At 68.2% G+C, this 57,671-nt stretch carries 40 protein-coding genes, 1 tRNA gene and 1 pseudogene (2 of these 42 only partly in view); 27 read left to right on the forward strand and 15 right to left on the reverse strand.

Features of this window, described 5'->3' with window-relative positions:
- Positions 1–997 carry the 3' portion of a lipid II:glycine glycyltransferase FemX gene (locus tag AC5RT8_RS06675; protein WP_494094927.1) on the forward strand. Its footprint begins 32 nt before the window's first position, so only the last 997 of its 1,029 coding nucleotides appear in the window; its start codon lies beyond the left edge, outside the window; the stop codon is at positions 995–997.
- Positions 998–1,000: 3 nt separating this feature from the next.
- Here the strand turns inward: AC5RT8_RS06675 and manA are convergent, their stop codons facing one another.
- The 4 genes from manA to AC5RT8_RS06695 are packed head-to-tail and all read right to left on the reverse strand — an operon-like array spanning position 1,001 to position 5,698.
- On the reverse strand, positions 1,001–2,329 hold the full coding sequence (gene manA, locus AC5RT8_RS06680) for a mannose-6-phosphate isomerase, class I (RefSeq protein ID WP_494094928.1): 1,329 nt from the start codon (positions 2,327–2,329) through the stop codon (positions 1,001–1,003).
- Between the two features lie 45 nt (positions 2,330–2,374).
- Positions 2,375–3,991 (reverse strand): LCP family protein, encoded by a 1,617-nt coding sequence (locus tag AC5RT8_RS06685; protein WP_494094929.1) that lies wholly within the window; start codon positions 3,989–3,991, stop codon positions 2,375–2,377.
- Positions 3,992–3,997: 6 nt separating this feature from the next.
- Positions 3,998–4,528 (reverse strand): 5-(carboxyamino)imidazole ribonucleotide mutase, encoded by a 531-nt coding sequence (gene purE / locus AC5RT8_RS06690; protein WP_494094930.1) that lies wholly within the window; start codon positions 4,526–4,528, stop codon positions 3,998–4,000.
- Between the two features lie 3 nt (positions 4,529–4,531).
- Complete coding sequence (locus AC5RT8_RS06695; protein ID WP_494094931.1) at positions 4,532–5,698, reverse strand: 5-(carboxyamino)imidazole ribonucleotide synthase; 1,167 nt, start codon at positions 5,696–5,698, stop codon at positions 4,532–4,534.
- Between the two features lie 193 nt (positions 5,699–5,891).
- Between AC5RT8_RS06695 and AC5RT8_RS06700 the strand changes: the two genes are divergently transcribed.
- A complete protein-coding gene (locus AC5RT8_RS06700; protein WP_494094932.1) occupies positions 5,892–6,443 on the forward strand; it encodes a GtrA family protein in 552 nt (183 codons plus the stop codon).
- Here the strand turns inward: AC5RT8_RS06700 and AC5RT8_RS06705 are convergent.
- Entirely contained in the window at positions 6,421–7,155 is a 735-nt protein-coding gene (locus AC5RT8_RS06705) for a TIGR03089 family protein (RefSeq protein WP_494094933.1), read from the reverse strand. The genes AC5RT8_RS06700 and AC5RT8_RS06705 overlap by 23 nt on opposite strands.
- A 325-nt stretch (positions 7,156–7,480) precedes the next feature.
- Here AC5RT8_RS06705 and AC5RT8_RS06710 point away from each other — a divergent pair, with 325 nt between their 5' ends.
- The 3 genes from AC5RT8_RS06710 to AC5RT8_RS06720 are packed head-to-tail and all read left to right on the forward strand — an operon-like array spanning position 7,481 to position 13,142.
- On the forward strand, positions 7,481–8,026 hold the full coding sequence (locus AC5RT8_RS06710; RefSeq protein WP_494094934.1) for a WhiB family transcriptional regulator: 546 nt from the start codon (positions 7,481–7,483) through the stop codon (positions 8,024–8,026).
- Positions 8,026–11,472 (forward strand): glycosyltransferase family 2 protein, encoded by a 3,447-nt coding sequence (locus AC5RT8_RS06715; RefSeq protein ID WP_494095188.1) that lies wholly within the window; start codon positions 8,026–8,028, stop codon positions 11,470–11,472. The genes AC5RT8_RS06710 and AC5RT8_RS06715 overlap by 1 nt, the downstream gene beginning before the upstream one ends.
- A complete protein-coding gene (locus AC5RT8_RS06720) occupies positions 11,469–13,142 on the forward strand; it encodes a DUF5719 family protein (RefSeq protein WP_494094935.1) in 1,674 nt (557 codons plus the stop codon). The genes AC5RT8_RS06715 and AC5RT8_RS06720 overlap by 4 nt, the downstream gene beginning before the upstream one ends.
- 3 nt (positions 13,143–13,145) lie before the next feature.
- Here AC5RT8_RS06720 and AC5RT8_RS06725 read toward each other — a convergent pair whose 3' ends face one another.
- Positions 13,146–13,658, reverse strand: coding sequence for a metallopeptidase family protein (locus tag AC5RT8_RS06725; protein ID WP_494094936.1), 513 nt, complete (start codon positions 13,656–13,658; stop codon positions 13,146–13,148).
- 139 nt (positions 13,659–13,797) lie between these two features.
- Here AC5RT8_RS06725 and AC5RT8_RS06730 point away from each other — a divergent pair, with 139 nt between their 5' ends.
- From AC5RT8_RS06730 to ahcY, 3 genes are all read left to right on the forward strand, one after another.
- Positions 13,798–14,187, forward strand: coding sequence for a DUF3499 domain-containing protein (locus tag AC5RT8_RS06730; RefSeq protein ID WP_494094937.1), 390 nt, complete (start codon positions 13,798–13,800; stop codon positions 14,185–14,187).
- Between the two features lie 95 nt (positions 14,188–14,282).
- On the forward strand, positions 14,283–14,468 hold the full coding sequence (locus tag AC5RT8_RS06735) for a hypothetical protein (RefSeq protein WP_494094938.1): 186 nt from the start codon (positions 14,283–14,285) through the stop codon (positions 14,466–14,468).
- 38 nt (positions 14,469–14,506) lie between these two features.
- A complete protein-coding gene (gene ahcY / locus AC5RT8_RS06740; protein ID WP_494094939.1) occupies positions 14,507–15,991 on the forward strand; it encodes an adenosylhomocysteinase in 1,485 nt (494 codons plus the stop codon).
- A gap of 47 nt (positions 15,992–16,038) precedes the next feature.
- Here ahcY and AC5RT8_RS06745 read toward each other — a convergent pair whose 3' ends face one another.
- Positions 16,039–16,839 carry an RDD family protein gene (locus AC5RT8_RS06745; protein WP_494094940.1) on the reverse strand — a complete coding sequence of 267 codons (801 nt, stop codon included), beginning with the start codon at positions 16,837–16,839 and terminating at the stop codon, positions 16,039–16,041.
- 54 nt (positions 16,840–16,893) lie between these two features.
- Here AC5RT8_RS06745 and AC5RT8_RS06750 point away from each other — a divergent pair, with 54 nt between their 5' ends.
- Entirely contained in the window at positions 16,894–17,886 is a 993-nt protein-coding gene (locus AC5RT8_RS06750; RefSeq protein WP_494094941.1) for a stage II sporulation protein M, read from the forward strand.
- Between the two features lie 98 nt (positions 17,887–17,984).
- Positions 17,985–19,646 (forward strand): TIGR01906 family membrane protein, encoded by a 1,662-nt coding sequence (locus AC5RT8_RS06755; RefSeq protein WP_494094942.1) that lies wholly within the window; start codon positions 17,985–17,987, stop codon positions 19,644–19,646.
- A 59-nt stretch (positions 19,647–19,705) separates the two neighbouring features.
- Here the strand turns inward: AC5RT8_RS06755 and AC5RT8_RS06760 are convergent, their stop codons facing one another.
- A complete protein-coding gene (locus AC5RT8_RS06760; RefSeq protein WP_494094943.1) occupies positions 19,706–21,523 on the reverse strand; it encodes an AMP-dependent synthetase/ligase in 1,818 nt (605 codons plus the stop codon).
- Between the two features lie 42 nt (positions 21,524–21,565).
- On the reverse strand, positions 21,566–23,179 hold the full coding sequence (locus AC5RT8_RS06765) for a dolichyl-phosphate-mannose--protein mannosyltransferase (RefSeq protein ID WP_494095189.1): 1,614 nt from the start codon (positions 23,177–23,179) through the stop codon (positions 21,566–21,568).
- Positions 23,180–23,279: 100 nt separating this feature from the next.
- Here AC5RT8_RS06765 and rsmI point away from each other — a divergent pair, with 100 nt between their 5' ends.
- Both rsmI and AC5RT8_RS06775 read left to right on the forward strand, forming a co-directional pair.
- Positions 23,280–24,143 (forward strand): 16S rRNA (cytidine(1402)-2'-O)-methyltransferase, encoded by an 864-nt coding sequence (gene rsmI, locus AC5RT8_RS06770; protein WP_494095190.1) that lies wholly within the window; start codon positions 23,280–23,282, stop codon positions 24,141–24,143.
- A gap of 171 nt (positions 24,144–24,314) precedes the next feature.
- Complete coding sequence (locus AC5RT8_RS06775) at positions 24,315–25,796, forward strand: NAD-dependent succinate-semialdehyde dehydrogenase (protein WP_494094944.1); 1,482 nt, start codon at positions 24,315–24,317, stop codon at positions 25,794–25,796.
- Positions 25,797–25,868: 72 nt separating this feature from the next.
- Here the strand turns inward: AC5RT8_RS06775 and AC5RT8_RS06780 are convergent, their stop codons facing one another.
- Genes AC5RT8_RS06780 through AC5RT8_RS06790 form a run of 3 tightly spaced genes read right to left on the reverse strand, consistent with a single transcriptional unit; the run spans position 25,869 to position 30,654 of the window.
- On the reverse strand, positions 25,869–28,211 hold the full coding sequence (locus tag AC5RT8_RS06780; protein ID WP_494094945.1) for a transglutaminase TgpA family protein: 2,343 nt from the start codon (positions 28,209–28,211) through the stop codon (positions 25,869–25,871).
- Complete coding sequence (locus AC5RT8_RS06785; RefSeq protein ID WP_494094946.1) at positions 28,208–29,548, reverse strand: DUF58 domain-containing protein; 1,341 nt, start codon at positions 29,546–29,548, stop codon at positions 28,208–28,210. The genes AC5RT8_RS06780 and AC5RT8_RS06785 overlap by 4 nt, the downstream gene beginning before the upstream one ends.
- Before the next feature lie 44 nt (positions 29,549–29,592).
- Complete coding sequence (locus AC5RT8_RS06790; protein WP_494094947.1) at positions 29,593–30,654, reverse strand: AAA family ATPase; 1,062 nt, start codon at positions 30,652–30,654, stop codon at positions 29,593–29,595.
- A gap of 126 nt (positions 30,655–30,780) precedes the next feature.
- Between AC5RT8_RS06790 and AC5RT8_RS06795 the strand changes: the two genes are divergently transcribed.
- Together AC5RT8_RS06795 and AC5RT8_RS06800 are read left to right on the forward strand one after the other, a co-directional pair.
- On the forward strand, positions 30,781–31,716 hold the full coding sequence (locus AC5RT8_RS06795) for a TatD family hydrolase (protein ID WP_494094948.1): 936 nt from the start codon (positions 30,781–30,783) through the stop codon (positions 31,714–31,716).
- A 342-nt stretch (positions 31,717–32,058) separates the two neighbouring features.
- Positions 32,059–33,207 (forward strand): resuscitation-promoting factor, encoded by a 1,149-nt coding sequence (locus AC5RT8_RS06800; RefSeq protein ID WP_494094949.1) that lies wholly within the window; start codon positions 32,059–32,061, stop codon positions 33,205–33,207.
- 18 nt (positions 33,208–33,225) lie between these two features.
- Here AC5RT8_RS06800 and AC5RT8_RS06805 read toward each other — a convergent pair whose 3' ends face one another.
- The gene (locus tag AC5RT8_RS06805) at positions 33,226–34,446 is read right to left on the reverse strand and encodes a helix-turn-helix domain-containing protein (RefSeq protein ID WP_494094950.1); all 1,221 of its coding nucleotides are present in this window, start codon (positions 34,444–34,446) and stop codon (positions 33,226–33,228) included.
- Between the two features lie 248 nt (positions 34,447–34,694).
- Here AC5RT8_RS06805 and rsmA point away from each other — a divergent pair, with 248 nt between their 5' ends.
- Genes rsmA through AC5RT8_RS06820 form a run of 3 tightly spaced genes read left to right on the forward strand, consistent with a single transcriptional unit; the run spans position 34,695 to position 38,457 of the window.
- Positions 34,695–35,579 (forward strand): 16S rRNA (adenine(1518)-N(6)/adenine(1519)-N(6))-dimethyltransferase RsmA, encoded by an 885-nt coding sequence (rsmA, locus tag AC5RT8_RS06810; RefSeq protein WP_494094951.1) that lies wholly within the window; start codon positions 34,695–34,697, stop codon positions 35,577–35,579.
- Between the two features lie 19 nt (positions 35,580–35,598).
- Positions 35,599–36,558 carry a 4-(cytidine 5'-diphospho)-2-C-methyl-D-erythritol kinase gene (locus tag AC5RT8_RS06815; protein ID WP_494094952.1) on the forward strand — a complete coding sequence of 320 codons (960 nt, stop codon included), beginning with the start codon at positions 35,599–35,601 and terminating at the stop codon, positions 36,556–36,558.
- Between the two features lie 6 nt (positions 36,559–36,564).
- Positions 36,565–38,457 (forward strand): ABC-F family ATP-binding cassette domain-containing protein, encoded by a 1,893-nt coding sequence (locus AC5RT8_RS06820; protein WP_494094953.1) that lies wholly within the window; start codon positions 36,565–36,567, stop codon positions 38,455–38,457.
- Positions 38,458–38,517: 60 nt separating this feature from the next.
- Here the strand turns inward: AC5RT8_RS06820 and AC5RT8_RS06825 are convergent, their stop codons facing one another.
- Positions 38,518–38,862 carry an NUDIX hydrolase gene (locus AC5RT8_RS06825; protein ID WP_494095191.1) on the reverse strand — a complete coding sequence of 115 codons (345 nt, stop codon included), beginning with the start codon at positions 38,860–38,862 and terminating at the stop codon, positions 38,518–38,520.
- 147 nt (positions 38,863–39,009) lie between these two features.
- Positions 39,010–39,594: pseudogene (locus AC5RT8_RS06830) on the reverse strand (TetR/AcrR family transcriptional regulator); the annotation flags it as partial.
- 165 nt (positions 39,595–39,759) lie between these two features.
- Here AC5RT8_RS06830 and AC5RT8_RS06835 point away from each other — a divergent pair.
- The 10 genes from AC5RT8_RS06835 to AC5RT8_RS06880 form a co-directional block, all read left to right on the forward strand.
- Positions 39,760–39,831, forward strand: a tRNA-Gln gene (locus tag AC5RT8_RS06835).
- 76 nt (positions 39,832–39,907) lie between these two features.
- Complete coding sequence (gene glmU, locus AC5RT8_RS06840) at positions 39,908–41,419, forward strand: bifunctional UDP-N-acetylglucosamine diphosphorylase/glucosamine-1-phosphate N-acetyltransferase GlmU (RefSeq protein WP_494094954.1); 1,512 nt, start codon at positions 39,908–39,910, stop codon at positions 41,417–41,419.
- Positions 41,419–42,402 (forward strand): ribose-phosphate diphosphokinase, encoded by a 984-nt coding sequence (locus AC5RT8_RS06845; protein WP_494094955.1) that lies wholly within the window; start codon positions 41,419–41,421, stop codon positions 42,400–42,402. The genes glmU and AC5RT8_RS06845 overlap by 1 nt, the downstream gene beginning before the upstream one ends.
- A 273-nt stretch (positions 42,403–42,675) precedes the next feature.
- A complete protein-coding gene (locus tag AC5RT8_RS06850) occupies positions 42,676–43,284 on the forward strand; it encodes a 50S ribosomal protein L25/general stress protein Ctc (protein ID WP_494094956.1) in 609 nt (202 codons plus the stop codon).
- A 6-nt stretch (positions 43,285–43,290) separates the two neighbouring features.
- The gene (pth, locus tag AC5RT8_RS06855; protein ID WP_494094957.1) at positions 43,291–43,878 is read left to right on the forward strand and encodes an aminoacyl-tRNA hydrolase; all 588 of its coding nucleotides are present in this window, start codon (positions 43,291–43,293) and stop codon (positions 43,876–43,878) included.
- Positions 43,879–44,241: 363 nt separating this feature from the next.
- On the forward strand, positions 44,242–46,848 hold the full coding sequence (locus tag AC5RT8_RS06860) for an AAA family ATPase (RefSeq protein WP_494094958.1): 2,607 nt from the start codon (positions 44,242–44,244) through the stop codon (positions 46,846–46,848).
- 19 nt (positions 46,849–46,867) lie between these two features.
- A complete protein-coding gene (locus AC5RT8_RS06865; RefSeq protein WP_494094959.1) occupies positions 46,868–49,549 on the forward strand; it encodes a LuxR C-terminal-related transcriptional regulator in 2,682 nt (893 codons plus the stop codon).
- A 436-nt stretch (positions 49,550–49,985) separates the two neighbouring features.
- Positions 49,986–52,091, forward strand: a complete 2,106-nt coding sequence (locus tag AC5RT8_RS06870; protein WP_494094960.1) for a helix-turn-helix transcriptional regulator — start codon at positions 49,986–49,988, stop codon at positions 52,089–52,091.
- Between the two features lie 278 nt (positions 52,092–52,369).
- The gene (locus AC5RT8_RS06875) at positions 52,370–55,102 is read left to right on the forward strand and encodes a LuxR C-terminal-related transcriptional regulator (RefSeq protein ID WP_494094961.1); all 2,733 of its coding nucleotides are present in this window, start codon (positions 52,370–52,372) and stop codon (positions 55,100–55,102) included.
- Positions 55,099–57,671, forward strand: partial view of an AAA family ATPase gene (locus AC5RT8_RS06880; RefSeq protein ID WP_494094962.1) — the 5' portion only. The gene runs 169 nt beyond the window's last position; only the first 2,573 of its 2,742 coding nucleotides appear in the window; it begins with the start codon at positions 55,099–55,101; its stop codon lies off the right edge, out of view. Before AC5RT8_RS06875 ends, AC5RT8_RS06880 begins: the two co-directional genes overlap by 4 nt.

A 57,671-nucleotide genomic window follows, 5' to 3' on the forward strand; every position in this document is an offset into this window, starting at 1 on the left:
CGCTTCCTGGAACGAAACCGTCAACCGCTTCCGCGGACATCCGCAGCAGTTGTGGGGCTGGGGAAAGACCAAGGCAGAGCACGGCTGGAGCGTGGACCGCGTACTGGTGAGCGACGACGCCGGCACGGTTGTTGGCAGCGCCCAGGTCCTGCTGAAGGCACTGCCTTTTCCCTTCCGCGCGCTGGCCTACATTCCCCGCGGACCGCAGGGGGAGCCCGGACGGGAACTGGACGTCCTGGACGCCGTCGGCCGGTATGTGAAGGACACCCATTCCGCGGTCGCCCTCTCCATCGAACCGGATTGGGACGCCGACGGGAAGCTCGCGGCAGGACTGCCCGGACTCGGTTTCCGCAGCAGTGAGAACACTATCCTCATCGGCCGCACGCTGATCCTGGACCTGCAGCGCAGCGCCGAGGACCTGTTGGGCGACATGAGCAAGAAACACCGCCAGTACATCCGTAAGTCCGGGCGCGAGGACCTGACCTACCGGCGCGTGACGCGCGCGGAAATCCCCCGGTGCCTCGAGGTGTATAAACTGACCGCCCAGCGGGCCGGTTTCGGCATCCACGAGGATTCCTACTACCTGGATATCTTCGACAACCTCGGCGAGGATTCACCGGTCTACGCGGCCTTCAAGGGCGAGGACGTGGTGGCATTCCTGTGGCTTTCCACCAGTAACTACACCTCGTTCGAGCTCTACGGGGGAATGACGGAAGAAGGCGAACGGCTCCGCGCGAACTACGCCCTGAAATGGCATGCCATCTCCGATATGAAGGAACGGGGAATCACCCGGTATGACTTCAACGGCCTGCTCAACGACGGCGTCTCGAAGTTCAAGATGGGCTGGGCGAAGCACGAAGACCAGCTGGCCGGGACCTGGGACAAGCCCCTTTCCCCGCTCTACCCGGTGTTCTCCACCGCGCTGCCGCTGGCCAAGACCGGGATGCGCAAGGCCCGCGGCATTCTCGCCGCAGTGAAGGGCCGGCTTGGCCGGTAGGCCCTAGGCCCCGAATTCCAAGCGGGGGGCGTCTGCATCTTCGGCAGGGGCCGCCCCGACGGTTACCGCGAAGGCGAGGGCGCCGTCGTCGTGCTGAACGGAGTCCGCGGCAAGGCGGGCCTTCACAGGCCCCTCGGCCGCCGGAAGAAAGGCGCTCTGCCCCGGCTCCAGCACAAGGCTGCCGGCGGGGGAGGCCAGGACGATGGTCCCGCGCACGGCAATGACCACGGCCGGACCGTGCTGCAGCACCGGCAGCTCGGCGGGGAACAGATCCCCGGCGCTGCCGGCCGGACCCTGCGCCAGTTCCAGGCGCTGGAGGGCGAACTCCTCGAACGGCGGCCGGAAAACCTGCTGCCCGGCCCCGGGGTTGTCCGCGGAGAGGTACGGGATGCCCAAGGGGCGGAAATCCACGGTCTTCAGCAGTTCGGGAACGTCCACGTGTTTGGGGGTCAGGCCGCCGCGCAGGACGTTGTCGGACGCGGCCATGACCTCCACGCCCAGGCCGCTGAGGTAGGCATGGACGTTGCCGGCCGGCAGATAGACGGCGTCGCCGGGTTGCAGGGAAGCACGGTTGAGCAGCAGGGAAATCAGGACACCGGGATCTCCCGGGTAGTAACCGTCCAGCTCGGCCAGGGTGGACATTTCACGGGCATATACACCGTCGCCCGCAGCCTTCGCCGCCGCAGCGGCACTGACCCGGACGGCCGCGCGCACGTCTTCCCCGTCAGAAATCAGCGTGCGGAATACGGACTGCAGCCGCGCGGAGGCGGAACGGCCGGAGGACAGCTCCGCCACGATCCATTCCATCAGTTCAGGCACCTCCCGGCCGGAAGCCGTAAGGGCCGTATTGACGGAGCGGAAAAGGTCCGCCGCCTCGTCCGGGTCCCGGAACCCGCACAACGCCTCGAACGGCGTCAGCGCGAAGATCATTTCCGGCTTGGAGTTCGCGTCCTTGTAATTGCGCTCCCGGGCACCGCGGTCGATGCCGGCTTCCTCTTCCGCCGCGTAACCCGTGCGGGCCTGCTCCGGGGTGGGGTGCACCTGCAGGGACAGGGGAGAGCCAGCGGCCAGGATCTTCGCCAGGAACGGTAGCTCCGGGCCGAAGCGGTCGGCCGTGTCGGCCCCGAGCATCTGCCCGGGGTCGGCGGCGATCAGTTCGTCGAGCGTTTCACAGCCGTTGACGGGCGGAACGAGGGCAGAGGGTGCCCCCGGATGCGCCCCAATCCATAGTTCGGCCTCGGGATCCCCGGAGGGTTCACGGCCGAACAATTCGGCGATCGCCGTGGTAGATCCCCAGGCATAGGGTCGAAGGGTGTTCCGGAGCAGGTACACGGGCCTCTTTCAGTGAAGACTCGGAGGGGAAGGGAGCGCTCCGGACTAGCCCGGACTGCACTCGCCGTTGTTGTTCAGGAGCGAACCCAGCGTGGCGTCGTCGCCGATCTCCGCGAGGTACTGGAGGTACTCCACGGTTATTTCCTCGGTTTCCTCCTGAGGTACCACCGGCGTTCCGTCGGCAGCTTCACCGTCCGCTCCGGTTTCGGGTGCGGGCTCCGGGGCGGCTTCGGCGGGGGCCGCCTCCTCAGCCGGGGCCGCCTCCTCGGCGGGGGCCGGCTCTGCCGGTGCGGCGGAAGTCCCGGCAAGGAACTCCTGCACCCGGGACTGGATCAGGTTGAAGTCCGGATACGTGACGAAGTTGTCGGCTGCAGAGCCGAAGTCGGGCGGGCCGATGGTCATCCGCTCCATCGTCTGGCCCTTCGCCTTGAGTGCCAGGTCGACGAAACTGCCCAGCTGGTCCTGGGGCAGGTCCGTCTGCACGATCTCCTCGCCCGCGGAGGCAATGGCCTGGAAGCGGGTCAGCAGGGTCGCCGGGTCCATCTGGCTGATCATGGCCTGCTGGACGCACTGCTGGCGCGCGATCCGGTGGTAATCGGTGACGAATTCGCGTGAACGTGCGTACCAGAGCGCGTGGTAGCCGTCGAGGGTCTGGGTACCCGGAGGAATCCAGCCGTCCGGCGGGTAATGCCGGTTCGTTCCGGGGATCTCGCCGGCGGTGATGGGTACCCAGCCGCCGGAATTGACCCGCACGCCGCCCATGGCGTCGACCAGCTGCTCGAAGCCGCCCATGTCGACGATCACGTAGGCCTGCACTTCAAGCCCCAGGGTGCCGCTGACCGCATCCATCATCGCCTCGGCCCCGGGATCGGCGGAGCCGGGGTACAGATCGGCGTAGTTCTCGGTCACCGTCTGATAGAGGCTGTTGATGATGCACTCATCGCCGCAGTTGTAGCCGTCGGGATACACCTCGTACAGCGGGGAATCGGTGGGGAACCGGGCATTCTGGAAGTTGCGCGGGATGCTGAAGGTCACCGGCTTGCCGGTCTTGGCATCAACGCTGATCATCGAGATGCTGTCCGGACGCAGGCCGGTGCGGTCCTCGCCTGCGTCGCCGCCCATCAGCAGGAAGTTATAGCGGCCGTCCACGGGATCAAGGGAGGGGCCGGAGGCAAAGATGGAGCCGAAGGTCTGCCGGCTGACGTTGAGCAGATAGGCGCCGTAGGCGAGGCTGCCGCTGGTGGCGATCATCAGCACAGCAAGGGCGGCGGCCACCATCGGCCGCGCGCCGCGCTGCAGCAGGGGAGGACGGATGATGCGAAGGGTGTTCAGGAACAGCAGTGCCCAGGCCACCGCAAGCACCACCAGGACCACCATGATGCCAAAGGACGCCCAGCCATGGGTCAGGATATCGATCAGCAGCGCCCTGTTGGTGACCGCCAAGATGATTGCCGCCGCAGCCACGGCCCAGACCGTGAAGGTGACTTTCAGGGCCCGCCTGCCGAGGCGCCGGTCTCCGGCCACCACCTGCGCGGACCCCGGCAGCACCAGGGTGAGCAGCAGGAGGATGAAGGCGCGTTTGGTGCGCACCGCAGGGGCGGCAGACTGGGGATACCGGACCGGATCCGTATAGGACGTCTGGTCGGAGTGCTGCTGGCTCATGGAAATCTAGTCCGTTCCGGCCAGGGAAGTGCGCAGCGCGGCGCCCTTGGCCATGGCGGAGCGCCGCAGCCCTCCGGCAAAATCGATGAGCTGCTGCTGCAGCCGTGCGGCAAGGGGATCAGTGCCCGCGGCGAGCATCCGCACGGCCAGCAGTCCGGCGTTCCGGGCACCGCCGATGGACACCGTTGCCACCGGCACTCCGGCGGGCATCTGGACAATGGAGAGCAGGGAGTCCATGCCGTCCAGGTACTTCAACGGCACAGGGACTCCGATCACCGGAAGCGGAGTCACTGCGGCCAGCATCCCGGGCAGGTGCGCGGCACCGCCCGCTCCCGCAATAATGACGCGGAGTCCGCGCCGGTGGGCGTCCTGGCCGTACTCCAGCATGTCGGCCGGCATCCGGTGGGCCGAGACGACGTCGGCCTCGTAGGGGATGTCGAACTCGGCCAGTGCCGCTGCGGCCGCGTCCATGACCGGCCAGTCGGAGTCCGAACCCATAACGACGCCTACCAGCGGCGTGGCAGCACGGTGGGGCATGCTTCAGTTCTCCTTCAGGGGGTCGCGGCCGTCACGGATGATGGCCGCTGCCCGGCCGGCACTGCGGCGGAGCGCGGGGACGTCGTCGGCGGATCCGACGGCGTTAACGTGGCCGATCTTACGTCCCGGACGTACGGATTTGCCGTAGGTGTGGACCTTCGCGGCGGGTTCGGCCGCAAGTGCCAGGGGATAGGCGGCAAACAGGTCCGTGTTGTCCCCGCCGAGGAAGTTCTTCATCACGGCGGCGCCGGCCACCAGGGCTGTTGCGCCGAGAGGGAGGTCCAGGACCGCCCGCAGGTGCTGCTCGAACTGCCCGGTGACGGATCCGTCCATGGTCCAGTGCCCGGAGTTGTGCGGGCGCATCGCCAGTTCATTGATGAGGAATCCCGGACCGCGTCCGGGGGTTTCGAAGAGTTCAACCGCCATTACGCCAGTGACGTCCAGTTCCCCGGCCAGGCGCAGGGCAGCGGCTGCCGCTGCCTCGGCGACGCCCGGATCCAGGTCCGGTGCCGGTGCCAGGACCTCATCGCAGACGCCGTTGACCTGGATCGACTCGACTACCGGCCAGGCGCTGCTCTCGCCGCCGGGAGTGCGGGCCACGAGGGCGGACAGTTCCCGGCGGAACGGCACTTTCTCCTCTGCCAGCAGCGGACCGGAGCCGAACCAGTCGGTGCACTCCAGGGCGGCTGCGGCGTCGTCGACAATCCGGACTCCCTTGCCGTCGTAACCGCCCCGCGGGGTCTTCAGGACGACGGGCCATCCCGCAGAGTTTCCAAAGGCCACCAGTTCTTCCGGGTCTGACACCTCGGACCAGCGCGGGTTGGGCAGACCCAGGCGGTCCACCGCGGCACGCATGACCAGCTTGTCCTGGGCGTGGATCAGTGCGCCCGGGCCGGGCTGGACGTTGAAGCCCTTCTCGACGAGGGCGCGCAGGTGCTCACCGGGCACATGCTCGTGGTCAAACGTGAGAACGTCCACACCGGCGGCGAAGTCCGCCAGGACCTGGAGGTTCCGGTAATCACCTACTGTGGCGTTGGCCACCGCCGCCACGGCGGACACGTCAGGGCCCTCGGCAAGCACACGCAGCTCAAATCCGAGGGCAGTGGCCGCCGGGGCCATCATCCGGGCGAGCTGGCCGCCGCCTATCACGCCGATTATTGGGAAGTCCACGCCTTAAGCGTACCGAAGAGGGGATAAATTCCCTCCGGGGCGCGCCCCCCTCGTCCGCTCCCCGGGAAACTCCCATAAAGGGACGGTATTATCGGATGTTGACCGCCGCGCGTCCGCGCGTCGGGTACAGGCAGCCGTTACTCTTTTCCAGGGTCTCCTGGGAGTGCTGCCGTTGAGTCGGCCTCGGAGGGTCATGAAAACATCGCTGTCAGATCGGCTTCGGGGCCTGGTATCCCTTTTTTGGCGTGAGGTTGCCAAGTTCGGCACAGTGGGAGCCGTGGCCTTCGTGGTCGACAACGGCCTCACCCTCTACCTGATGCACGGACCGATGTCCGGCAGTGAGGTCAAGGCACGCTTCGTGGGCGCCGTCGTCGCCACGATGGTGTCCTGGGTCGCCAACCGCTACTGGACGTTCCGCCGCCGCCGCAGTATGGACAACGTGGGCCGCGAGCTGGGCCTGTTCGTCCTGATCAACGGCGTGGGCATTGTCATTTCCACCGGCTTCACCTGGGTTGCCCGCTACCCGATGGGTATCGAGGACAAGAACCTGCTGTTCCTGGCGGGCGTGGTGGGCATTGCCGTTGCCACAATCCTTCGCTTCTTCGCCTACCGGTTCTGGGTCTTCAACGTGGAACTGGACCAGGAGCCGGGCTTCGAACAGGACCACGAACTGATCGACGAATCCGTCACCCCGCCCGGCTCCGCCGACCCGTACGGCGCCGTCAAGCCTCCAAGCGCTTCGTAACCTTCTCCGAAGCCAGCACGCGTTCGTCCGGTTCCACCCCGGCTGCCGCAAGTACGACGGCGCCGCCCGAGGCCCATGCGGCCACCGCTCCTTCCAGGACCAGCGGCAGGTCCGCACCTGTCGCCAGCAGTACTTCCGATGTGTCGGTGCCGGCTCCGGACAAGCCCGCGAGTGCTCCGTAGGAGACGGTGCCGCTGAGCGTACGGGCCCGCGTCGGGCCGGTAACTTCCAGGGCGGGCTCTCCGGCGTCGGGAGAGGTGCCTTCCAGGTACGTGTCGGCGTAGGAGCGCACCTCGGCGGCATAATCGACGACGCCGGCCGGCAGCTGCGCAGGGAATGCCAGCTCCAGCGCGCCCATGGCGACAGCGACGACGGTGCCAGCGGCTCCGCTGTCCGGAGCTGCCGTCACGGTGACGTCGGCCTGCCCGCCGTCGGCCGGTGCACCGAGGACCACGGTGCAGCCGGTCTGCCACGCCGCCAGGACCCAGACCACCGTCTTCCAATGGACGGGAAGGTCGAGCTGAAGGCGCAGGCCCGGCTCCGCGTCGAGTTCGTCAACGAGGAAATTCGAGGTCTTGGCGACCCAGTTGTCCAGCACCTTCCCCGAAAGCTCGATGCGCTCGCCGCCTTCGCCGTACCAGATCAGGGCAGGGGACGTGGCCTGGCGGGTGCGCAGGCCGGAGAGTAGGGAGCCGGCGGCGGACATAATCATGGAGAGTCTCTTTCGTTGGTTCCTGCAGGGCGGGGAGTGCCCCGGTCCTCAGGGGCCGTGCAAAGCGCCCGATCATTAATTTCCGGTAGCCGGAAAATTGTCCGAGCCGCGGCGCGCCGCGCAAACGGGGGAAATCCCGGGCGTGGCGTTCCCCGCATCTATCGGTTGAACTCTATAGGATGCCTGAACAGCTTGACGGAGCCGTATTACACGCGTGTAATTAGGTATCGGATTTGTTCCAGCCATACGGGAGGACCCGCCGGCCCCAGGGCCCGCCGGCTCCACCACTCAGCCGCCGCTGGAGCAGCAACACCGGGAGGACTCCATGGGGCAGGCAGAAGAAACGCAGGACAATACCGTCATTGCAGGACAGGCTTCGGCCAGTTACGGCTCCAGGGGCGTCCCCGTCGACTGGTACGTGGATCCCGCGGATCCGGCCGCCGCCGAGCGCTACCGCCGCGAAACCGCCGGTTCCCTTGAGGACCGGGCCACCGCCTTCCTGGCGGCGCACGAGGCCCTGGCGGAAACCGGCACCGACGAAGACCAGGTGCTGGATCCGCCCGTCTCGTTGTTCCAGGCTCCCGCCGAAGAGGAAAACCGCCCCGTCTGGATCGGACTGCCCGGCCTGGGCCAGGACTACGCCGACGAAGGCGAACTGGGCTGGCAGGCGGACGCGCTCTGCGCGCAGACCGATCCCGAGGCGTTCTTCCCGGAAAAGGGCGGCTCCACCAGGGACGCGAAGAAAGTCTGCGCTGCCTGCAACGTCCGCTCGCAGTGCCTGGAGTACGCGCTGGCCAATGACGAGCGGTTCGGGATCTGGGGCGGACTGTCCGAGCGCGAACGCCGCCGGCTTCGGAAGCAGGCAGTCTAATTTCTTCGCACGTCCATGTCTGCGCCGTAGTTGTAGCCCACAACGGCGCCTCTTATCTGCCCGAAACACTGTCAGCGCTGACGGCCCAGACCCGGCCGGCGGACTTCTACATCGGCGTTGACACCGGTTCCACCGATGCCAGCGCCTCGCTGCTGCAGCTGGGACTCCCGGTGGGAAGCCCGGTTATCGCCGCACCCCCGCGGAGCGGCTTCGGCGCCGCCGTGAAGGCGGGCCTCGCCGAACTCCCCTCCGGCAGGCGCGCTGCCGGCAACGATGCAGGGGACCCCGGTTCCGCTCCCGGCAGCGACGAGGGGCAGGGCGCCGGCGCCGCGCAGGAGTGGCTCTGGCTGCTCCACGATGATTCTGCTCCGGACCCCGGCGCGCTGCAGGAACTGCTCCTCGCCGTCGAACGCGCTCCGTCCGTAACCATTGCCGGCGCCAAGCAGGTGGAATGGGATAACGAGCGTCTCCTGGTGGACGTAGGCATCAGCATCAACAGATGGGCCGAAAGGCTCACGCTGATAGACGCCGATGAACTGGACCAGGGACAGTACGACTCCCGCAGCGACATCTTTGCCGTGAATTCAGCCGGCATGCTGGTCCGCCGCGACGTCTGGGACCTGCTGGGCGGCTTCGATCCCGCACTGCCGGGCAGCGGCGACGATGTTGACCTCTGCTGGCGCAACCGGCTGGCCGGAAACCGCGTGGTGGTGGTTCCTGCCGCACGGATGCGCCACGCCGGGAACCGCCCCAACACCGCCGCTTCCGCGTCCGCCGCCCGGCGGGCAGAGATCTTCCTGCGGCTCAAGCACGCTCCCTTATGGCAGGTGCCGTTCCTGGCCGTAGGTGCGGTGCTGGGCGGCATCGGACGCTTTTTCCTCGGAATGCTGGCCAAGGATCCCGGATATGCCGTCTCGTCACTGCTCAGCAGTACGGCCGGGGTGCTGCGTCCGGTGGACCTGTACCGCTCCCGCCGGCGTGCGGCCGCAACCAGACGGCGCCCGCGCAGCGCGGTCAACGCCCTGCGCAGCGGCAGACGGGAAGTCCGGGAACACCGCAGGACGCAGTACCGGGACGCTTCCCCGGGCATATCCGGGCCGGGAAGCGCGGAATACGTCCCCAGCGGGGATACCACTGACGACTTTGCCGCCCTGGAGGGGCCCGGACGCGCCTGGGCCGGAATCGGTGCGCTTGCGGCCGTCCTGCTGCTGGCAGCTTTTTCGCTCGCGGGCCTGCACCGGCTCTTCGGTGCCCCCGCCGCTGCCGGCGGGGCGCTGCTGCCCCTGGGACAGGGGATAGGGGACATCTGGGCGGCAGCGGCCGGCTGGTGGGCGCAGCTTGGCTCCGGTGCCCCCGCCCACGGCGACCCGTTCAATTATGTCCTCTCGCTGCTGGCCATCGCCGGCTTCGGCAACGGCAATGCCGCCGTGCTGGTCCTGCTGCTGCTGGCGCTGCCCCTGGCCGGGCTGAGCGCGTGGTTTGCGGCCGGTGCCTTCACGGCACACCGCGGGCTGCGCTTCTGGGCTGCCATGTTCTGGGCGGCCGTTCCTGCGTTCCAGGCGGCCCTGGGGAGCGGGCGGCTCGGCGCCCTGCTGGTGCACATCCTGCTTCCCCTGACGGTTTTGGCGATTGCCCGCGCCGTCGGTGCGGGAGCTCCCCGGAGGATGTCCCCGCCAGCCGGGACGGCCTCCTGGAGTGCCGCAGCTGCCGCAGGCCTTCTCCTGGCCGCCGTGACCGCCGCCGCACCCCTGGTCTTCGTGCTGGCCGCCGCGGCGGTGGCTTTCCTGACGGCGGGGATGCGCCGCCGCGCGAAGACTCTCTGGTGGTCGCTGCTGCCCGCCGCGGTCCTCCTGCTCCCGCAGATCCTCTCCGCGGCGCCGAACCTCCGCGCTGTGCTGGCCGATCCGGGGCTGCCCCTCGCCTTCGTCCGCTCCGAGGCCTGGCAGCAACTGCTCGGTTATCCGCTGGCTTTTGATACCGGCGGCACCCTGGGCGGACTTCTCCCGGTCGGGCCCTGGCACCTGCTCCTGGCGCTGGTGATTGGCGCTCCCGTGGTGCTGCTGGCCGCGCTTGCCCTCTTCCGGCCGCGGTCGGCCCCGGTGGCCCGCCTCAGCTGGCTCCTGGTCCTGACCGCGCTGGCACTGAACGCCGCCGCCTCCGCAGTCGGAACTGCCGCGGCCACGGATGCCGTGGTCACCGCATTCCCGGGTCCGATGGTCTCCGCCACCGTGCTGCTGCTGCTTTGTGCGGCGCTGGCAGGCGCCGGAGACCTTCTCTCCCGGACACGGCGACGCGCAGCTGTCCGCAGCAACCATGTCCTGGCCGTGGCACTGGGGACCGTACTGGCCCTGGGCCCGGCCGCCAGCCTGGGTTTCTGGGTCGTCCCGCAGTTCACCGGCAGCGGTTTCCCCGGCACGCAGGACGGGGACGCAGGTGGCGGCATCCTCCCGGGAACCGACACCTCAGTGCAGGCGGCACCGGAGCGCAGCCTGCCGGCGACGGCCGCCGACGCCGGCAGCGACGGAACGCAGTCGCGGAGCCTGGTGCTCCACGTTGATGAGGCGGGCAACGTCTCCGCAGCGTTGATGCGCGGCGGCGGAACCACGCTTGAACAGCTGTCCACCATTTACGCTGCCCGCGGCGTCCAGGGCGATCCGGGCGACGAAAGCCTGGCCCCCGACGACCAGGCCACCGCCGATCTGCGCCGCGCGGTAGCCGTCATCACCGCCGGCACCGGCGTGGATCCGCGGGCGGACCTGGCCCGTCTCGGCGTCGCCTTCGTGGTCCTGCAGGAATCGGACACGGCTGCCGAACTGCTGGCCGGCCGGATGGATTCCGTACCCGGGCTGTCCGCCGTGGGGCAGACAGATTCCGGTTGGTTGTGGCGCGTGAGCGGCTCTCTCAGTGCCGCCGGTACGGAAACTGCTTCCGGGCTCGGCGCCAGGGTCCGGATTGTTGATGCGGACGGCAGCACGACAGCTGCCGTGCCCTCGGAGACCGAGGGTGTCAGCACGTCCATCCCGGCCGGTGAGGAGGGGCGGCAGCTGGTCCTGGCCGAACGGGCCGATGCCGGCTGGCAGGCCAGCTTGAACGGCCGGCCGCTCACTGCGTCACAGCAGCAGTGGGCACAGGCTTTCGAGCTTCCCGCCGAAGGGGGAGAGCTGCGCGTGGACTACGTCAATGCTGCCTCGCCCTGGCTTGAGGCCCTCCAGGTCCTGGTCCTGGGCCTGACAGTCCTCCTCGCGGTGCCGACGCCCACCGGCCGCACGGTGCGGCTCCCGGGCAGGCGGGATCCGGCGGCGCTGCCGGTGGCAGCCGGTGAAGCGCAGCACGGCGAAAACCCGGTGTCCCGTCCCGCGGACGTGCCGGCGAACAAGCAGCAGCCGGTGCCCTCCGGTGCAGGCCCCCGCGGGGCAACCCGGACCCCGGAAGGAAGCCAGGAATGAGCAGGGAAAAGACGGACAGCGTGTCCGGGGAGCCGCAACGCCGGTCCGCGTCCGGGACGGCAGAGGAGCCTGCCGGCACCGCGGGCTCCGGAGCCGGTGCCTCCACGGCACGCCGGGCCAAGACCGGCGGTGCCCGGACCGCGGGGCGCTGGGCAGGGGGTGTCCTGCTGCTGGCCTGCACGGGTGTCCTCGCTGCGGGCACCTCCGTCGTCGGCATCGGATCCTCCGACCGCGCCGTGGACGTTCCCTTTGCCGAGGTGCCTGCCGGGCCGCTGACCGGCGTCTGTCCGCAGCCTCCGCGGCTGCTCTCCGGAAACGTGGCAGGCACCGATGCCGAATTCAGCGCCGAATCGACCTCGGCCAAGTCCGTGGTGAGCGCCGTTGTCCTGGCCACGGCGGGGAACCCGCTGCCGCCGGCGCAGCTCTCGTCCGTCGCGGAGGGCACGATCCTTAAGCCCATCGGCGGCGGCACGGATGAACCGCTCGCCGGGGACCGGACCGCCGGGGTTGTGCGGGATCAGCCGGTCTCCGCTGCGTCGCTGCTGAGCGCGGAACCGGCAGGCGACCTGCAGGTCACTGCCGGCGCCGCACTGACCTATACCGCCGGTGACGGGGACCTGGCCGGCCTGGCCGCTGCCAGCTGCCAGACCCCGGCGAATGACCTGTGGCTGGTCGGGGCGCGCACCAACGTCGGTGCCACTGCGGTGCTGCAGCTGACCAACCCGTCACAGACCCCGGCCGACGTCGACCTGGAGCTTTACGGCGCGTCCGGACCGGTGGAGGGCCCGGGGAGCCGGGGCATTGCCGTAGCCCCGGGCGAAACAAAGTCCGTGGTCCTGGCAGGGCTGGCGGCCAACCAGGAAGCCCTGGCTGTCCGGGTGCGGAGTTCGGGCGGGCCCGTGGCAGCAGTAATTTCCCAGAACCAGCTGCGCGGTCTGACCCCGGGCGGCGTGGAGCTGATCCAGCCCACTGCAGCGCCCGGCCCGGCCCAGGTCGTCAGCGGCGTCAGCATCCAGGACCCGGGGGCTACACGCAGGCTGGCGAAGGAGGAAGGCTACGGGTCGGTGACGCCTTCGCTGCAGATAGCCGTTCCGGGCGCCAGCGACGCCGTCGTGAATGTGCGCGTCTTCGGCAGCAAGGGCGAAGCCGTCCTGGAAGGCGGGGGAAGCTACAACGCTGCAGCCGGCACGGTGACGCGCCTTCCGCTGGATACGCTGCCCGAAGGTACCTACACGCTGGATATCAGCGCCGACGTCGCCGTGGCAGCGTCGGCGGTGTTCAGCCGCGGTTCCGATCCCAAAGCGGGGACCGACCTGGCCGTTGCTCCTGCCGGTGAACGGCTGGGCAGCGAGCATTTAGCGGTACTGCCGTCCGCCGACACCACCTTGTCCTTTGCCGCCCCGGGCGGAGATGCCGAGGTACGCCTCGCTGCGGTATCCGCGGACGGCGACCTGCTGGCCGAGAAGACAGTGTCCCTCGAAGCCGGGTCCACGACCTCGGTCCGGCCGGGCGATCTGGGCAAATCCGCCGCAGCCGTCCTGGTCAGCGCCTCGGGGGCGCCGGTCTACGGCGCGCAGGTGGTGACCGGAGCCGATACGGGGATCAGCGTCATGGTCCTGCCCCGAGGCACCGTGGGCGGCAGCCGCGTGCAGGTGGGCGTGGGCTATTAGCCGCTACAGCGGCCGGAAGCGCCCGTAGGCCGGGTCCACGGTTTCCGGGTCCATTCCCATCAGCCCGGCCAGCTGTTCGACGATGACGTCGTGCACGAGCTCGCTCGCCGGCACCAGCGAACGGGCAGCGGTTTCGATAGCGTGCCGGTACACCGTGACCACGGCCGGACGCTGCGGCGACGGCGGCTCGCCGGCGCCCAGGGGAATGGGGCCGCCGGAGCGTGCGAGTTCCTCAAGCCCGGGCGGGATTTCCTCCACCACGAACTGGTAGGCCTGAATGCGTTCGCCCCACAGCCGTTCGAGCCGCTGGGCAGATTCGAGGACCCACTCGTCGAACCGTTCGGCCCGGGTGCGCGCGCCGGCCAGGTGCGGTGGGATCACGTCTCCTCGCAGGCCGCGGCCGTGCCTGTTGCGCCGACGCTGCCGGAAGGACCGGGCAGGCGCGCCGGGGGAGGAGACGGCTGCCGCACTCGACTCATCGTCAAGGCGGACCCGGAGCGAAGATCGCTGAGACATGTAAGAACTCTAACCGCTGGTGACTGCCCTGCGGGACCCCTTTGCACAACGCCACAGGAGGTGCCGGGGGTGCGGCGGCCGCTGCAGCTCCGGCGCGCCTGCACGGAGGCCTGCAGGCGAACGGGTAGAGTGAATCTCCGTGGAATCCTTACGCCAGTGCTCCCGGTCAGCCTGCCGCCATCCCGCGGTCGCAACCCTGACCTATGTATACGCCGATTCCACCGCAGTGCTCGGCCCGCTGGCCACGTATGCCGAGCCGCACTGTTACGATCTGTGCGCCGACCATTCGGCCCGCCTCACTGCCCCGCTCGGATGGGAACTTGTCCGGCTGAACCTTGAGGGCCGGCCCCGCACGCCCGGGCGCGATGAACTCTCGGCCCTCGTGGACGCAGTCCGTGAACAGGGCGTGAACGCACCAGATGAAGACAGCCCGGAGCCGCAGCGTAACGGCAGGCATGCCTTGGAACGGCCTGCCGAAACCCCCGGCACCCGCAGGGCCCATCTCAAGGTGCTGCGCGAGCAGAACTAGGACCAGCCGGCGCGGCGTCCGCGCGTTAGGCTTGGCTGTAACGTGCCGCTCGCCGCGGCACGCGATACCCCCATGTACAAGGAAGTGCTGTATCAATGGCCAGACTGACAGACGGATTTCTCGCCGTCCTGCGTTGCCCCGTGACCGGATCCCCGCTGATTGAGGACGGTGACGAACTTGTGTCGACCGTCCCCGATGCGCACGGCATGCCGGTCCGGTACCGCATGGAGGAAGGAATTCCCGTTCTGCTGAAGGCCGCCGCCCCTCGGCAGGAGGGCTAAAGAGCCCGGTCCCGCCGTGAACCCGTAAGGATTCCAGCGTGAGCATTGACTTCAAAGTAGCGGACCTTTCCCTCGCCGAGGCAGGCCGCCACCAGATCCGCCTGGCCGAACACGAAATGCCCGGCCTGATGGCCTTGAGGCGTGAGTACGGGCCGGGCCGGCCGCTGGCCGGCGCGCGGATCGCCGGCTCCCTGCACATGACCGTGCAGACCGCCGTCCTGATCGAGACGCTGACGGCACTGGGCGCCGAGGTCCGCTGGGCGTCCTGCAACATCTTCTCCACCCAGGATGAAGCCGCAGCAGCCGTGGTGGTCGGTGCGGGAACCGTGGAGGAACCGGCCGGAGTTCCCGTCTTCGCCTGGAAGAACGAGTCGCTCGAAGACTACTGGTGGACCGCAGAGCAGATCCTGACCTGGCCCGAAGGATCCGGCGGGCCGAACATGATCCTGGACGACGGCGGCGACGCCACCCTCCTGCTGCACAAGGGGGTGGAGTTCGAAGCCGCCGGATTCGTCCCGGAAAACCCCCGGGAGGAGGACGAGGACTACTCCTACGAGTTCACCGTGATCCTGGACCGCCTCCGCCGCAGCCTGGCCGAGAGTCCGGGGAAGTGGACCGCCATTGCCAAGGGCATCCGCGGCGTGACCGAGGAAACCACCACCGGGGTCCTGCGGCTTTACCAGCTGGCCGCCGAGGGCAGTCTCCTCTTTCCTGCCATCAACGTCAACGACTCCGTCACCAAGTCCAAGTTCGACAACAAGTACGGGATCCGCCACTCCCTGCCCGACGGCCTGAACCGGGCCACCGACACCCTGATCGGCGGTAAGGTGGCCGTGGTCTGCGGGTACGGCGACGTCGGCAAGGGCGCCGCAGAGGCGCTGCGCGGGCAGGGCGCCCGGGTGATCGTGACGGAAATCGACCCCATCTGCGCGCTGCAGGCAGCCATGGACGGCTACCAGGTGGCGAAGCTGGAGTCCGTGGTGGAGCAGGGGGACATCTTCATCACTGCCACCGGCAACAAGGACATCATCATGGCCCGGCACATGGCCGCGATGAAGCACCAGGCCATCGTGGGCAACGTAGGCCACTTCGACAACGAAATCGACATGGCCGGACTTGCCAAGGTGCCCGGGATCCGGAAGGTGGAGATCAAGCCGCAGGTGCATGAATGGGTGTTCGACGAAGGCACCGAAGACCAGCGCAGCATCATCGTGCTCTCCGAAGGACGCCTGCTGAACCTCGGCAACGCCACCGGACATCCGTCCTTCGTCATGAGCAACTCCTTCGCCAACCAGACCATCGCCCAGATCGAACTCTTCACGAAGCACGGCCGGACCACGGCAGACGGAAGTCCGGAATACGCCAACCAGGTGTACGTGCTGCCGAAGGTGCTGGACGAGAAGGTGGCGCGCCTGCACCTGGGTGCCCTCGGCGTCGAACTGACCGAGCTCACCAAGGGCCAGGCAGACTACCTGGGCGTAGACGTGGCCGGTCCCTTCAAACCCGGGCATTACCGGTACTGACCGGCCCCGGGGCCCGGTTGGACGTCCGGGCTCCGGGTGCAGGGTGCCTAATCGCTGAACGGCATCCGGTGCAGCCGTTCGCCCAACGCCTTGGACTGCTGCCGCTGGCGGTCGAGCCGGAGATAATCACGGCCGCGGCGCTCGGCGACTACGGCCCGGAGGTAGGCCTCGGGGTGTGTTCCGGGCGGCGGCTGCGGGGATACGTGGGAAACGGTTTCCCCAGCCAGCTCCGAGGCGAGCACCGCCCTCGCCGGACCGGTCATCCGGTTGCTCTGTGCCAGGAACCGTGAAATGCGCCTGGCCAGCCCGTCCGGGAGGCGGCCCATGTCGGCGAGGTCCGCCCAGCCGGCCAGCTCCGGAGGAATCTGGACGGGCTGGGGCAAGGGTGCGACCACCCGGTCACGGAGCGCATACGTGCCGGCCAGGATGTCCCCGAGGCGCTTGGACTTGTTGTTGAACACCGCCACCATGAAGGCCAGGGAACCGGCAAGCATGTAGATCTCGAGGACCGCGGTGAAGGACCGGATAATGGCGTGCCGGAACCGCACGGAACCGCCGTCGTCGCGGACTATCCGCAGCCCCATGGCCAGGCGGCCCAGCGACTTTCCCCGCGTTAGCGTTTCCACCGCCGCCGGAGCCACCACGAACAGCAGCACTACCAGGCTCAGCGACAGGGCCTGCTGCAGGGCCGGGTCCGACGCGTCGACGGCCCTTGCAACCAGCAGCAGCAATCCAATGAACACGAGGATCTGGACGACGACGTCGATCAGGGCGCTGACCATCCGGGCGGCGAAGCCCGCCGGACGGAGTTCCAGGACCACTGCTTCGCCGGTAACGATACTGCTCATTCATGCCCTCCCGAGGTGATGGGCACCACTGTACCGACCCGCTAGGGTGTAACCGTGGACCTCGATGCCTTCACTGCCGTGCACAGCGATGACTGGAAACGCCTCGACGAGCTGGTCGCCCGGCGCCGCCTGGGCGGCCCGGAAGCCGACGAACTGCTCCGGCTGTATCAGCGTGCCTCCACCCATCTTTCCATCGTGCGCTCGGTGGCACCCGAGGGGACACTCTCCGCCTCCCTTTCCATGCGCCTGTCCAGGGCCCGGACCCGGCTCACCGGCAGCCGGTCCAACTTCATGGAAGACCTGGCACATTTCTTTGTCTATTCCCTCCCGGCTGCTTTCTACCGCGTGCGGTGGCTCACCGCGGCCGTGGGTGCCGCGTTCATCCTGGTGGTGTGGCTGACGGGCCTTTGGGCCGTCAATACACCCGGTGTGCTGGCGGCGGCGGGATCGGATGAAATGGTCCGCCGCTATGTTGAAGAAGACTTTGTCAACTACTACTCCGAAAACCCCGCGGCCTCGTTCTCCGGCATGGTGTGGACCAACAACGCCTGGATCGCCGTACAGGCCGTCGTCTTCGGCATCACGGGTGTGTGGGTGCCCTGGATGCTCTACCAGAACGCCGTGGGCCTGGGCGTATCGGCCGGGATGATGGCGGCCCATGACCGCCTTGACGTTTTCTTCATCTATATCCTGCCGCACGGCTTCATGGAACTGACCTCCATCTTCATTGCCGCAGCCGCGGGGCTGCGGATTTTCTGGGCCTTTGTTGCACCGGGGCGGCGTACCCGGCTGACCTCCCTGGCGCAGGAAGGGCGGTCGCTGATGACCGTTGCCCTTGGCCTGGTGGTGGTCCTGTTCATCTCGGGCCTGGTGGAGGGGTTCGTCACTCCCAGCCCGCTGCCGGCCGGGCTGCGCCTGGCCATCGGCTTCGCAGTCTTCGCGGGGTACTGGGCATATACGCTGATCCTGGGCCGCAGGGCCTACCGAGCGGGGTACCGAGGCGATCTGGCAGCGCGCGACGCCGGGGTGTACCTGCGCACTGCCTAGTGGGCTGTGCGGGGTGGCGTGCACCCCGCCCGGCGCTGTCCCGGTAGGGTCGAGTGTAAGACCAGCGGAGAACAGTTGAGGAAGTGAAAGAGGAAGCAGTGGCTAGCCAGGACGAAACCCCCACGCACCAACCGACGGCCGGAGGGGAACCGCCCAACGGGACCGAGGCTTCAACGCCGTCACCGGGGAGTACCCCCGCCGGAACCGGCTCCCACGCCGCTGACTCGCCGGCAGTGGCCGGGACGGACGGACACGCGGAGTGGGACGCCGAGTTCGACAACCTCACCGGTGCCGGACCAGCAGAAGAAGCAGCCGCGGACGGAGCCGGACGTGCGCCGGTTGATGGGACCGAAGCAACCGGCGCATCACCCGTGGACGGGACTGAATCCGGCGATGAGCCGGGGGATGCGCCTGAATCCGGCGACGCGGCGGACCCAGAGGCGTCCGATCCGGCGCCCGAGACCTCACCGGACCCGGTGGAACCGGCGTCCGCCACAGCGGCACTGCCCGAAACCGCGTCCGAACCCTCCGGCAACGACGGCTCGGCTGCGGCGGCCGGTGCGGCTGCCGCTGCCGCCGGTGCCGCCGGTGCCGCCGGAACCGTCCCGGGCGGTCACCCGAAGGTCGCCCAGCGCAGCCAGCTGCCGATGCGTCCTGCCAGCACCCTGCCGGACCTGAGCAACTATGCTTCCGCCTCGGAAGCCAGCGGCGGGGACGAGCAGTCCCGCGGCCGGAGCGTCACGGAGGAGGAGCCCTCGGGTGCTGCGGCTTCGTCGGCGGACTCCGCTGCGGAGTCCGGTGCGCGCCGGGACGCGGAAACCCCGCGCGCCGATGACGGCGTCGACGGCACCGGAACGCGTGCCGAGGTGCCCCGCACCGCGCTCACGCCGGTCGTCAGCGGCTCCGCCGGCAAGGATGGAAACGGTGCGGAGGGCAGCGGAGACGGCACGGAGCCTGCCGGCGATGCCGATCCCGAGCTGTCGGCAGCTGAAGCGCAGCGCCGCGCCCAGGAACGGGAGAAAGCCGCCGCCGGGAAGCCGGTCCTGGCCCGCGTCCTCCAGGTGATGATTGCCGTGTTCTTCCCGGTGATGGTGCTCGCCGCGGCCATCCGTGCCGTCGCGACGCCTCTGTTCCTCTGGATCGAGTACCACCGTCCCGGGTTCCCGGCCGACAGCTACGGCTTTTCCACCGATGACCGGATGACCTACGGCTCCTACGCCGTGGACTACCTGCTCAACTTCAGCGGCCCCCGGTATCTGGGGGACCTGGTGGGAGACGGCGGGGAACCGCTGTACCTGGACAGCGAGGTCAGCCACATGGCCGACGTCAAGACGGTGCTGACGGTGGCCTTCATTGCCGCAGCCGTGATGGCGGTCCTGAGCCTCTTCGCTTGCCTGTACCTGGCACGCCGCAGCCCGGGCGGCATCCGCCGTTCGCTGTTCTCCGGTGCGGTGGTCACACTGGTGCTGGTGGGGGCGCTCGTCGTCCTGGCAGTGCTGGGCTGGGAACAGTTCTTCACCCAGCTGCATACGGTTTTCTTCGCCAACGGCAACTGGACGTTCCGGCTCGACGACACACTGATCCGGCTCTTCCCGGCCCAGTTCTGGATGGACGCCGGGATCACCATCGCCGCACTGGTCCTGCTGACCTGCGCCGTGGTGCTGGCCTGCTGCTGGCCCACCCGTTCGCGCCGGGAGCGCGTACGGCAGGCAAGGGAAGACGCCCGCCGCCGCTACGCCGAATCCCTCGAGGCACTCTAGGCACTGCAACGCAAAAATCCCCCGTACCGATACCGGTACGGGGGATTCTTCGTTCGGCCCTATTTGGCGTAGAGCTTCTCGACCTCATCGGAGTAGTCCGCAATCACTGCGTTGCGGCGCAGCTTCAGGGTGGCCGTGAGGTGCCCGGATTCCAGGGTGAAGTCCTTGGACAGCACGCTGAACTTGCGGATCTGCTCGGCCCGGGACACCGTGGCGTTTGCGGCATCGATGGATTCCTGCAGCAGCTGCCGCACCCGGGGATCATCGGCGGGAACACCGTCAGGGGTGCCGTTTTCACGGCTCCACGCCGCCAGCGCCTCAGCGTCCAGGGTGATCAGCGCGGAAACAAACGGACGTCCTTCGCCCACAACGACCGCCTGCGAGACCAGGCGGTTCTCGCGGATCTTTTCCTCCAAAGGTCCCGGAGCCACGTTCTTGCCCCCGGCGGTGACGAGCAGGTCCTTCTTGCGGCCGGTGATGCTCAGGAAACCGTCATCATCGAGGACGCCGACATCGCCGGTCTTGAACCACTCGCCCTCGAAGGCGTCCGCGGTTGCCTCGGGATTGCGGTGGTAGCCCTTGAAGACCACGGCTCCGCGTACCAGGACCTCGCCGTCGTCGGCAATCCGGATGGTGGTGCCCGGCATGGGCAGGCCCACCGAGCCCACGCGGGTGCGTGCAACCTGGTTGACGCTTGCCGGAGCGGTGGTTTCGGTCAGGCCGTAGCCCTCCAGCACGGTGACGCCGCAGCCGCGGAAGAAGTGCGCGAGCATCGGGCTCAGCGCACTGGCCCCGGAGATGGCGAAGCCGGCGTTTCCGCCGAGGACAGCGCGCACCTTCGGATAGAACAGCCGCTCGAACAGCTTGTGCTTCAGGGCCAGCGCCGGCGAGGGGCCGCGGCCGCCGCGGCCGCCGCGGGCGGCGGAATCCAGGGCTTCCGAATACGCAATGGCTGTTGCCGCAGCGGCGGTGAAGGCCTTGCCCTTGCCGGCGGCCTCGGCCTGCGCCTGGGCGCCGCTGTAGATCTTCTCGAAGATCCGCGGCACTGCGAGCAGGAAGGTGGGAGAGAAGGTCTTCAGGTCCGCCATCAGATCGGACGCACTGCGGGAATGGCCTACCTTTACCCCGGCGTGCAGGCAGCCGACCTGCACGGCACGGGCCAGTACATGCGCCAGCGGCAGGAACATCAATGTCGTGGGGTTCTGCGCCTTGAGCATTTCCGGCAGCACTTCGCGGATATTGACGCCGAAGAGGGCAAAGTTTCCGTGCGTGATTTCGCAGCCCTTGGGCCGTCCCGTGGTGCCGGACGTGTACACCATGGAGGCGGTGTCACTGAGGTTCGCGGTGCTGCGGGCTGCCTCCAGCGTGTCGTCGCTGACACTGCTTCCGGCGGCGGCGAGGGCGGTGAACGTATCGGCGCCGTCGCCGTCGTTCATCATCCAGATGGAAAACTCTCCGTCCAGGGCGGATGCGGCGGTCAGGACGACGTCGGCCTTGCGCCCGTCCTCCACGAAGACGTGGCGTGCGCCGGAATCCTTGAGGATCCACTCGACCTGCGACGGGGAGGACGTTTCATAGATAGGAATGGTGACGGCCCCGGCGAACCAGTTGGCCATATCCGCCACCGTCCACTCGTAAGAGGTCCGGGACATGACGGCCACGCTGTCGCCCGGACGGACGCCGGATCCGATCAGGCCCTTCGCCAGGCGGGTGACTTCTGCCAGGAACCGGGCGGCGGTGATGTCTTCCCAGCTGTTGCCGTTCTTGACCGCATAGAGGACGCGTGAAGGATCCTTTCGATGCATCCGGAGCAGAAGATCCGTCACATTCGAATCTTCGGGAAGGCTAACCAGGAGGTCAGTGGCGGACTCGCGCACTTATTCCTCTCTTTCTGTGCTTTGGGCACATGGGTATTGAGACTAAATCCAGCTGGGCATCCACATACGCAGCCGCCAGTCAGAATACGGGATGGTTTCCGCCGTCCAGACCGGCAGGAAATATGCCGACAGCGCCAGGACCCCGGCAGCGAAGCAGCAGACGACCAGCAGGCCGGTGCGCCGCCGCCACGGACTATCCGCGGGCCGGCCCAGGACCAGGCCGAGCACGTACACCAGGGCAAGAACAAGGAACGGTTCGAAGGAGACGGCGTAGAAGAAGAACGTTGTCCGTTCAGGATAGGCGAACCAGGGCAGGTAACCGGCAGCCACTCCGGAGAGCACGGCACCGGCACGCCAGTCACGCCGCCCCGCCCAATAGAAGAGCACCACCAGCAGCGCCAGGGCAGCCGCCCACCAGATCAGGGGATTGCCCACCGACGTGATTGCCGTGGAACAGCTGTCCACCGTGCATCCGTCCTCGCCCTTTTCCGCGTTCTCATAGAAGAACGAGGTGGGACGGCCCATGAACAGCCACGTCACCGCGGAGGCCGAATAGCTGTGGTCCGCCGTCAGCCCGTTGTGGAACGCGTACGCGCTGCGGTGGTACTCGGCGAGGGAACGCAGCGGGGCCGGCAGCCAGCCCCACCCCTCGTCCGGGTTCTGGACCGCCCACTGCCGGTTGTACGCGTCGGTGGACAGCAGCCACCCGGTCCAGCTGGCGGTATAGGCGGCCACCGCCGCAGGGATGAGGGTGAAGAACGCCGGCAAGCCGTCCCGGAACAGTGCCGCCTCCCACTGGACGACGCCGGCGACCCGCCTGGCGCTGACATCCCACAGGACCGTCATCAGCCCGAAGACCGCCACAAAGGCCAGCGCGGACCACTTGGTGCCCACCGCCAGGCCGAGGCAGACGCCTGCAACGATCCGCCACGGACGCCAGAGCAGCCAGGGTCCGTACAGCAGCGGTCCGCTCCCCGGGGACATCCGGCCGGCGGAGTCAGCGGCCCGTGCAAGGGCGCGTGCCAGCCTCCGCCGGCCGTCCCTGCGGTCCAGCAGCAGCGCGCCGAAGGCAGCCACTATCCAGAAGGTAAGGAACACATCCAGCAGGGAGGTGCGGGAATGGACCAGATGGTGTCCGTCCACCGCCAGCAACAGCCCGGCCAGGGCACCAAGGGCCGCCGAGGAAAACAGGCGGGCGGCGATGAGCCCCAGCAGCAGGACCGTGAGGGTGCCGGTCAGCGCGGCGCCGAAGCGCCAGCCGAAGGAGCTGTCCGCGCCGAAGAGGGCCATGCCGAAGGCGATCATCCACTTGCCCACCGGAGGGTGCACCACGTACTCGGGCTCATCGAGCAGCACCTGCGGACGGCCGGCAACGAAGGACTCATTGGCGTCGTCGGGCCAGGCACGTTCGTAGCCGGACTGCAGCAGCGAGTAGGCGTCCTTGACGTAGTAGGTCTCGTCAAAGATGAGCGACCCCGGTTCGCCCAGCCGGGTGAACCGCAGCACTCCGCCCAGCACGGCCATCATCAGCGGCAGGATCCAGCCCGCCGCTCCCAGCGGGACCAGGGAGCTGCCCAGCAGGCGGCCCCGCAGGGCTTCGAAGGTGAAGGCATGCTGAGGTGACTCGACCGGGGCCGGTGCCTCGCGGTGCGTCATCGAGGAACCGGAGAGACTCACGCGCCCCACTCTATAGCCTGTCGCGTAGGGTTAGAGGGTGGACTCGAGCAAGGTAACAGGCACCAAGACAGGCAGCACGGTGGGCGCAGCAGGCAGCAGCGCGGCAGGGCCGGGACAGATTGTCCTGGCGGCAACACCCATCGGCAACATGGGGGACGCGACCAACCGGCTGATCGGGTTGCTGGAAAGCGCAGACATCATCGCCGCGGAGGACACCCGGCGGCTGCACCGGCTGGTCAGCGCCCTGGGCATCACTACGCAGGGCCGGATTATCAGCTACCACGAGCACAACGAGGCGTCCCGCACCGCTGACCTGCTGGAACTGGTCCGCGGCGGTGCGACTCTGCTGATGGTGACCGACGCCGGAATGCCGGCCGTATCGGATCCCGGGTTCCGCCTGGTGGAGGCCGCGGCCGCTGAAGGACTGACGGTTACGGCGGCCCCCGGACCGTCTGCGGTGCTGACCGCGCTGGCGCTGTCCGGGCTGCCGACGGACCGGTTCTGCTTTGAGGGGTTCCTGCCGCGGAAACCGGGCGAGCGCAGCAGCCGGCTGGCAAAGCTGGCCGGTGAGCAGCGGACCATGGTGTTCTTCGAAGCACCGCACCGCCTTGAACCCATGCTGCGGGCACTCGACGAGGCCTTTGGTCCGGACCGCCGTGCCGCGGTTGCCCGCGAGCTGACGAAGCTGCACGAACAGGTATTGCGCGGATCGCTGCGCGAACTGCTCGAATGGGCCGAAGCCGGGGACGTCCGCGGCGAAATTGCGGTGGTGGTCGAAGGTGCACCCGATGCCGCACCGGAGCAGGCCGCCGACCACGTGGGTGCCGTAAACACCCTGGTGGATCAGGGGATCCGGCTCAAGGACGCCGTGGCAGCCGTGGCCGAGGATGCCCGCATCAGCAAGCGGGAACTGTATTCCGCAGTGCTCGAGGCGCGCAGCTGAACCGTTCCGCCGGGGGAGTTCGGCGCACATTCGGCTGGGCAGCTGCACAGCACTTTCGCCATTTCACAGTGCATGCCCGCATTTACAGGGGCCGGTTCCGAAGCCTACGGTGAGAGGGAAACCACGGGCGCCGCGCCCGTGCTGATCCGATGAGCTTTGGAGGCATTCCCCATGGGCATTCCCGCAGAACGTGAGGCCGAACTGCTGGCGCAGGTACCGACCGGCCTGTTGATCGACGGCCAGTGGCGGGACGCGTCGGGCGGACGGACGTTCGACGTCGAAGATCCAGCCACCGGCAAAACCCTGCTCAGCATCGCCGACGCCTCCACCGAAGACGGGGCGCTCGCCATGGACGCCGCCGCAGCCGCCCAGGAGGACTGGGCGCGGACGGCCCCGCGGGAACGCGGGGAAATCCTGCGCCGCGCCTTTGAGCTGGTCACCGAACGCACCGAGGACTTCGCCCTGCTGATGACCCTGGAAATGGGCAAGCCGCTGGCCGAAGCCCGCGGCGAAGTGGCCTACGGTGCCGAGTTCCTGCGCTGGTTCTCCGAGGAAGCCGTACGGATTTCCGGGCGTTACAGCACCTCACCCGACGGCAAGTCCCGCCTGCTGGTGAACAAGAAGCCCGTCGGTCCCTGCCTGCTCATCACGCCCTGGAACTTCCCGCTGGCCATGGCAACGCGCAAGATCGCCCCCGCGGTCGCAGCCGGCTGCACCATGGTGCTCAAGCCCGCCAAGCTCACCCCCCTGACCTCCCAGCTCTTTGCCGCCGTCATGATGGAAGCGGGACTGCCGGCCGGAGTGCTCAACGTGGTGTCCACTACTTCTGCCGGCGACGTCACCGGCCCCATCCTCAAGGACCCGCGGCTGCGGAAGGTCTCCTTCACCGGATCCACCCCGGTGGGCCAGGGACTGATCCGGGACGCCGCCGACAATGTCCTGCGCACCTCCATGGAGCTCGGCGGCAACGCACCCTTCATCGTTTTCGAAGACGCGGACCTCGAAAAGGCCGTGGACGGCGCCATGGCCGCCAAACTGCGCAACATGGGCGAGGCCTGCACGGCTGCCAACCGCTTCATCGTCCAGGACACGGTCGCCGACGAATTCGCCGAAAAGTTCGCTGCGCGGGTGGGTGCCATGGCCACGGGACGCGGCACCGAGGAAGACAGCAAGGTTGGTCCGCTGATCGACGGCAAGTCACGGGACAAGGTGCACTCCCTGGTCAGCGAGGCGGTCGACGGCGGCGCCGTGGCCGTGGTGGGCGGGGAACCCGTGGACGGCCCCGGCTACTTCTACCGGCCTACCGTCCTGAAGGACGTTGCTCCCGACGCGCGGATCCTGAAGGAAGAGATTTTCGGCCCGGTGGCACCGATCGTCACCTTCTCCACTGAAGACGAGGCCGTGGCGCTGGCCAACAACACCGAATACGGATTGGTGTCCTACGTCTTCACCCAGGATCTGAACCGTGGCCTGCGGATCGGCGAAAAGCTCGAATCGGGCATGCTGGGGCTTAACACCGGAGTGGTCTCCAACGCCGCCGCGCCGTTCGGCGGAGTCAAGCAGTCCGGGCTGGGACGCGAGGGCGGCGCCGAGGGGATCGAGGAGTACCTCTATACGCAGTACATCGGCATCGCCGACCCGTACGCCGGCTAGACGGTGGACCAAGTAACCCGGTGATGCTGCCGCGTCGCCGGGTTACTTTTTTGCCTGCTGACCCGAGGAAGCTCAGTGCCGGAAGCGCTGGGCCAGGGACGGCGGAAGGAACCGGGCGTGGACCCTGCGGGGGAAACGAGAGCCGCGGCGCAGTTCCGCTGCCACGGTTTCCAGGTCCGCCCACGCGGGGGCCGGTGTCCGGGGGCCGCGCCGCGCCCCGGCATACGCTTCCTCCTCGTAGGAGCTGCGGATGCGGGTCAGCGCTTCCTCTGCACGGGGGGAAAGTCCGGCATCGTCCACCAGGCGGGCGGCGTAGGTCCGGGGAGTGTCGGCGGTCCGGCCGGGATAGCCGTAGTCGATCCCCAGATCCGCCAGTTCGTCCCAGAGCGGCGCCGTTCCGCCGTCGGCCGCGGCGTGCCGCCGCCTGCCGGCCCGCCGACGGCGCATCGCCCACGGTGCCAGGACGGCAGCCGCCGCTGCCAGGACGGCCAGGACTGCCCCCAGCCACGCCGTTCCACCCGTGCTGCCCGGTTCAAGCACGGTTTCCGGTGCCAGCGGTGCTTCCTGCGGGACGGCGGGTGCCGCCGCGGGCGCTCCCGGGAGGCGCGGGTCATCATCGTCACGGATGGCGGCGCCGACGGGTGCCGTCTCCTGCCGGGCGTAATCCGGAACCGATCCCCGGGATGGGGTGGGCTCGAAGCGGACCCAGCCGGCCCCCTCGAAGTACAGCTCGGGCCAGGCATGGGCGTCGGCGGAGTCGACTTCGAATTCGCGCAGCGGTTCACCGCCGGGACCGGTCCCGTCCATGGTCCGGCCGGTGCTTTTCCCGGGGGCGTATCCCAGTGCCATCCGGCTGGGGATGCCTTCCTGCCGGGCCATCACCGCCATGGCAGCAGCGAAATGGATGCAGTAACCGGCCTTGCGTTTGAGGAATTCGGACAGGACTGACATTCCGTTCCCGTCGTAACCGCCTTCTACCGGAGCTTCCAGGGAGTAGGAAAACTGCGGCCCGCGGAGGTACGTCTGCAGTGCGACGGCCTTCGCGTACGGGGTGGAGGCGTCCTTGACCGCTTCCGCGGACGCGTCGCGGATATTTCCGGGAAGGTCTTCGGGCAGAGCCGTGAACACCGGGTCGACGCTGCCGCTGTCAGTTGCCGGGCTTCCTGCCAGTTGTTCGGGGGTCGGCTGCGGGGAGACGCTCAGGACCTGGTAGTTCTGCTGCGTGGCGGAATCGGAGTCCTCATCCAGTACGGTCATGGTCTTCGGATCCCACGACCAGTTCCCGTCGGCACCGGTTACCCCGAGCGGATAATAGGGGGCCAGCAGCCAGGGACTGGAGTAGGTCCTGGAACTTATCCGCGTGACGACCGGTGCACCCTGGCTTTGCCCGGACTGGCCGTAGCCGCCCGGGGACATGGTCGATACGCCGTCGCGGCGCTCGTCCGCCCGTACATCCGGAGCCCACCTGCTGCCGGAAAAATCCTCGAGGGTGGTGGACCGCAGATACACCGGCTCCGTTGAGGAGGTGGCATAGCTGATCCGCCCGGCGGACTGGGGCTGCCGCAGGTCATTGCCCAGAGTGACGATCGGATTGAGTCCGGTGCCGCCGGAGAAAAAGCTGAACCTGCTCCCTTCCGGGAAGGCTCCGCCGCTGAATCCCGGCAGGACCGCAGGCAGCAGCAAAGCCAGCGCCAGCGATGACGCGCAGACCGCGCCTGCACGTGCCAGCCACGGCCGGGGAATCCGGGAACGGGGTCCCAGCTGTTCCCGCCGGGAACCAACCGCAAGGAGCACCAGATATCCGGCTGCCGCGAGCAGGAAGTACCCCGCGCCCAGGCTGTCGGGTTTCAACACCGCGGGGATCATGACGACGGCGAACAGGCCAAGTCCCGCCGTCGCCGGCATCCGAAGCGTGGCCGCCAGCGTATCCGTCAGCACGGCAACCAGCCCGATCCCCGCACAGCACAGGAAGAGGATGCCGGGCAGCGGCTGCACAGGCGTCACTTCGGTGAGGATCACGGTGCGGGCCTCGGATAACAGGGCATCGGCCCGGGCGAGGGTGGCAGGGCCCGGCAGGAACCCGAGGAACGAAGACGACGAAGCGAATAACCAGGTGAGGGTGCAGGTAAGGACGGCCACGCCCGCCACCGGCACCAGCGGCTGCGGCACCGAGAACCGCCGCGCACCGGCGGTGGCTGCCAGCGGGACCAGGACGGCGAAAAACAACGGCGGCAGCCAGGACCACCCTTCGATGACCCCGTGGATGCTGAGCGAACACAGCAGGACAGCCACGGCGCCGGCCGCCCCCACCTCCAGGTTGGCTGTTCCGCGGCCCGCGACGGGGCCGGGTTCCGGCTCCTGCACGCTGGGCGGCGGCGGAGAACCGGCGTCGGGACGGGCAAGAAGGGCGCTCATACCTGCTCCTCGACGGAGTGGGCGGCCGGCCGGTCCTGGTCGAGGAGGGACCACGCCGCCGGTAACGGGGTTTCCGGGGTTACCGCGGCGGCAATCCAGCCTGCTTCCCGGAGGATCTTCAGCGCCGGTCGCAGCGCGGCGGGCAGGTCTGTTACCAGGAGCGCCAGCGGCTGGCGGGTAAACCGGGACGCCGGAGCCAGGACGAGCGCTTCTTCGGCGGTCATCCGGCCTGCTACGACCAGCAGGGGCCCGGGCGCGCGGCCTGCTCTGTCCACCCCGGCGAAGGGCACGGCCGGGTCGGGCGCGTATCCGGCCGACGGCTCCGGGACAGGATCCAGTCCCAGGGCGGCCAGCCCTTCCGCGAGGTTTTGCACCCCGTCAGACCCGCGGAAGCCGGTCTCGCTGCCGTCCAGGGCAGACGGGGAGCGGGCCAGCCCCGGCCGTGAAAGCTCATCGGTGAAGCGCACGCTGTAACCGGCGTCCGCGAAAAATACGGCACATGAGATAACGGCCGACACTGCCCACTCGAACGTTTCCGAGGTCAGCAGGTCGCCGTTGCCGGGGTGTGGTGCCGCTGCGCCGGCGTAGGAGGGCAGGCGCTGGTCCAGCAGGATGGAAGCCGTCGGCGCCGTCACCGGTTCCTCCTGCCGGACCATCAATTCACCATGCCTGGCTGTTGCCGCCCAGTGCACGCGGCGCATGGGATCTCCATACCGGTATCCGCGGGTGGAAACATCGTCTTCGCTGGGCATTCCGATGCGCCTGCTGGGCGAGGTGCCGTCGGTTCCGAGGGAGCCGAACAACGACGTTGGGGGTAGCTCCAGCGGGGCCGGAGCCACGGCCAGCCGATCGGTTCCGCCGAGGGTATGCACCGTTCTGGCCAGCCCCAGGGGGTCCACGAAGTCGGCCGTCACCGGGCCGATCCCGTAAAGCCCGCGCCTGCTTGACCGCAGCCTGTACTCATAGGTGCTGCTTCCGTCCCCCTCCGCGTAGCCGGAGGGAAAGCGGAATACCGGGCTTGGGCCGAAGCGGAACGGCAGCCCTTCGCGCATGACCGCCCCCGACAGCGGGGTTCCCCGGCTCCGCACCCGCAGGGACACGTTGGCGGCCGTCCCGGTCTCCACCAGCGGAGGGGTGAAAGCCCGTTCTACGTCAAAACCCGGCCTCAACAGCCGCAGCAGTCCCGCGGCCAGGACCGGCAGGCCGATCAGCAGGACCGCGAGGGCCAGCAGATCCAGGCGTCCCAGGGATGCTGCGCCCAGGAACGCGACCGCGCCGGCACAGAGCAGCCCCCAGCCGCGCGGGGTGAAAAACCTCGTGACGGAGCCGGCATTCATGATGGCCTTTCGCTCGACGGTGCGGCGGGGACGGCGGACAGGAACTAGCGGTGCAGGCGCTCCGCCGATGCGGCCGTGCGGGGGACAGGTACGGAAGCAATCACGGAATCGATAACGCCCTCGGCGCTGATCCCCGTTCCGGCAGCCTTGCGCTGCAGCAGGAGGCGGTGGGCGAGGACGGGTTCCGCCAGGCTCGTCACGTCGTCGGGCAGCACGAAATCCCGGCCCGCGAGCGCTGCGTAGGCCTTGGCTGCGCGGAGGAGCTGCAGGAGGGAGCGGGGACTGGCACCCAGGCGGAGATCGGGGTGCTCACGGGTGGCCCGGCCCAGGGCGACGGTGTATTCCTTGACCGCATCGGAGACGTAGATGTCGCGGACCCGGGCGATCATTGCCGACGCTTCACGGATCCCCACCACGGGGGTGATGCTGTCCAAGGGGGACCCCGCCTGGTGGTTCTCCAGCATGTCGACCTCGGACCGGGCATCCGGGTAGCCGAGCGAGAGCCGGGCCATGAACCTGTCCCGCTGGGCTTCCGGCAGGGGATAGGTGCCCTCCATCTCGATGGGGTTCTGCGTGGCCACCACGAGGAAGGGTGCAGAGAGCCGGTGCGTCCCGCCGTCAACGGTTACCTGGTGCTCCTCCATGCACTCCAGCAGCGCGGACTGGGTCTTGGCCGAAGCGCGGTTGATTTCATCGGCAATGACCACGTTGGCGAAGACGGGTCCCTGCCGGAATTCAAACCGGTGGCTGTCCTGGTTATAGATGGAGACCCCGGTGACGTCCGAGGGGAGCAGATCGGGGGTGAACTGGATGCGGCTTACGGTGCAGTCGATGGTGCGGGCCAGCGTCTTGGCCAGCATTGTCTTCCCGACGCCGGGAACATCCTCGAGCAGCACATGCCCCTCGGCCAGCAGCACCGTGAGCATCAGCCTGGCGGCTTCTTCCTTGCCGTCAATCACCGTGTTCACGGCAGCAAGTATGCCGTCGGCGGCAGCGGCGAAAAACCCCGGGTCGGCGGTGGAGGAAGGGGACTGGAAGGAGGCGGCTGACGGCCGGGAAGGAAAGCTGTTGAGCGACGCTGCGGCGGACTGTATCGGAGCGTCCATGGACACCTTCCATGCTCGGCGGTCGCCGCTGCAACGTGCAGCCACCGTGCCCGCGGAGATACGCAGGCCTGTCGGGCCAACGGCGGTTTGTCTATTCAGGCTACTAGCTCACCTAGGCTTATGAACATGAGTAATCGCAGCGGATTTGTTCCTGGAAGCATACCGGCCTGTTACCTCCCGCCGGCCGAAGACGCCGGAACCGTCCGGCATAAGGGCAAGGGCTACCCGCCGGCACCCGAGCCGCTGCCGGTGCCCGTCATGGATAACCACACGCATTTCGACTTCCCGGCGGGCGGTCTTTCAGACGGCTTTACGGTTTCCCTTTCCGCCGCCCTCGATGCGGCGGAGGCGGCCGGTGTCCAGGGGGCCATCCAGGTCGGAACGGATCTTCAGTCCTCCCGCTTCACCGCCGACGCCGTCGACGCCGATCCGCGTCTGCTCGGCGCAGTGGCCATCCACCCCAATGATGCGCCCGTGCTCGCCGCCGAAGGCGCGCTGGAAACGGCGCTGGAAGAAATCGAGGCGCTCGCCGGGCATCCGCGCATCCGGGCGATCGGAGAAACCGGGCTCGATTACTTCCGAACCGGGGAAGAAGGCCGGGAACGGCAGCACTATTCGTTCCGCCGGCATATCGACATTGCCAAGCGCCTGGGCCTGGCACTGCAGATCCACGACCGTGATGCCCATGACGACGTCGTCCGCCTCCTGAAGGAGGAAGGGGCCCCCGGCACGGTGGTCTTCCACTGTTTCTCCGGAGACCGCGGGCTGGCACGTATCTGCAACGAAAACGGCTGGAACATGTCCTTCTCCGGAACGGTGACGTTCAAGAATTCATACGACCTCCACGAGGCACTCACGGTGGCGGACCGGCAGCTGCTGCTCGTTGAGACTGATGCACCCTTCCTCACGCCCCACCCGCACCGCGGACGGCCGAACGCCAGCTACATGATCCCCTACACTGTGCGTTCCATGGCTGACCGCCTGGGTGCCGATCTGTCGGAGCTGGGCGCGGACCTTGCGGCAAATACCCTGCGCGCCTACGGTTCCTGGAACGAGGGGTAGGCCGGCCCGCGGCCGCGTGTCCGGGACGTTGCCCGGGGATCCGCGGCCGGGCGCCCGCGGAGGGCGTGTTTGCCAGCACATCACAGTTCGGTTACGGTAGGGAGCAATTAGCCGGGGTCGGGGAAGGCATCCGGACTATCTCTGCATTTCCTGCGGGTTCGTACCGTCCTGCGGTACGAACCTGAGAACGCGTGTCCGCAGCAGTTACTGCGCTACGCCCACGCGTGTTCGCCAAGCCTGTGCCTGGCGCGTTCCATGCACCCTGCCCGTTCGGCAGTGTGCACCGAACGTGTCCGGCGCTTCAAGTCCCCGTGCCCGGATTCTGTGACCGTTTGGAATCTCGTGGCAAGTTCACTCGCAAAGCGTGGGGTAAAGATCGTTGGCCAGGCAGCCGTCATGGTGTGCCTTCTGTTGGGGCTGGTCGCCTTTGTCGGTGCCAGCAAGTCGGTGGTGCTGACCGTCGACGGCGAAAGCCAGAAGGTGCAGACCTTCGACGGCACTGTCGCCGACGTCCTGGAACAGGCCGACATCACGGTCACCTCCGCGGATCGGGTGACGCCGGAACCGGCAGCCGCAGTGCAGGACGGCGCCGTCATCGACGTCCAGCGGGCCCTGGCCGTGGACGTCACGGTGGACGGCGAGGGAACCACGGTCCACACCACCGGCGAGACCGTCGAGGACCTGGTCTCGGAACTGCGGGTCTCCGCCGAATCCGCAGTCTCCGCCCCGCTGGATACCTCCCTCGAGGGGTTGGACGGCAGCATTTCAATTTCCACTCCCAAGACGGTGTTCGTGACCATTGACGGGAAGACCCATGAACGCAGCACCACCGCAGGGACCGTCCGGGACCTGCTGAAGGAATCAGGCGTCAAGCTGGGCACCGCCGACCAGGTGTCCGCGCCGCGCAGCGCCGGCCTGGTGGACGGCATGGGCGTGAAGGTCACCCGCGTATCCGCAGGTATCGAGGAGACGGTCACCGAGCCGGTGCCGTTCACGAGTGCCGAGGTTCCCGACCCCAATCTCCCCGAGGGCGAGGAGAAGGTGACCACTGCCGGCGTGGACGGCGAACGTTCCCGTGTCTTCTCGGTCACCGTGGTGGACGGCAAGGAAATCAGCCGCACCCTCGTGAAGGAAAGCGTCGCCAAGGAGCCCGTGGACGAGGTTGTCGCCAAGGGCACGAAGAAGCGCACCGAAGCCAAGACCCCCGGCACCCCGCCGGCCGCCGGCGGCGGCGAAGCGCCCTCCTCCGGCACCTGGGCAGCCTTGGCCCAGTGTGAATCCGGTGGAAACTGGCACATCAATAACGGCAACGGCTACTACGGCGGCCTGCAGTTCAGCTCCGGCAGCTGGCTTGGTGCCGGCGGCGGCGCCTACGCCCCGGTCGCCAGCGAAGCCACCCCGGAGCAGCAGATCGCCGTGGCTGAAAAGCTGCGGGCCAACGGCGGATGGGGCCACTGGCCCTCGTGCGCCTCGAAGCTCGGCCTGCTCTAACCCGGACACGGATCCCGCTCAGCCGGCGATCTCGTGGGCCAGGGCGGCCGCGTGTGCAGCCCGGTCCCCGGCCCCGGCCGAGCGGAAGGACCGTTCACTGTCTGCCAGATAGGCGGAGCCTGCATCCCTCCGGCCCGTCCGCGCCAGGGCGAGGCCGAGGTGGAGCGCCAGCTCGCCCGAGTCCTGGGGCGGCAGCTCGTCCCGATGGGTATACACATCCGAAAGCAGCCCGACTGCCCGGGCATGCTCACCCTTCAGGTCCAGCAGGAGTCCCCGGCTGTGGGCCAGTTCCAGCCGCTCCGGGCCGGACAGTCCCACCACCGACATTGCCGCCTCTGCATGCTCGATACAGGCCCGGGTCTCGTCGTCGGAAATGCCCGCGGCAAGGCGCATGCCCGCAGTAGCGGTATTGAACCGCGCCCAGAGCTCGACGTCGGCCCCGGGCTGCAGCAGGTCGCCGGCAGCGCGGTGGTACGCCAGCCCTGCGGCGGTGTCACCGCGGCGGAACGCCACATTTCCCACCGCCCAGTACGCCTTGCCCTTGGCACGGCGGCCCACTCCTGCCTCCAGCAGTGGCAGCACCAGGGTGCGGCAGTAGTTCCATGCCTCTTCGATCCGCCCGGTCTCGGCCAGGGCAGCAACCAGCGCTTCGCAGGCTGCCAGGAAAGGCTCCGCTCCGGTCCCTGAACCCTGCACCAGTTCCACGGCCCTGCGGGCGTGGTCAACGGCCGCGCCCAGCTCACCGGCGCCCTGATAAGCGGCGGCGAGCAGGGTTTCGGCCTGCGCCCCGGAGCCGGGATGCCCGGCCGCCAGGGGATGGCGGGGCAGCTGCAATGCTTCCCGGATGCTGTCCCGGTAGGAGTGGGTGGTGCACAGGCAGCGGGCGGCCAGGTACGTCCAGTCCCACCACGCGCGGGGATCTCCCTCGGCCAGCGCAGCCTCCGCCGCTCGCGCCGCCAGGACGGCAGCTGCGCCGTAGTCGCGTTCGTCCACCGCCTGGCAGGCGGAGAGTCCCAGGAAAAGGGCGGACTCGTCCCGGGGCCGGGATTCTCCCGGAACCCCGGACGCGGGGGCGAGCCGTTCGGCCAGCAGCCGGACCGCGCCCGGCGCAGGTTCCCTCCGCCCGGTTTCCAGCAGGGACACTTCCCGCGGCCGGAAGAATCCGCCGCCCAGCTGGCCCTGCGTCAGACGACGCTGCCGCCGCTCCGACCGCAGCTTTTCACCGAATGATTTACCCATCGTCGATACCGCCGATCCCAGGGGTGCGGCACACTGTCGCCGGTGCCGGCAATGCGCTCGATGCTACCGGCGGGAGCCGCCGCCCGGCAGAGCAGCGTGGGCTTACGGGCGGCAAAACGGCCAACTCTTCCTTGTCCGGGGGGAGCCGCGTCTGCCCGCCGCGAATCCGCCCGGAGGGGCGCGCCGGAACTGTCCGCCGCCCGCTTGCCCGGACCCGGCGGCAGTGCCCGCTCGGCTAGTATTACTGGGTGAGTGAATCCGAATCCGCCCCCCGAACACCCGTCCCCGCGCTCCTTGGCGCCTCGGATATCCGGGCGCTGGCTGAGGAGCTCGGAGTCCGCCCCACCAAGACCCTGGGCCAGAACTTCGTCATCGACGGCAACACCATCCGCCGGATTGTCGCGGCGGCAGATATTGCGCCTGGTGAAACGGTGCTGGAGGTCGGTCCGGGCCTGGGCTCGCTCACCCTGGGCCTCCTTGATGCCGCCGGTGCCGTGGTGGCGGTGGAAATCGATCCCGTCCTCGCCGGCAAGCTGCCGTCCACCGTGGCCGAACGCCGGCCGGAAGCGGCGGACCGGCTCCACGTTGTCCTTGGCGACGGCATGCGCATCACGGAACTGCCCGAGGAACCCACGGCATTGGTGGCGAACCTGCCCTACAACGTTGCGGTCCCTGTGGTGCTGCACCTGCTGGAACACTTCCCGTCCCTGCAGCACGGACTGGTCATGGTGCAGGATGAAGTCGCGGACCGGATGGCAGCCAAACCCGGTTCCAAGACATACGGCGTGCCCTCGGTGAAAGCTGCCTGGTATGCCCAGATGCGTAAGGCGGGCGTCATCGGCATGAACGTCTTCTGGCCCGCCCCGAAAATCGCCTCCGGGCTGGTGGGGTTTGTCCGGCACGACCCCCCGCAGACCCGCGCCACCCGCGAGGAGGTCTTCGCGGTGATTGACGCGGCCTTCGCGCAGCGCCGGAAGACGCTGCGGGCGGCTTTGGCCGGCTGGGCGGGCAGCCCGGCGGAGGCGGAGAAAGCCCTGCGGGCTGCGGGCGTGGACCCTAGCGCCCGCGGCGAGGTCCTGGACATCACGGCGTTCGCCCGGATTGCCGAAGCCCGGAAGCCGCTCATTGCCTGAGGACACAGGAGCCGAAGACATGCCCGCACCGCGCTCCGTCCGGGTCCAAACCCCCGGAAAAATCAACGTCTCCCTCCGGGTGGGACCGCTGCGTCCGGACGGCTACCACAGCGTGGCCAGCGTCTACCTGGCCGTGTCCCTTTTCGAGGAAGTGACGGCCACGGAGCTGGCAACGGATGAGATCCGGCTGACCCTCAGCGATCCCTACCACAGGCTGCCGCGGACCGGCATCCCGCTGGACGGGGACAACCTTGCCGCCCGCGCCGCCCGCGCGGTTGCGGCCAGGGCCGGCAGGGACGGTGCCGGTGTGCTGCTGCACATCACCAAGCGCGTGCCGGTGGCCGGCGGGATGGGCGGCGGCTCGGCGGATGCCGCGGCCGCGCTGGTCGCCTGCAACGAACTTTGGGAAGCGGGTCTTGCACCGGCCGAACTGGCGGAACTGGCTGCCGGCCTGGGCGCGGATGTCCCGTTCGCCCTGCTCGGCGGTGCCGCCGCCGGACTCGGTGTGGGGGACCGGCTCACCCCGGTGCCGGCGCCGCGGCCGCTTCACTGGGTCCTGATCCCGGCCGCCTACGGGCTTTCCACCCCGCAGGTCTACGCCGCCGTCGACCGCCTCCGTGAGGGGACCGACGTCGTTGAGCCGGCCGAAGTGGACCCGGCGATCCTCGCCGCGCTGGCCGACGGGAACACTGCCGCCCTGGCAGGCGTTCTAGCCAATGACCTCCAGGCGGCCGCATTGGAACTTGCTCCCGGGCTCCGGCCCGTCCTCGACGCGGGAACGCGCCTAGGAGCCCTTGCCGGAATGGTCTCCGGCTCCGGCCCCACAGTGGCCTTCCTGGCAGCAGACGAAGCCGCTGCGTCCGCCCTCGCTTCCGCCCTGCGCGCGGAGGGGCACGATGCCCTGTCCGCTTACGGCCCGGCCGAGGGCGCCGTCGTGCTTCCCTCCGACACCACCGCACCTGCGACGTACAGAAAGTAGTACCGATTGGCACACCTGCTTGGTGCTGAGAACCTCAGCATTTCCTTTGGCACCCGCACCATCCTCGACGGCGTTTCCCTCGGCCTGGAGGAAGGCGACCGGATCGGCATGGTCGGCCGCAACGGCGACGGCAAGTCGACCCTGATGAGCCTGCTGGCCGAACGGCAGACCCCCGACGACGGCCGGGTGACCCGCCGCCGCGACGTCACCGTGGGCTACCTGGACCAGACGGACGTGCTGGACGGGGACCTGACCGTGGGCCAGGCCATCGTGGGCGACGCGGCAGACTACGAATGGGCGTCCAACGCACGCATCCGCGACGTCATGAGCGGCCTCATCCAGGAAGTGGACTGGAACGCGCAGGTCTCCTCGCTCTCCGGCGGGCAGAAGCGCCGCGTGGCGCTGGCGAAGCTGCTCACCGGCGACGATGACGTCATCATGCTCGACGAGCCCACCAACCACCTCGACGTCGAAGGTGTGGCCTGGCTGGCCCGGCACCTGAAGCAGCGCTGGCGTCCCTCCGACGGCGGCCTGCTGGTGGTCACCCACGACCGCTGGTTCCTGGATGAAATCTGCACCCGGACCTGGGAGGTCCACGACGCCGTGGTGGACCCGTTCGACGGTGGCTATGCCGCCTATGTGCTGGCCCGGGCCGAGCGGGACCGGATGGCGTCCGTGGTGGAAAACAAGCGCCAGCAGCTGGTCAAGAAGGAACTGGCCTGGCTGCGCCGCGGCGCCCCTGCCCGCACCGCCAAACCCAAATTCCGCATCGAAGCGGCGAACAACCTCATTGCCGACGTCCCCGAGCCCCGCGACACGCTGTCGCTGAACAAGATGGCCACCGCCCGGCTGGGCAAGGACGTGCTGGACCTGGAAAACGTGTCCCTCACGCTGGGGGACACCGACCTGTTCCGCAACATCACCCTGCGGCTGGCACCGGGGGAGCGGCTGGGCCTGGTGGGCGTCAACGGCGCCGGGAAAACCACCCTGCTGCGCCTGCTCAACGGCGACATTGAGCCCACAGCGGGGCGGCTCAAGCGCGGCAAGACGGTGCAGACCGCCGTGCTGACGCAGGAAGTAAAGGAACTGGACGAGGTCGCGGACCTGCGCGTCATCGAGGTGATTGAAAACGAGAAGCGGGTCTTCAACGTGGGCGGGCGCGAGCTGTCCGCCGGCCAGCTCGTGGAGCAGCTGGGCTTCAGCGCGCAGCGCCAGTGGACCCCGGTGAAGGAGCTCTCCGGCGGTGAACGCCGCCGGCTGCAGCTGCTGCGCCTGCTGGTGGGTGAGCCGAACGTGCTGATGCTCGACGAACCCACCAACGACCTGGACACCGACACGCTGGCCGCCGTCGAGGACGTGTTGGACGGCTGGCCCGGCACGCTCGTGGTGGTTTCGCACGACCGGTACCTGCTGGAACGGGTCACCGACCACCAGATGGCACTCCTCGGCGACGGGAAGCTGCGCGGGCTGCCCGGCGGCGTCGACCAGTACCTGGAACTGCGCGAACAGGCGCTGGCTGCCAATTCCTCGGCGTCCACGGCCGCCCGCGGCTCCTCCCAGGCAGCCCGTGCCGCTGCGGCCGGGGCCTCGCGTCCCGGCGGTTCCGCCGCATCCCCGGCGCCCTCCGGGGGCGGGACGGCGACGGCGGTGTCCGGCTCCGGCGCGTCTGAAGCGGAAAAGCGGGCCGCCAAGAAGGACCTGACCCGGATCGAGCGCCAGCTGAGCAAGCTGTCCGCGCAGGCCGAGAAGATCAATGCACAGATGAATGACGCGACGCAGAAATCCGGCGGTGCGGACTTCGAACTGATCGGTGAGCTCAACGCCAAGCTGCAGGCTGTTGCGGCCGAGCAGGAGGAGCTGGAAATGCAGTGGCTGGAGGCATCGGAGATCCTCGAGTAGGAACCTGCCCGGCGGCGGGACTGCTGCCGTTCCGAACCGGCAGCAGAACCTGGCTGGCAGCTAGTCCAGCAGGCGGGGCAGGATATGCTCGCTCAGCAGCGGCGAGAGGTCGGTGCGCTCGGCGGCGGCGGCAGGCACGGCCCACAGAAGCTCTTCAATTTCCGCGGCGGCGGCAGGCTGCGGGCCGTCCGCGGGAAGGGTCCAGGCGAAGAGGCCGGCGTCAATGAAGGTGTCTTCTTCATTCGCTGCCGGACCGTACCAGCGGCCCAGGTCCTCCAGATCGGCGGCTGCGACGCTCAGCCCGAGTTCCTCGCCCACTTCCCGGGCTGCTGCCTCCGCAAAGGATTCACCCGGCTCGAGCTTGCCGCCCGGCTGCATGAAGCGCGAGGTGCCGCGCTTGCGCACCAGGAGGATCCGGCCGGCGTCGTCGCGGATGAGGACCGCCGAAAGCCGAAGAACCGCCGGCGGCTTCGCGGCGTCGGCGCCGCCCTCGGGTACGGCCGCGCCCTGTCCGCCGGATGGAGCGGCTACGGGGGAGCCGGGCAGGTGGGAGAGCTGCGGGTCCTTCTGCAGGCCCGCGAGGCCGTTCCAGGACAGGTTCACCAGATGCGCCGCCACGGCGGCCTTGTCCGGCGTTCGGGTCTCCAGCCACCACTGGCCGGTCATGGCCACCATGCCCACCAGCATCTGCGCGTACATTCCGCCGACCTCCGCGCTCAGGCCGCGGTTGCCGAACTCCGTGGACAGAATGTGTTCCACATCCCGGGTGATCCGGGACAGCAGGGTGGAAAACGTCCCCTCGGGCTGTGAGGGCGGCGCGTCCCGGGTCAGGATCCGGAAGCCGTCCGTATGGTTTTCGATGTAATCCAGCAAGGCGTAGGCGGCACGTTCGAGCAGTACCCGGGGGCCGGCGTCGGCACTGAGGGATTCGGTCATCACGTCCAGGAGGCGGTTGAACTCCATGTCCACCACCTCGGTGTACAAGCCTTCCTTGGAGCCGAAATGCTCGTAGACCACCGGCTTGGACACGCCGGCCGCCGCCGCGATGTCCTCGATGGTCGCGCCGTCGAGGCCGCGCAGCGCAAACAGTCCGCGTGCCACCTCGATCAGCTGGGCGCGGCGCTGGACGCCGGTCATACGCAGGCGCGTGCCGCCCGCGGAAGTCTTTACCACCGGATCAGTCTACCTACGGAAAACCCGGCACGGATGGCAGGCAGTCCGGGTGCACGGGACTCAACTCGCGAACCCAGCGGCTCCCGTGGCAGACTAAACTCTTGTGTGCGCGGCCAGCCGCGCACATGATCCGCCCTGGTGTAACGGCAGCACCCCGGCCTTTGGAGCCGTGGAGTATAGGTTCGAATCCTATGGGCGGAACGCTAGGCAGCATGCCCGTGAAGGGCTGCAGCGGAGCTGATAGAGGCAGGCCGTACCACCGAGGAGCGCCATTTTCGTGACCATCAACGACGTCCGAACCAGTGAGGCCTCCACAGGCGCTTTGTCAGCGGTGATCGTCCTCGCGGCCGGCGCCGGCACGCGGATGAAGTCCCGGACCCCGAAAATCCTGCACCCCGTAGGCGGCATCTCGATGCTCGGACACGCCCTGGCGGCAGCTTCCGAGCTGCACCCCCGGTTCCTCGCCGTCGTCGTCCGCCACGAACGGGACCTCGTTGCCGCGCACGCCGCCGAACAGGCCCCGGCCGCCGTCATCGTCGACCAGGACGAGATCCCCGGTACCGGTCGTGCGGTCCAGGTGGCGCTCTCCGCACTCGACGCCGTCGCCGAGCTTGAAGGCACGGTCGTGGTCACCTACGGCGACACGCCGCTGCTCGAAGCCCAGACTCTGCGCAGCCTCGTGGCTGTCCACGAAACGGACGGCAACGCCGTGACCGTCCTGACCGCACGGCTTGCGGACCCCGCCGGCTACGGGCGGGTCCTGCGGGCCGAGGACGGCACCGTGACCGGAATCGTCGAGCACAAGGACGCCACCGATGAGCAGCGTGCCGTCAACGAGATCAACTCCGGCATCTACGCCTTCAACGCCGCCGTGCTCCGCAGCGCACTGGAATCGGTGACCACCGCCAACTCGCAGGGGGAGATGTACCTGACCGACGTCCTGGGCATCGCCCGCGCCGCCGGCGGACGCATCAGCGCCGTCGTTACGGACGATACCTGGCAGGTGGAAGGCGCCAATGACCGCGTCCAGCTCGCTGCCCTCAACGCCGAACACAACCGGCGCAACCTGGATAAGTGGATGCGCGCCGGCGTCACCGTCACGGATCCGGCCACGACATGGATCGACTCGACCGTGACCCTGGCCGAAGACGTCACCGTCCTCCCGGGCACGCAGCTGCACGGCTCCACCAGCATTGCCCGGGACGCCGTCGTCGGACCGGACACCACACTGACCAACGTCAGCGTAGGTGAGGGCGCCCGCGTAGTGCGGACCCACGGTTCCGATGCCGTGCTGGGAGCCGGAACAGAGGTGGGCCCGTTCGCCTACCTGCGCCCCGGAACCGTGCTCGGCGCCAAGGGCAAGATCGGCACGTTCGTGGAAACCAAGAACGCCGACATCGGTGCAGGTTCGAAGGTTCCCCATCTTTCCTATGTGGGGGACGCCACCATCGGCGAGCAGTCCAACATCGGTGCAGCGTCGGTTTTCGTGAACTACGACGGCGTGAACAAGCACCGAACGACCATCGGGTCCCATGTGCGCATGGGCAGCGACAACATGTACGTGGCGCCCGTCACGGTAGGCGACGGAGCGTACAGTGGAGCCGGAACGGTGATCCGCAAGGATGTGCCCGCCGGTGCCCTCGCGATCAATGTGGCGCCCCAGCGCAACCTCGACGGGTGGGTGCTGGACAAGCGTCCGGGTACCGCCGCAGCTGACGCCGCGGCCGCAGCGGCCTCCAACACTTCTTCCTCCGAAACTGATTCCCCCACGCGAGAAAGCGATCATTAATGAGCAGCGAGATCACCGCACAAGGTGAAAAGAAGCTTGTCCTTGCCACTGGCCGGGCACACCCCGAGCTGGCCGAGGAAATTGCGCGCTGTCTTGACACGGACCTGCTGCCGCTGGCGTCCTACGACTTCGCCAACGGCGAGATCTACGTCCGGCCAGGCGAGAGCGTCCGCGGCACCGACGCCTTCGTGATCCAGGCGCACCCGGCGCCGATGAACAACTGGCTGATGGAACAGCTGATCACCGTGGACGCACTGAAGCGAGCCTCCGCCAAGCGCATCACCGTGGTTTCCCCGTTCTACCCGTACGCCCGGCAGGACAAGAAGGGCCGCGGCCGCGAACCGATCTCGGCCCGCCTGATCGCCGACCTGTACAAGACCGCCGGCGCGGACCGCATCATGAGCGTTGACCTGCACACCTCCCAGATCCAGGGCTTCTTTGACGGACCCGTGGACCACCTCATGGCCATTCCGCTGCTGGCCGACTACATCCGCACCCGCGTAGACGTCGCCAATGTCACCGTCGTGTCTCCGGACACCGGCCGCGTCCGGGTTGCGGAACAGTGGGCCGAACTCCTCGGCGGCGCTCCGCTTGCCTTCGTGCACAAGAGCCGGGACCTCACCGTCCCGAACCAGGCCGTGTCCAAGCAGGTCGTCGGCCAGATTGAAGGCCGCACCTGCGTGCTGATCGACGACATGATCGACACCGGCGGCACCATTGCCGGCGCCGTCCGCGTGCTCAAGGAAGCCGGCGCCAAGGACGTCATCATCGCTGCCACGCACGCGGTGTTCTCCGATCCGGCAGCCCGCACCCTGGCCGAATCCGGTGCCCGCGAGGTAGTGGTGACCAACACCCTGCCCATCCCGGCCGCCAAGCGCTTCGAACAGCTGACCGTGCTCTCGATCGCTCCGCTGATTGCCCGTGCCATCAAGGAGGTCTTCGAAGACGGATCGGTCACGAGCCTCTTCGACGGCAAGGCCTAGGCGTCCCCGACACCGACAAAATAAGACCGCCCGCCCGGGCCCGCCTCCGTGCGGTTCGGGCGGGCGGTCTTGTGCTGGTAGCATGGAGGGCGATGCCTAGGCGAGGGAGCGGCCCGGAGAACTCCGGGCGGACTCCGTGATCGACGGTGGCTGGCAACTTCTGATCGTACGAGGGACCGTTATCCGGTCCGTACGGTGCACTGTTCCGAAACCGGCGCCTGGCCCCTGGAACGCCGACACGGCACCCACGGAACACCACTTACAGGAGTAGCAATGTCTGAGCAGAAGCTCGCAGGAACCGCCCGCACCGATTTCGGCAAGGGCGCAGCCCGCAAGGCCCGCGCCGCCGGCCAGATCCCCGCCGTCATCTACGGCCACGGCGCCGATGTGCTGCACATCCTGCTGCCGGCCAAGGCCACCACGCTGGCTGTCCGCACCGCCAACGCGCTGCTGGAAATCGACGTCGACGGCGAGTCCCACCTGGCTCTGGCCAAGGACATCCAGCGCGATCCGATCAAGCAGATCATCGAGCACATCGACCTCCTGACCGTCCGCAAGGGCGAAAAGGTCGAGGTTGAGGTCAACGTGCACGTTGAAGGCGAACTGGCTCCCGGTTCCGCTGTCTTCAACCAGGAAGCCAACACCGTCCTGGTTGCCGCAGACGCCACCGCCCTGCCGGAAACCATCGTCGTCAGCATCGAAGGCCGCACCGCCGGCGAGCACATCCTCGCCAAGGACCTGCAGCTGCCCGCCGGTGTCGAGCTGCTGCTGGACCCCGAGACCATGGTCATCAACATCTCCGAATCCACCGTCCAGGACCTGGGCGCGTCTGACGACGCCCCGGCCGAGGGCGACGTGGCTCCGGAAGTTGTCGAGAACTAATACCGCGTGAACAGCAACACCTGGCTTGTAGCCGGGCTCGGAAACCCCGGGCCCGGCTACAGCCGTAACCGGCACAACGTCGGCCAGATGGTCCTGGACGAGCTGGCCTCGCGGATGGGCGGAAAGTTCAAGGCACACCGGTCGCACGCCTCGATCGTCGAAGGACGCCTCGGCATCGGGGGTCCGCGGGTGGTCCTGGCCAAGCCGCTGACCTACATGAACCTCTCCGGCGGACCGGTCTCCTCCCTGGCACGGTTCTTCGATATCGATCCCGGCCAGGTGGTGGCGGTCCACGACGAGATCGACATTCCCTTCAACACCGTTAAGCTCAAGCGCGGCGGGGGAGAAGGCGGACACAACGGCCTGCGGGACATCAGCAAGGCCCTGGGCACCAAGGACTACCTGCGCGTTCGGGTAGGCGTCGGCCGTCCGCCGGGGCGGATGGACACAGCCGACTACGTCCTCAAGGACTTTTCCGGGACGGAGGCCAAGGAACTTCCGTTCCTCGTGGGCGACGCCGCCGACGCCGTCGAACTGCTTCTCTCCGACGGCCTGACCGCCGCCCAGCAGAAGTTCCACGCTGCGGGCGCCTGACCCCCACAGGCTAGGTAGCGCCGTTGCCGGAATGGAGTAGTTTTCCAGCGTCCGGAATCGCGGGGAACCATTGTTTCGGTTCCGTGCCCCGGCCTAAAATGGAACCAGCCTTAAAGGCTCCCTAAGCGGGGCCGACGTCGGGAGGCCTCCGAGACTGGGCCACCCCCATCCCGGCGTCGGTCCCTTATTCTCTTCCCGCAGTTCCGGCGGCACCCTGGCCGCCGCGTCTGGATGCAAAAACATGCATTAATCCCTAGACGCGCGCTGTGCCGCCGCCGTATGCTCCATTCCACTGAGCGATTGCAGCCGTGGTGTCCGAGTCCGGATCCCACACGGGCGTTGTGGGGGGCGTGGGCCGGGCCAATGAATAGTGGGTCACCTGTAGTTGAGCTGATCGGCCGCAGCGAGATTCTCGAGGGCCTGCGCTCGGCGCTGGCTGCCGGCGGGGCAGGGGCCGTGGTCCTGGGCCCGGCCGGCGTCGGGAAGACCGCGGTGCTCCGCGCCGCCGCCGACCGGCTGCAGGCCGGGTTCCACGTCATCCCCGTCCGCGGTACCGCCGTCGCCGCGCGCACCCCATACGGAGCACTGGCCTTCCTGCTCAGCGGCCTGCCCGAAGGCGTCGAAAAGGATCCGCTGCAGCTGCTGCAGGAACTTAGCCGCTCCCTTGCCGTGCGGGCGGGGCAGGACCGGGTATTGGTCACCGTGGACGACGCCGACCGGCTGGACCGGTTCTCCATCATGGTGCTTTCCCAGCTCGTGCGTCGCGGAAGCATTGCCGTGCTGGCGGCCGCTTCGATCCAGTGGGAAGCAGACCATGAACTCGTGGGCCTGTGGAGCGAAGGACTACTGGCACGCGTTGACCTTGAACTGCTCACCGAGCGGCAGACCCGGCAGCTGATGCAGCAGGTACTGGACGGACCGGTGTCCGCCTTGGCCGCCGGCACCATGTGGCAGGATACCGAGGGCAGTCCCCGGCTGGTGCGGCTTCTGACCGGCGCCCAGGTCCGGAACGGAACCCTGGCCCGCAGGGAGGGCGCGTGGGTCCGGACGGCACCGTTTGTCCGTACCGGCGAAGTCAGTGAAGTGCTCAACAGCATGCTGGAGCGGCTGGGCCGACCCCAACGCCGGCTCGTGGAGATCCTGGCGCTGTGCATCAGCCTTCCTTTGTCCAGTGTCCTGCACCTGTTGCCGGCACCCGAGATCGATAACCTCGAAGAACAGGAAGTTGTCTGCGTGGGCGGGCACCCCGCCACGGTCAGGCTTGGAAGCCGGATCCCCGGGACGGTAATAGCGGAGAGTATGGCTCCGGGCCGGAAACGGAAACTGTGGGACGACACATCGGTCCTGGTCGACCCCGCAGACCTGGATGGAGAGGAGCTGACCGCCTTTCTCAGCTGGGCGACATCCTGCGGGGAACATCCCCGCCCCGCAGATCGACTCCGGGCCGCGCGTGCCGCCAACCGCAGCCTGGATCCAGGCGCCGCCCTCCGGTTTGTGCGCTCCGTGCCCTCCGCGGCGCGAAGCCAGGAGCTGATCCTGGAGGAGGTCCGTGCCCTGCACCGCTTGGGCCGGCTGCAGGAAGTGCTCCGGGTCTTTCGGGACGTGGAACCGCGGCTGCTCCCGGACGAGCGTTCCAGCTACGTGCCGTTGTTGATGCTTTACGCCCACGCGCTGGCACGTGTGCCGGGGACCGGGGACCACCGTCAGGCGCTGGCTGCTGCGGAAGCGTCCTGCCCGGCGGAGGGAGAGGATCCCGAGCTGGCAGCCGCGTGGACACTGACCAGCAGTGCCATTGCAACCGACCGGGGCAGACTCGCGGAGGTTCCCGACCGCCTTGAACGGCTTGCGGACGACGGCGCGTTGGCACCGGAAACGCGGACGGAGGCGGCCGCACTGACGGCCCATGTACTCGCGTTGGCCGGCAGGAACAGCGAAGCCCTGCGGATCATCGAGCAACTCGGGCCGCCGGAGGAGTACTCGGTCACCCCCGGGAACGCGGGGGAGGTCTGCACCCGGATTTTTGATGCCTACCTCCTGTCCGGCGAGCTGGGCAGGGCGGCGGAGTTCGTGCAGTCCTTCGACGGGAGCGGTCTCCGACCCTCCTATCAGGGCAGCGCCGGCGAGTTGGCTGTAGCCGTCCTCGCGGCCTGGCAGGGACAGGACACAACAGCCCGTGATGCCCTCGCCGGCGCTATCGGCCAGCTGGCCATCGACGACCCGCAGGATATGCTTCCCCTTGCCCGGACACTTGCTGCCTACGTCCACCGGGAGGAACAGCCGGAAGCGGCCGGATTGCCAAGGCCGGCAAGGCCCGTCCGGCAGCGCCCGCCCTATGTCCGGGATTTCCTGTTCCGCTATTTCTCCATCCTGGCTGAAGACACCGGCAGCGACGCGGCATGCGGGCGCCTGCGCGGGGCAGCCGCGGCCGCCCGGGCGGCTGGTTACAAAGCACCGGCATTGCTGTTCCTTTCAGCAGCAATCCGGGCGGGCGACCGGCAGGCGGCAGCTGACGTGCTCGCGTCGGTCCATGAGGTGAGCGGAAAATTCAGCGAACTACTGGCGGATTTCGCCGCCGGGATACTCCAGGATGACCCGGCCCTGCTGGTCACTGCGGCTAAAGGGTTCAGCGACCGCGGGCAATACCTGTTGTCCCGCGATGCCGCACGGACCGCAGCGGACAGGGTGGAAAACGGCACCGGCGCGGAGCAGAAAAAGCTGGCGCGAACGGCGCGGGCGCTGGTCAACGCCAGCCTAAGGCGTATGCATCATGTGGGTGGCCGGCCTGAAACACTGGCGGAATTGAGCCAATTTGAGACAGACCTTGCGCATCGTGCGGTTACCATGGCCACCACCGCACAGATCGCCAGGGAACTGAATCTGTCTCCCCGAACCATCGAGTGGCACTTGGGAAAAATCTTTGCGAAGCTCCACGTCTCCGGCCGTACCGAGTTGGCGGAGATTCTGGTCTAGGAAACCGACGGGGGACAAGATGTACGGGGTGATCCCGCGGCAGCTGACGGGCCGGAACGCGGTCCTTTCCTCCGTGCTCCAGAGCCTTCGCCGGCCCGCCGGCCACGGCGCAGCCATTGCCGCGGAAGCCGGTATGGGCAAGACCGCCGTGGCCGCGGCTGCCGTCCATGAGCTCCAGTCCGAAATGCCTGTTTACTGGATCTACTCCAGCCCGGCCCTGAAATCCGTCCCGTACGGAGCGCTGGCAGCACTCCTGCCGGACCTCGCGCCGGGCCAGACCGGGTCCCCGCTGGCGGTCATGCGTGCACTCATGTCCAGGTTGTCGGTGCGGGCGGACCACAGGGCACCCGCAGCGCAGCAGGGCCCCGACCCCCTGGTAATCGTCGAAGACGCCCAGGACATTGACGAACCCAGCCTCGACCTGCTCGCCCAGCTCCTTGATGCCCGCCGGATACGGCTCCTGGTCCTCACCAGGTCATTTCCGGACATTCCAGGGGTCCTTCCGCAGACGTGGGACGGGCAGCTGACCCGCCACCGCCTCCCGCCGCTGGATGAACGGGAAGTTCTCCTGCTGTGCCAGCAGGAGCTCCAGGGGCAGATCAGTACCACCGCAGCAGTCGAGCTGGCGCGCCTGACGGGGGGAAACCCGATGTACCTGCTGGCATTGATCGACGAAGCGGTGCGCCGCGGTTTCCTGGTCCAGCGGCACGGGATCTGGGTGGCCGCCAATGCCGGGCCGCCGGTGGGGGGCCGGGTGGGCGACCTGGTCAAGACACAGATCCGCGGCCTGGCCCCTAAGGACCGGACGGCCATGGAAGTCATCTGCCTCGCCGAACCTCTGCCGCTGCAGGCCGCCTTCCGGCTGGGCCTGCACGAGTCGGTCGACCGTCTTGCGGATTCACTGCTGGTGAAGGTCACCGGAGACCGCCGTTCCGGGCAGGAACTGCGTCCGCTGCACCCGATTTACGGCGAAGTCGTCCGCGGGACGGTGCCGGCTGCACGCAGCGCCCGCCTCCTGAACCAGCTGCAGCACGTCCTGGACGGGATGGACGTGGGGGAAGAAGGGCTGCTTCGCCGGATCTCGTGGGCGCTGGCCCTCGGATCGGAGGTGCCGGAGGATGAACTGCTGCAGGCAGCTGAAGCGGCGAACAACCGTTGGGAGCCCCGCCTGGCGCTGCGGGCCGCGGCCGCCGTCGGCAACCCCGGACTGCGGACCTCTGCCAGTATCCAGGAGGCCCGTGCGCTGCTGCTGCTCGGGAAGGCCGGTCCTGCAGCGGCAGCGCTCCAAGGCACCCTCGAGCACGCATCCGACCTGCGGGCCGTGAAGCAGGCGATGATGGTGCGTATCCAGCTCGCCCTGATGAACAGTGCCGGTACTGACTGGGAAGGCCGGCTGGCGCGGGAATGGACCCGCGCCATTGACCGGCTGTCGGCGGACGAACCCCTGGAAGCAGTGGAACTGGCCCGTTGCGGAGCGCGGATGCTCCGCATCCTTCGCGAAGTAAAGGAGGGTAACTATGTCCAGGCAGAACTGGAGCTGGCGGAGGTGCTCTCCCGCGCGCGGGAGAGCACGGACAAGGAGGTGATCCTCTTTGCCGAGGCGATGACGACCGAGGTCCTGGTGGCAACAGGGCGGGCGCAGACCGCGCTTCAACACAGCACGGCTGCCATGTCCATGCTGCAGGAAGCACCCGCGGGATCGCAGCTCATGGGGCCGTTTGTCCTGCACCGGCACCTCACCGTGTTGTTGTGGCTCGGAGAATGGGAGCAGCTTCACCAGGCCGTCGGTTCGGCGGATTCACCAGTACAAAGGGCCCTCCTGCATTCGGGCGGCGTCGCAGACTTCGCAGTGGGCTTGAGCTGCCTGCGCTCCAGCGCCCTCGAAGGCGCGGTCGAGGGGTTTTCCGCTGCTGCCGAAGCCGCGGCAATCCATGATCCCGAAGGAATCCTTCCGCTGGCCTTGGCCCTGGGGTCCTTTGCCGCCGGCAGCCTAGGCCAACGGGACCTGGCCGGGCGGCTGCTTGAGGAAGCAGGAAAGCTTTCCCCGAGAGGGCCGGCGCAACACCGGCTTCTGGCGGAAGGCATCCTGGCCGCGGGGCGTTTTGCACGGGATGCCGACGCGGCATTCCTGCAGAAGCTGCGGAACGCGGCTGCACGGGCGCAGGAGCGGTCGTTCACCGCGGTGGAATGCACGCTCCGCCACCTTGCGATGCGGCTGGGCTGCTTTGACGACGCCGGCCGCCTGCTGAAGGTCACGGAAGGATTCGAGGGACCGCAGGCCGTTGTCCTCAACCGGGTGGCGCGTGCCGTCGTCGACCAGGACAGTGAGGCGCTGGCGGCACTGGCCTCGGACCCCGGCCCGGAGATGGATAGCCTCCTGGCCGGGCAGTGCCTGACCGAGGCTCTGCGTCTGGCCCGGAGGACCAATGACAAGGCATTGGTGAACCGGATCCAGCGGCTGGCAGCACGGCACGGAACGGGCAGCCACGGCTCCCTTCCCGGGCTGACGCGGAGGGAACGCGACGTTGCGGCACTGGTAGCGGCAGGACACCGCAACGCCGAAATCGCCGTCACGCTAAACCTCTCCGTGCGTACCGTGGAGGGGCATATCTACCGGACATACGAAAAACTCGGAATCAGCCGCAGGGACGAGCTCAAGGCGATGTTTCCCCTGCTGGACAACACTCAGTCCGGGGGCTGAGCCGGCCGGCGCGTAGTTTTCGCCGGAAACACCAGTAGGTTTTACTCGGGCGAAGCCACAGCGGGATTCGTACCGTTATATGCGTTACCCAGGGTTCACCGGGTGCGGTGTGCGGTACGGGCTTCGCCTGCCACCCGCAGTCCAGGGGAACTCACGGGTCCCAAATACGGAGCCGGCGGCGTCGATGCCCTCTGAGACCGGGGCGTCCCCCCAGCCGCCGCCGGCTCCTTCCCGAACGTCTGTGCGCTGACACTATGAATGCCGGCACAGGTGCACCACGCGCCGGTGGAGGAGCCGTTCGATGGAAGGTGCCGGACCCCGGTCAAGCCGCCGCGATAGCCAGGAGCAAGGGCCTCCCCGTCACGGGGCAGTGCCGGCCCGGATCCACAACGCCGCGGCGGGAGCGCTCGAAGCGCTGTCTGAAGGCAGAAGTGCCTTGATTACGGGGGCGGCCGGCACGGGGAAGACCACCGTCATGGCCAGGGTCCTCGCGGACCTCGGGGGCGGCTATTCCGTGCTGCAGCTGCGCGGGACGGCGGCATGGGGCGGGAAACCTTTCAGCGGACTCTACTGGCTCCTGAGCGAACTGCCCCCGGAGTTACTGTCCGATCCGGTGTACGTCCTCCAGTGTGTCCGGAAGGTATTCGAGGAGAAGGCCGCCGGACGCCGCCTGGTTCTGGCCGTCGAGAACCTGGCGGACCTGGACGATGCCACCGTGGCCGTCCTCCTGCAGCTGTGCCGGGCCGGGCGCGCCCTCCTGCTGGCCACGGCCCGGGACCTTGCCGCCTGCAGCGGTGAAATAGTCCGGTGGTGGGCCGAAGGAACGGTGCACCGGGAAGCCCTTGAACCCTTGCGTCCGGACGCTACCCGACTGCTGCTGGAAGAACTGGCAGGGGGAAAGGTCTCGAACCGGCTCGTCCTCCAGGTGCAGGCAAGGAGCCGGGGGAATCCGCTGCTTTCGGGAATGTTCCTCCGGGAACAACTGGATGCCGGAACAGTTCGGGAGCGGCGCGGAACCTTTGTCTGGACGGGGGCCGTCTCATACTCCGGTCCGCTGTCCGACCGGGTCGCAGCGGAAACCGGGCTGCTGTCCCCGTCGGAGCGGTATGCGGCGGACGTCCTCGCCGTCACCGGGCCCCTGCCACTGCCCCTGCTCCTGCAGGTTGCCGATCCGGCCGCCGTGGAAAGGCTCGAGCAGGATCTGCTCCTCACTTCCGTGGCCGCAGGGACAGTCCATCTGAAGGACCCGTTGCTCGGGGAATCAGCCGCAGCGCTGGTCCCGCCGGGACGGGCGGCGGACATCCGTTCCCGGCTTGCCGCCGTCGGCGGCGGGCGGTTCGCCGGAACCGGCCGGGAACCGTCACCGGCTGCCCGCCGGGCGGCACAAACAGCAGCCGTCCGGGCGGCGGCCTCTCTATCCCGCCGGGGCCGGTGGGAGGAGGCCGCGGACGCAGCCAGGATGTGCCTCACGGTGGATTCTCCCGACGACGCCGAACACTGGTCCCCGGACCTGCTCTCGGAGGTTTTCCACATTTTCCTTCGCTGCGGTGAGCTACGCGAGGCAGCCGACCTCGTGGCATGGACGGACCGGACGGCCACAGGAATGGAACTCCGCGGCGGCAATGACCTGTGTGAGGGCATCGCGCAGGTCCTGGGCGGGCGCGCCGACCGGGCGCTGGACTGCCTGCAGCGCGCCATTGCCCAGTTCGAGGAAGAAGGTACCGCCCCGCTGCTTCCCTTGGCGCGGACCGCGGCGGCCTATTCATGCATACTGCTCGACGACGTCGGGGCGGCGCACAGGTACCTGGCCGCTTCGGGGAGGGAAGGGCCCGGTGCCGGCGCGGACGGTCGTTCCCCTGGTCCCGTTACGGAGGAGACCGGCCAGTGGGCCGGCCTTACCGAGTGCTTTACCGGGCTGTGTGCCGTCCGCGGGGTGCAAACCCCGGCGGCGGGGGGAACCGCCGGTGCCGGGGGACAGGCACCTGCCCTGGCCGGAGCTGGCCGGGACCTGACGGGAGTCCTGCGGATGCTGGCAGCTGACGCGCTGCTCGGCAGGCAGGGAGCAGCCGAAAAGCTGGGGAAAGCGGCAACCGGCTGCAGCGGGGACGCTGCGCAGATGTACCGGGAACTGGCAGAGGGCCTCACCACGTCGGACCCTGCGGGGATCGTCCGGGCAGCGGAGCGGGCCTATCGGCTGGGCCAATACCTCACGGCGAACGATGCAGCCCGCTGCGCCGCGCACCTGGCCCGCGGACAGAAGGACAGGGCACGGCTGCGCGCCGCGACCCGGATCGGGAACACCAGTTACCGGATGCTGAGGACGGCCAACTCGGTGGCCGACAGGCTGCCGGAACTGTCAAACTTCGAGCGGAGACTGGCGGTGGAGGCAGCGGCAGGGACCAGCAGCTCCCAATTGGCCGCAGGACTGCACCTCTCTCCCCGGACAGTCGACTGGCACCTCGGCCGCATCTTCCAGAAGCTACGCGTTTCCGGCCGCGCGGAGCTGCGCGAGTGTCTGGAAACGGAACAACACAGCAGTTGAGGTTCGGAAAGTTCCTGCGGGACACGGTTTAGGTGGTTTTTCCCGGTAATTACGTAGTCGCACTCGGCGACGCGGTGGGTATTTCCAAGTAACCGCGTAACGAAACTAGGGAGTGTTACTCGTGTAGCACCCTAAACGTCTTCCTACTCTGGTGCAGAGCAGGAGTACCGGAGGTGACTGTCCATGACGGGCGGTACAGCCTTCGGGGGCAACGGATCCTGCTCCTGAACCTGCAACTGAACCGAAGAACCTGAACCGACAGAAACCGGGTCTCCAAAGTGCAGCCACAAAATGATCAGCGATCCCCGCTCCCCACCTCTCTGTCCGGCACCCCGGCCCCGGCACCTCCTGCCGGCGGGCCGGGCCTGAGCGCCCAACCCGGGATCGTCGGCAGGGATGGCGTCACCGGGGAAATCCTGCGGAACCTGGGCGGGACCACGCCGGGAACCGGCTGTCTGCTCGTGGGGGAACCCGGAATCGGCAAGACCGCAGTGATGCAGCATGTGCTCCGGAGCCTGCAGGCGGAAACCTATATCGTGCAGGTGCGCGGCTCGGAATTCGCCGGCCGGACGCCGTTCGGGGCACTGACGTTCCTGCTCTCCGACCTGGACCCTGAACTTTCCGACCACCCGGTGATGATCCTGAGGGGGCTCACCCGGCTGGTAACGGAACGCGCCGCCGGCCGGCCCGTCCTGCTGGCCGTGGACAACGCCGAGGAACTGGACGAGTTCTCGGCCATGGTGCTGACCCAAATGGTGCTGAACCGCAGTGCACGCATGCTCGTCGCCTTCCGGGACTTCAGTTCCGCTCCGGCGGAATTCGCCGGTCTGTGGCGCGACGGCGTACTCACCCGGGTGGACCTGGAACCCCTAAGCGTCCAGGAAACCTGTGCGTACCTCGGTTCCCTGCTGGACGGAACAGTCTCCCGGGCCGCCGCCGCCGCCCTCAACGACTTCGCAGGCGGGAACCCGCACCTGCTGGCCCTGGCGCTGAAAGACTTCCAGGATGCCGGACGGCTCAGGCAGCAGAACGGAAGCTGGATACTGGCACCCGGCGAGGATATCCGCGGCGGCCGGGTAGCCGCCGCCGTGATGGGCAACCTGGTGCACCTGGCACCCGCCCAGACCCGGTTGCTTCAGCTGTTGTCCATGGCACAGTCCCTGCCGTTGCCTGTAGTACTCGCAGGGTTGGACAACATGGAGCTGGACACCCTGCAGGAACAGGGAATCGTCACCCTTGATGCGCAGCCGGTGCCGGACGTGCTGATTTCCAGTCCCGTGGTGGCTCGGTCGGTCCGTGCCGGGCTGACGCAGCCTTTGCAGCGCCAGCTCTTTGAAGAACTTGCGCCGTCGCTGAACACCGGGCTGGTCCTGGACCCGCTTGTGCTGGCCCAGTGGCTGGACAGCATCGGAGAAGTGCCGGCCCGGGACCTGGCGTTGGAGGCAGCACGGCAGGCCACCGCACTGGGCCGGCCGGAAACCGCCGTACGGCTGATATCAGCAGCTTTCGACGGCAGCGAAAACGCCGGTGCGGTAATAGAGCTGGCCCGCGCACGCACGGCACAGGGGGAATTCGGTGCGGCCCTCGGAGTGCTCGCCCGCTTGCGGGGCAGTGACACGCTTCCCACCGCCGAGGACCGGATACGCCTGCTGTTGGCCGAATGCCGCGTGCTGTGCATTGAATCGACCGGATTGCGCGATACCCGCTCCGCTGAAACCGCAGCGGAGCCCGCCCGGATGCGGCACTCCGAGCTCTTCGAGCAGGCGGAACGGGAAATCGCCGATAATGCGGACGGAATGGGCGCCGCCGACCTGATGCGCGAACTTGCCCTCGCCCGTGCTGAATGCCACTCGGCCCACGGACGGTTCCAGGCGAATGCCGCCTACCTGGCCGGCCTTGATTTTCCCGACCCGGACTTCCGGATCCTGCGTGCCGCCTTGCAGTGTGAGGCCTGGAGCGTGACCAACCGCCAGGACGACGCCGTCGAACTGGCCGGAAAGGTGGAACGGCTGCTGGACGGAACGGATGCAGGCATCCGTTCCCGGGTGGTCGGCAGGTTGCTGCATACGTACCTGATCACCGGGGCGCTTCCCGCGTGCGAGCGGCTGCTGGCCCGGAATCCCGGCATGGACGGCACACACGTCGAACTGGCCGAGGGGCTGCTGCATGCTTTCGCGGGCAGGCCGGAACCGGCGCTCGCTGCACTGACCCCCGCAGTGAACCAGCTGACGGTCACCGGACCTGCGGCCTTCCTGCCGCTTGCGGCGGCGGCGGCGGCATACTGCCACGCTGTGGAGAAGCGGAGCGAGGACGCCCGCCGCTACCTGCAGGTACAGCGCTCAGCGGCCGACGGCGGTCCATGGGTGGTCCGGCGGGGCGCCAGGCACTTTGCCGCCCTGGCGGAGGCAGCTCTGGGAGCCGAGGCCGGCAGTGCCCGCTTCGCATCGCTCGCCGCACAGGATCACCGGCGCGGCGCCTATGCCTACGAACTCCTGGCCCGGCTGACGGCGATGCGGCTGGGCGATGTGGAAAGCCTGGATGAGGTGCTTTCCGCGGCAGCGAACCAGCAGGGGGACTTCGCCGCGTTGTGCGAGCTGTATGCCAAGGGCCTGGGAAACGGTGACGCCCAGCTGCTCCTGCGGGCATCGGAGCTGGCAGCCGGCGCCGGCCACGCCCTCCTGGCCCGGGAGATTTCCGAGCATGCACTGGGTATCGCGTCCGGCGCCGGCGACCGGGCGACGGTCCGCTTCATCCACCGAAGCCGCAGGATAGCCGCATCCGACGTGCCGGCCGAGGCCGCAGACGAGTTCCTCGGTGCACTCACTGCACGGGAACGCTCGATTGCGCGGAAGGCCGTGGCAGGTATCAGCAACAAAAAGATCGCCGAGGAGCTGGGTATATCGGTCCGGACCGTTGAAGGGCATTTGTACCAGGTGTACTCGAAGCTCCACGTCGGCAGCAGACGGGAGCTGGCACGGACCATCGCCGAGCAGGCAGGGGCAAAGAAATGATGCGCCCGGGGCAGGACGGCCGGCTCTTCGGGCGCGACCGTGAACTCACCGAGGTCACCAACCGTCTGCTGGACCCCGGCCTGCGGGGCATCGTCCTGCTCGGGGCCGAGGGAATCGGCAAGTCCGCGCTCGCCGTGCAGGCCGCAGAACACCTGGGTTCGGTCATGGCTCCGTACTATGTGAGCGGAAGTCCCGTGTTGTCCCGCATGCCGTACGGCATCCTCTCCACCTATCTCGGCTCCGCCGCCGCAGCGGACATGGCGTCTCCGCTGGCCGTCCTGCGGACGGTGCGGACCTACTTCCAGCGGCTCACCGAAACCAGCGGCCGGCAGGCCCTGCTAGTGGTGGACAATGCCCAGCACCTCGACGAGGCCAGCGCGCATTTGCTCTCCCAGCTGGCGATGTCCGGAGAGCTTCGGCTGATGGTGATCTCCCGGGCGCGGGCGCCCAGGATCCATGAACTGCTCTCGCTGGCTCGGGACGGGCTGCTGGCCAGGGTGGATCTGGGGCCGCTGTCCGGGCAGGCAGTCCACGAGTTCTGCGTCAATGTTCTCGGCGGGCCGGTGCTTCAGGCCTCCAGTACGGTGCTGCACCGAATGTCGCGCGGCAACCCGCTGTACGTCAAGGAACTGCTGACCCGGGCACGCCGGCAGCAGCGGCTCGTGGAAAGGAACGGTGCCTGGGTCCTCTTGGAGGAGCCCGACTGGGCGGACACCCCGCTTGTTGACCTGGTGAAGACGATGCTGGCTTCCCGCAGTCCGGCCGAGCGCAGCGTGCTGGAGGCGGTGGCGCTCGCAGGACGGCTGCCCCGGTCGGTGGTATCGGCCGTGTCCGACGATGAGGCGGTACGTTCGCTGATGATAGACGGCATCCTGGAGATCCTGCCGGACCGCGAGGAATCCGCCCATCTTGTGCAGCCCCTGCACGAGGAGATCATTCGAAGCCTCGTGCCGGCGGCACGGAGCGGGGAGATCCGTGCCCGGGTCCTGGGGCGCTACAACCCGGGGACGCTGGATGATCCGGTCGAACCAGCCAATGGCGATGTCCTGCTCCGGCATGCTGAGTGGGCGCTCGACTGCGGCGAACGGCTTCCGCCGGACGAGCTGCTCGCGGCGGCGCGGGCGGCCAACGACATGGGCGCTGCCGCCCGCGGCCAGCGGTTCGCGGCGGCGGTCCGTCCGCTGCCCTTCCGCCGGGCCGCAGAGGTGGAGCTTGCCGTTGCCTATGCGCAGCAGGGCAGCTATGCGCGGGTCCGCACTGAACTGGAAGGCCTCCGGACGGGAACGGACGACGCCGGTATCTGGACCCAGCGCAGCCTGCAGCGGGCAGCGTTCACCAGCGCACTGATGCTCCGCCAGATTAATGCGGAGGGCGGGCGGCTGGCCGTCCTGGCCGAAAAGTGGGTTGAAGCGGCAACAGAGCTGGCTGTCCGGGAGGATGCCTCTGCGGGAACGCCGCCGGGGGTTTCCTCCGCTGCGGAGCTGCTGGCGGCGGGAGCACTGATCCTGGATGGCAGATACACCGAAGCCCGCAGCCGCCTGGCAGCATTCGCCACCGGCGAAGCCGATCCGGACCCTGAACGATCCCTCGTTTTCCACGGCCTTTCGGCGGAAGTCCTGGCGGCGTGCGGGGAGGTGGAAGCCGCGGTGCAGCATGCCCGTGCCGCTGCGGACCTTCTTGACGGCAGTGGAGGACGCCTGTGGAGCTATGCCGGGTTTGTCTTCGTGCGCCAGTCTTTCGCCCTGCTGCACGCCGGGCGTTTTACCCAGCTGGAGCAAGTTGCGGCCCGGATACACTCCGGGCCGCGGCATCTGCTGACTGCGCTGGGTGGGACGCTGGGCGTTATTGAGGGGGCGCTGGAAATCCACCGGGGGCGGCTGCACGAAGGACTGCGGCGGCTGCGGCCGGCGGTGGAAGCGTTGCGGGACAGGGACCCCGAGCTGCTGCTTCCGTACGCTCTGGGGCTGGCCGGCTACGCGGCGACGGTGGTTGGAGACGGAACCCCGGCCGCCGGGTTCGGCGCCCGGATTTCCGCGGTTGGCTACACCGGTCCGCGGCATCTGTGGCTCACGGCCCAGGCATACGCCGCTGCCGCCGAAGCATCCCAGGCCACCGAGGGTCCAACCTCCGACCGGCTCGCAGGCCTTGCCGCCGAGGCCAGGGACGCCGGGATGCACAGCTGCGAAAAGGACATCCTGGAGCTCTGCCTCGCCGTTGGCGACCTGGCGCAGGTGGGACGCCTGGCGGAGTTGACGGCAGACTTCGACGGCGGGGAAGCCCGGGCACTGCATGCCTATGCTGCCGCCGTCGCCTCAGGCAACCCCGATCGGATGGTCGCGGCCGCGGAGGACGCCATCCGTGCCCAGAAGTACCTGGTGGCAGTGGAAAGTATCGGTCACGCCATCCGTTTCTACGGCAACCACGGAAACCTGCGGCGCCAGCGCGCCCTGATCCAGCAGCTGCGGCGGCGCAGGGAGGAACTGGCAGGAGTGACGGTCTCGTATCTCAGTCCGTCACTGCATCTGGTCCGGCTGACCCGGCGTGAACACGAAATCGTGGATTTGCTGCT

The organism is Arthrobacter sp. Ms25, from assembly GCF_059090365.1.

Bases quoted from the DNA above. Each gene is read 5' to 3' on its own strand.
- AC5RT8_RS06685 (WP_494094929.1), bottom strand. From the start codon at position 3,991: ATGAGCCAGCAGCACTCCGACCAGACGTCCTATACGGATCCGGTCCGG.
- purE (WP_494094930.1), bottom strand. From the start codon at position 4,528: ATGCCCCACCGTGCTGCCACGCCGCTGGTAGGCGTCGTTATGGGTTCG.
- AC5RT8_RS06700 (WP_494094932.1), top strand. From the start codon at position 5,892: ATGAAAACATCGCTGTCAGATCGGCTTCGGGGCCTGGTATCCCTTTTT.
- AC5RT8_RS06705 (WP_494094933.1), bottom strand. From the start codon at position 7,155: ATGATTATGTCCGCCGCCGGCTCCCTACTCTCCGGCCTGCGCACCCGC.
- AC5RT8_RS06710 (WP_494094934.1), top strand. From the start codon at position 7,481: ATGGGGCAGGCAGAAGAAACGCAGGACAATACCGTCATTGCAGGACAG.
- AC5RT8_RS06720 (WP_494094935.1), top strand. From the start codon at position 11,469: ATGAGCAGGGAAAAGACGGACAGCGTGTCCGGGGAGCCGCAACGCCGG.
- AC5RT8_RS06725 (WP_494094936.1), bottom strand. From the start codon at position 13,658: ATGTCTCAGCGATCTTCGCTCCGGGTCCGCCTTGACGATGAGTCGAGT.
- AC5RT8_RS06735 (WP_494094938.1), top strand. From the start codon at position 14,283: ATGGCCAGACTGACAGACGGATTTCTCGCCGTCCTGCGTTGCCCCGTG.
- AC5RT8_RS06745 (WP_494094940.1), bottom strand. From the start codon at position 16,839: ATGAGCAGTATCGTTACCGGCGAAGCAGTGGTCCTGGAACTCCGTCCG.
- AC5RT8_RS06765 (WP_494095189.1), bottom strand. From the start codon at position 23,179: ATGACGCACCGCGAGGCACCGGCCCCGGTCGAGTCACCTCAGCATGCC.
- AC5RT8_RS06775 (WP_494094944.1), top strand. From the start codon at position 24,315: ATGGGCATTCCCGCAGAACGTGAGGCCGAACTGCTGGCGCAGGTACCG.
- AC5RT8_RS06780 (WP_494094945.1), bottom strand. From the start codon at position 28,211: ATGAGCGCCCTTCTTGCCCGTCCCGACGCCGGTTCTCCGCCGCCGCCC.
- AC5RT8_RS06785 (WP_494094946.1), bottom strand. From the start codon at position 29,548: ATGAATGCCGGCTCCGTCACGAGGTTTTTCACCCCGCGCGGCTGGGGG.
- AC5RT8_RS06790 (WP_494094947.1), bottom strand. From the start codon at position 30,654: ATGGACGCTCCGATACAGTCCGCCGCAGCGTCGCTCAACAGCTTTCCT.
- AC5RT8_RS06795 (WP_494094948.1), top strand. From the start codon at position 30,781: ATGAGTAATCGCAGCGGATTTGTTCCTGGAAGCATACCGGCCTGTTAC.
- AC5RT8_RS06805 (WP_494094950.1), bottom strand. From the start codon at position 34,446: ATGGGTAAATCATTCGGTGAAAAGCTGCGGTCGGAGCGGCGGCAGCGT.
- AC5RT8_RS06815 (WP_494094952.1), top strand. From the start codon at position 35,599: ATGCCCGCACCGCGCTCCGTCCGGGTCCAAACCCCCGGAAAAATCAAC.
- AC5RT8_RS06845 (WP_494094955.1), top strand. From the start codon at position 41,419: ATGAGCAGCGAGATCACCGCACAAGGTGAAAAGAAGCTTGTCCTTGCC.
- AC5RT8_RS06850 (WP_494094956.1), top strand. From the start codon at position 42,676: ATGTCTGAGCAGAAGCTCGCAGGAACCGCCCGCACCGATTTCGGCAAG.
- AC5RT8_RS06860 (WP_494094958.1), top strand. From the start codon at position 44,242: ATGAATAGTGGGTCACCTGTAGTTGAGCTGATCGGCCGCAGCGAGATT.
- AC5RT8_RS06865 (WP_494094959.1), top strand. From the start codon at position 46,868: ATGTACGGGGTGATCCCGCGGCAGCTGACGGGCCGGAACGCGGTCCTT.